Annotated in this window: 46 protein-coding genes, 1 tRNA gene and 1 pseudogene (2 of these 48 running past the window's edge); 25 read left to right on the top strand and 23 right to left on the bottom strand. The window is 72.0% G+C overall.

Translation table 11 applies throughout. The features are described 5' to 3' along the window. The 4 genes in view from ACFWI4_RS05240 to ACFWI4_RS05225 are tightly spaced (at most 57 nt apart) and all read left to right on the top strand, a layout consistent with a single transcriptional unit that may run on beyond the window. Positions 1–521, top strand: the 3' portion of a protein-coding gene (locus tag ACFWI4_RS05240) for a beta-ketoacyl-ACP synthase III (protein WP_387191161.1). Its footprint begins 502 nt before the window's first position; the window shows 521 of its 1,023 coding nt (coding positions 503–1,023); the start codon falls outside the window, past its left edge; it ends in the stop codon at positions 519–521. A gap of 57 nt (positions 522–578) precedes the next feature. Further along, positions 579–818: a phosphopantetheine-binding protein gene (locus tag ACFWI4_RS05235; RefSeq protein WP_355984380.1), complete on the top strand. Its 240-nt coding sequence runs from the start codon at positions 579–581 to the stop codon at positions 816–818. Next, positions 818–2,053, top strand: coding sequence for a beta-ketoacyl-[acyl-carrier-protein] synthase family protein (locus tag ACFWI4_RS05230; RefSeq protein ID WP_385403230.1), 1,236 nt, complete (start codon positions 818–820; stop codon positions 2,051–2,053). The genes ACFWI4_RS05235 and ACFWI4_RS05230 overlap by 1 nt, the downstream gene beginning before the upstream one ends. A gap of 22 nt (positions 2,054–2,075) precedes the next feature. Further along, positions 2,076–2,558, top strand: coding sequence for an SRPBCC family protein (locus tag ACFWI4_RS05225; RefSeq protein WP_387191158.1), 483 nt, complete (start codon positions 2,076–2,078; stop codon positions 2,556–2,558). A 74-nt stretch (positions 2,559–2,632) separates the two neighbouring features. Here the strand turns inward: ACFWI4_RS05225 and ACFWI4_RS05220 are convergent, their stop codons facing one another. From ACFWI4_RS05220 to ACFWI4_RS05210, 3 genes are all read right to left on the bottom strand, one after another. Then, on the bottom strand, positions 2,633–3,430 hold the full coding sequence (locus ACFWI4_RS05220; RefSeq protein WP_387191156.1) for a GDSL-type esterase/lipase family protein: 798 nt from the start codon (positions 3,428–3,430) through the stop codon (positions 2,633–2,635). Between the two features lie 95 nt (positions 3,431–3,525). Continuing rightward, positions 3,526–5,757: an MmgE/PrpD family protein gene (locus ACFWI4_RS05215; protein ID WP_387191154.1), complete on the bottom strand. Its 2,232-nt coding sequence runs from the start codon at positions 5,755–5,757 to the stop codon at positions 3,526–3,528. After that, entirely contained in the window at positions 5,757–7,352 is a 1,596-nt protein-coding gene (locus ACFWI4_RS05210) for a DHA2 family efflux MFS transporter permease subunit (protein WP_387191152.1), read from the bottom strand. Before ACFWI4_RS05210 ends, ACFWI4_RS05215 begins: the two co-directional genes overlap by 1 nt. Before the next feature lie 254 nt (positions 7,353–7,606). Between ACFWI4_RS05210 and ACFWI4_RS05205 the strand changes: the two genes are divergently transcribed. The 3 genes from ACFWI4_RS05205 (at position 7,607) to ACFWI4_RS05195 (ending at position 9,658) form a co-directional block, all read left to right on the top strand. Continuing rightward, entirely contained in the window at positions 7,607–8,242 is a 636-nt protein-coding gene (locus tag ACFWI4_RS05205; protein ID WP_387191150.1) for a TetR/AcrR family transcriptional regulator, read from the top strand. Positions 8,243–8,536: 294 nt separating this feature from the next. Then, a tRNA-Cys gene (locus tag ACFWI4_RS05200) sits at positions 8,537–8,623 on the top strand. A gap of 78 nt (positions 8,624–8,701) precedes the next feature. Beyond that, on the top strand, positions 8,702–9,658 hold the full coding sequence (locus ACFWI4_RS05195; RefSeq protein WP_387191148.1) for a diacylglycerol/lipid kinase family protein: 957 nt from the start codon (positions 8,702–8,704) through the stop codon (positions 9,656–9,658). Positions 9,659–9,844: 186 nt separating this feature from the next. Here the strand turns inward: ACFWI4_RS05195 and ACFWI4_RS05190 are convergent, their stop codons facing one another. Together ACFWI4_RS05190 and ACFWI4_RS05185 are read right to left on the bottom strand one after the other, a co-directional pair. After that, positions 9,845–10,165 carry a hypothetical protein gene (locus tag ACFWI4_RS05190; protein WP_387191146.1) on the bottom strand — a complete coding sequence of 107 codons (321 nt, stop codon included), beginning with the start codon at positions 10,163–10,165 and terminating at the stop codon, positions 9,845–9,847. Positions 10,166–10,492: 327 nt separating this feature from the next. Further along, positions 10,493–10,885, bottom strand: a complete 393-nt coding sequence (locus ACFWI4_RS05185; RefSeq protein ID WP_387191144.1) for a DUF6176 family protein — start codon at positions 10,883–10,885, stop codon at positions 10,493–10,495. Between the two features lie 1,226 nt (positions 10,886–12,111). Here ACFWI4_RS05185 and ACFWI4_RS05180 point away from each other — a divergent pair. After that, on the top strand, positions 12,112–12,636 hold the full coding sequence (locus ACFWI4_RS05180) for a hypothetical protein (RefSeq protein WP_387191200.1): 525 nt from the start codon (positions 12,112–12,114) through the stop codon (positions 12,634–12,636). A 276-nt stretch (positions 12,637–12,912) separates the two neighbouring features. Here ACFWI4_RS05180 and ACFWI4_RS05175 read toward each other — a convergent pair. The 4 genes and pseudogenes from ACFWI4_RS05175 to ACFWI4_RS05160 form a co-directional block, all read right to left on the bottom strand. Beyond that, positions 12,913–13,197 (bottom strand): annotated as a pseudogene (locus tag ACFWI4_RS05175) (tyrosine-type recombinase/integrase); the annotation flags it as partial. A 602-nt stretch (positions 13,198–13,799) separates the two neighbouring features. Beyond that, entirely contained in the window at positions 13,800–14,267 is a 468-nt protein-coding gene (locus ACFWI4_RS05170; RefSeq protein ID WP_387191142.1) for a hypothetical protein, read from the bottom strand. 510 nt (positions 14,268–14,777) lie between these two features. Next, positions 14,778–15,953 (bottom strand): hypothetical protein, encoded by a 1,176-nt coding sequence (locus ACFWI4_RS05165; protein WP_387191140.1) that lies wholly within the window; start codon positions 15,951–15,953, stop codon positions 14,778–14,780. Between the two features lie 445 nt (positions 15,954–16,398). Then, complete coding sequence (locus tag ACFWI4_RS05160) at positions 16,399–16,923, bottom strand: SMI1/KNR4 family protein (protein WP_387191138.1); 525 nt, start codon at positions 16,921–16,923, stop codon at positions 16,399–16,401. 828 nt (positions 16,924–17,751) lie between these two features. Here ACFWI4_RS05160 and ACFWI4_RS05155 point away from each other — a divergent pair. Beyond that, on the top strand, positions 17,752–18,189 hold the full coding sequence (locus ACFWI4_RS05155) for a DUF4259 domain-containing protein (protein WP_387191136.1): 438 nt from the start codon (positions 17,752–17,754) through the stop codon (positions 18,187–18,189). A 33-nt stretch (positions 18,190–18,222) separates the two neighbouring features. On the opposite strand, the gene ACFWI4_RS05150 is transcribed toward ACFWI4_RS05155, so the two are convergent. After that, complete coding sequence (locus ACFWI4_RS05150) at positions 18,223–18,621, bottom strand: DUF6234 family protein (protein ID WP_387191133.1); 399 nt, start codon at positions 18,619–18,621, stop codon at positions 18,223–18,225. Positions 18,622–18,654: 33 nt separating this feature from the next. Here ACFWI4_RS05150 and ACFWI4_RS05145 point away from each other — a divergent pair, with 33 nt between their 5' ends. Together ACFWI4_RS05145 and ACFWI4_RS05140 are read left to right on the top strand one after the other, a co-directional pair. Next, positions 18,655–19,113, top strand: a complete 459-nt coding sequence (locus ACFWI4_RS05145) for a hypothetical protein (RefSeq protein ID WP_387191131.1) — start codon at positions 18,655–18,657, stop codon at positions 19,111–19,113. 395 nt (positions 19,114–19,508) lie between these two features. After that, complete coding sequence (locus ACFWI4_RS05140; RefSeq protein WP_387191129.1) at positions 19,509–19,817, top strand: hypothetical protein; 309 nt, start codon at positions 19,509–19,511, stop codon at positions 19,815–19,817. Positions 19,818–20,052: 235 nt separating this feature from the next. Here ACFWI4_RS05140 and ACFWI4_RS05135 read toward each other — a convergent pair whose 3' ends face one another. Then, a complete protein-coding gene (locus ACFWI4_RS05135) occupies positions 20,053–20,481 on the bottom strand; it encodes a hypothetical protein (RefSeq protein ID WP_387191127.1) in 429 nt (142 codons plus the stop codon). Between ACFWI4_RS05135 and ACFWI4_RS05130 the strand changes: the two genes are divergently transcribed. Further along, positions 20,480–20,704 (top strand): hypothetical protein, encoded by a 225-nt coding sequence (locus tag ACFWI4_RS05130; protein ID WP_387191125.1) that lies wholly within the window; start codon positions 20,480–20,482, stop codon positions 20,702–20,704. The two genes, ACFWI4_RS05135 and ACFWI4_RS05130, sit on opposite strands and share 2 nt — an antisense overlap. Before the next feature lie 100 nt (positions 20,705–20,804). On the opposite strand, the gene ACFWI4_RS05125 is transcribed toward ACFWI4_RS05130, so the two are convergent. The 7 genes from ACFWI4_RS05125 to ACFWI4_RS05095 form a co-directional block, all read right to left on the bottom strand. After that, complete coding sequence (locus tag ACFWI4_RS05125; protein ID WP_387191123.1) at positions 20,805–21,125, bottom strand: hypothetical protein; 321 nt, start codon at positions 21,123–21,125, stop codon at positions 20,805–20,807. Between the two features lie 111 nt (positions 21,126–21,236). Further along, positions 21,237–22,274 carry a class I SAM-dependent methyltransferase gene (locus ACFWI4_RS05120; protein ID WP_387191198.1) on the bottom strand — a complete coding sequence of 346 codons (1,038 nt, stop codon included), beginning with the start codon at positions 22,272–22,274 and terminating at the stop codon, positions 21,237–21,239. Between the two features lie 158 nt (positions 22,275–22,432). Next, on the bottom strand, positions 22,433–23,716 hold the full coding sequence (locus tag ACFWI4_RS05115) for a glycosyltransferase (protein WP_387191121.1): 1,284 nt from the start codon (positions 23,714–23,716) through the stop codon (positions 22,433–22,435). Further along, a complete protein-coding gene (locus ACFWI4_RS05110; protein WP_387191119.1) occupies positions 23,713–24,534 on the bottom strand; it encodes an alpha/beta fold hydrolase in 822 nt (273 codons plus the stop codon). The genes ACFWI4_RS05115 and ACFWI4_RS05110 overlap by 4 nt, the downstream gene beginning before the upstream one ends. Before the next feature lie 3 nt (positions 24,535–24,537). Continuing rightward, positions 24,538–24,780: an acyl carrier protein gene (locus tag ACFWI4_RS05105; protein ID WP_385403406.1), complete on the bottom strand. Its 243-nt coding sequence runs from the start codon at positions 24,778–24,780 to the stop codon at positions 24,538–24,540. A gap of 179 nt (positions 24,781–24,959) precedes the next feature. Further along, the gene (locus tag ACFWI4_RS05100) at positions 24,960–29,603 is read right to left on the bottom strand and encodes a beta-ketoacyl synthase N-terminal-like domain-containing protein (protein ID WP_387191196.1); all 4,644 of its coding nucleotides are present in this window, start codon (positions 29,601–29,603) and stop codon (positions 24,960–24,962) included. Positions 29,604–29,671: 68 nt separating this feature from the next. Then, positions 29,672–37,030: an SDR family NAD(P)-dependent oxidoreductase gene (locus ACFWI4_RS05095; protein WP_387191117.1), complete on the bottom strand. Its 7,359-nt coding sequence runs from the start codon at positions 37,028–37,030 to the stop codon at positions 29,672–29,674. A 743-nt stretch (positions 37,031–37,773) separates the two neighbouring features. On the opposite strand from ACFWI4_RS05095, the gene ACFWI4_RS05090 reads away from it, so the two are divergent. Further along, a complete protein-coding gene (locus ACFWI4_RS05090; protein ID WP_387191115.1) occupies positions 37,774–38,190 on the top strand; it encodes a hypothetical protein in 417 nt (138 codons plus the stop codon). 67 nt (positions 38,191–38,257) lie between these two features. Here the strand turns inward: ACFWI4_RS05090 and ACFWI4_RS05085 are convergent, their stop codons facing one another. Next, the gene (locus tag ACFWI4_RS05085) at positions 38,258–38,662 is read right to left on the bottom strand and encodes an FKBP-type peptidyl-prolyl cis-trans isomerase (protein ID WP_387191113.1); all 405 of its coding nucleotides are present in this window, start codon (positions 38,660–38,662) and stop codon (positions 38,258–38,260) included. A gap of 220 nt (positions 38,663–38,882) precedes the next feature. Here ACFWI4_RS05085 and panD point away from each other — a divergent pair, with 220 nt between their 5' ends. The 4 genes from panD (at position 38,883) to ACFWI4_RS05065 (ending at position 41,265) form a co-directional block, all read left to right on the top strand. Next, the gene (gene panD, locus ACFWI4_RS05080; RefSeq protein ID WP_387191111.1) at positions 38,883–39,308 is read left to right on the top strand and encodes an aspartate 1-decarboxylase; all 426 of its coding nucleotides are present in this window, start codon (positions 38,883–38,885) and stop codon (positions 39,306–39,308) included. A 45-nt stretch (positions 39,309–39,353) separates the two neighbouring features. Beyond that, positions 39,354–39,698: a GNAT family N-acetyltransferase gene (locus ACFWI4_RS05075; RefSeq protein WP_387191109.1), complete on the top strand. Its 345-nt coding sequence runs from the start codon at positions 39,354–39,356 to the stop codon at positions 39,696–39,698. Then, positions 39,698–40,468, top strand: coding sequence for an arylsulfatase (locus ACFWI4_RS05070; protein WP_387191107.1), 771 nt, complete (start codon positions 39,698–39,700; stop codon positions 40,466–40,468). The genes ACFWI4_RS05075 and ACFWI4_RS05070 overlap by 1 nt, the downstream gene beginning before the upstream one ends. Positions 40,469–41,040: 572 nt before the next feature. Beyond that, positions 41,041–41,265: a hypothetical protein gene (locus ACFWI4_RS05065; protein WP_385403300.1), complete on the top strand. Its 225-nt coding sequence runs from the start codon at positions 41,041–41,043 to the stop codon at positions 41,263–41,265. Positions 41,266–41,421: 156 nt separating this feature from the next. Here the strand turns inward: ACFWI4_RS05065 and gndA are convergent, their stop codons facing one another. After that, positions 41,422–42,861, bottom strand: a complete 1,440-nt coding sequence (gene gndA, locus ACFWI4_RS05060) for an NADP-dependent phosphogluconate dehydrogenase (protein ID WP_387191104.1) — start codon at positions 42,859–42,861, stop codon at positions 41,422–41,424. A gap of 499 nt (positions 42,862–43,360) precedes the next feature. Here gndA and ACFWI4_RS05055 point away from each other — a divergent pair, with 499 nt between their 5' ends. Beyond that, the gene (locus ACFWI4_RS05055) at positions 43,361–44,560 is read left to right on the top strand and encodes a transglycosylase family protein (RefSeq protein WP_387191102.1); all 1,200 of its coding nucleotides are present in this window, start codon (positions 43,361–43,363) and stop codon (positions 44,558–44,560) included. Here ACFWI4_RS05055 and ACFWI4_RS05050 read toward each other — a convergent pair. Beyond that, entirely contained in the window at positions 44,550–46,043 is a 1,494-nt protein-coding gene (locus ACFWI4_RS05050; protein WP_387191100.1) for a DMT family transporter, read from the bottom strand. The genes ACFWI4_RS05055 and ACFWI4_RS05050 overlap by 11 nt on opposite strands. Positions 46,044–46,253: 210 nt before the next feature. On the opposite strand from ACFWI4_RS05050, the gene ACFWI4_RS05045 reads away from it, so the two are divergent. The 6 genes from ACFWI4_RS05045 to ACFWI4_RS05020 all read left to right on the top strand — a co-directional run bounded on the left by ACFWI4_RS05045 (position 46,254) and on the right by ACFWI4_RS05020 (position 55,589). Then, positions 46,254–47,003 carry a (2Fe-2S)-binding protein gene (locus tag ACFWI4_RS05045; RefSeq protein ID WP_387191098.1) on the top strand — a complete coding sequence of 250 codons (750 nt, stop codon included), beginning with the start codon at positions 46,254–46,256 and terminating at the stop codon, positions 47,001–47,003. Between the two features lie 290 nt (positions 47,004–47,293). Continuing rightward, positions 47,294–48,445 carry a glycogen synthase gene (gene glgA, locus ACFWI4_RS05040; protein ID WP_387191096.1) on the top strand — a complete coding sequence of 384 codons (1,152 nt, stop codon included), beginning with the start codon at positions 47,294–47,296 and terminating at the stop codon, positions 48,443–48,445. Positions 48,446–48,598: 153 nt separating this feature from the next. Next, entirely contained in the window at positions 48,599–49,828 is a 1,230-nt protein-coding gene (glgC, locus tag ACFWI4_RS05035; RefSeq protein ID WP_385403315.1) for a glucose-1-phosphate adenylyltransferase, read from the top strand. A 329-nt stretch (positions 49,829–50,157) separates the two neighbouring features. Further along, a complete protein-coding gene (locus ACFWI4_RS05030) occupies positions 50,158–52,488 on the top strand; it encodes a GH92 family glycosyl hydrolase (protein WP_387191093.1) in 2,331 nt (776 codons plus the stop codon). Between the two features lie 157 nt (positions 52,489–52,645). Continuing rightward, a complete protein-coding gene (locus ACFWI4_RS05025; RefSeq protein ID WP_387191091.1) occupies positions 52,646–53,974 on the top strand; it encodes a wax ester/triacylglycerol synthase family O-acyltransferase in 1,329 nt (442 codons plus the stop codon). A gap of 100 nt (positions 53,975–54,074) precedes the next feature. Further along, positions 54,075–55,589, top strand: coding sequence for an SDR family NAD(P)-dependent oxidoreductase (locus ACFWI4_RS05020; protein ID WP_387191089.1), 1,515 nt, complete (start codon positions 54,075–54,077; stop codon positions 55,587–55,589). Between the two features lie 73 nt (positions 55,590–55,662). Here ACFWI4_RS05020 and ACFWI4_RS05015 read toward each other — a convergent pair whose 3' ends face one another. Both ACFWI4_RS05015 and ACFWI4_RS05010 read right to left on the bottom strand, forming a co-directional pair. Further along, positions 55,663–56,484 (bottom strand): SDR family oxidoreductase, encoded by an 822-nt coding sequence (locus ACFWI4_RS05015; RefSeq protein ID WP_387191087.1) that lies wholly within the window; start codon positions 56,482–56,484, stop codon positions 55,663–55,665. 52 nt (positions 56,485–56,536) lie between these two features. After that, positions 56,537–57,133, bottom strand: a complete 597-nt coding sequence (locus ACFWI4_RS05010; RefSeq protein WP_387191085.1) for an HD domain-containing protein — start codon at positions 57,131–57,133, stop codon at positions 56,537–56,539. Between the two features lie 527 nt (positions 57,134–57,660). Here ACFWI4_RS05010 and ACFWI4_RS05005 point away from each other — a divergent pair. Further along, positions 57,661–57,671: the 5' portion of a hypothetical protein gene (locus tag ACFWI4_RS05005; RefSeq protein ID WP_385403331.1), read on the top strand. Its footprint extends 163 nt past the window's final position; only the first 11 of its 174 coding nucleotides appear in the window; it begins with the start codon at positions 57,661–57,663; its stop codon lies off the right edge, out of view.

Raw genomic sequence — 57,671 nt, 5'->3', positions numbered from 1 at the left:
GCGCCGGAGCCGTGGTGCTGCGCGCCGGGGAACCGGACGAACCGGGCGCGCTCGGCCCGTTCGACCTGGGCAGCGACGGAACCGGCAGCGACCTGATCACCGTACGCACCGGGGGATCCCGTCTCCCGTACGCGACGGCGGGGGACGCGGCGGACCCGTACTTCCGGATGAACGGCAAGGCGGTCTTCCGCAACGCCGTCGAGCGGATGACCGAGTCCTCCCGCCGGGTCCTCGACCGCACCGGCTGGACCGGGGGGCGGCCCGACCTGGTCGTGGCGCACCAGGCCAACCTGCGGATCCTGTACGCCGTCGCCGACCGGCTCGGCGTCGACCGCGCCGACTGCTTCACCAACATCGACCGCGTCGGCAACACCGCCGCCGCGTCCATCCCGCTCGCCCTCGGCGACGCCGACCGCTCCGGCGCCCTGAGCGAGGGCACCCGCGTCCTGCTGACCGCCTTCGGCGGCGGCCTGACCTGGGGCGCGTGCACCTTGACCTGGCCGGACATCCAGCCCGCCTGACGCGGCGATCACCAGCGATCGGCCGCGAACCCACCACCATCACAAGGGGATTCAGCCATGAGCGACGTCTACAACCGCATGGTCAAGCTGCTTCAGGCCGGCTTCGGTCTGGAAGCCGACGAGATCAGCCCCGAACAGACCTTCAACGACCTGGAGCTGGACTCCCTCGCCATGGTCGAACTGTCCCTGGCCGCCCAGGAGGAGTTCGGCGTTCCGGTGAACGACGAGGACATCAGCTCGCAGGACACCATCTCCCGCGCGGCCGAGGTCATAGAGGCGAAGGGCGTGACCGTCTGATGGCGGGTACCTCCCGCTTCGACGCCGCCGTCACCGGGGTCGGGATGGTGACCGGCGCGGGGATCGGCGTCCCGGCGTCCTGGGAGCGCATCCGTGCCGGAGAGGGCACGGCCGCCGGTCCGGTCCCCGCGCTCGACGGCACGCCCGCCGACTTCGGCTGCGCCGTGCCGGACTTCGACCCGGCCCGGGCCGTCGGCAGGCGCAAGGCCTGGCGCCTCGACCGGTGCAACCAGTTCGCGATCGCCGCCGCCGCGGAGGCCCTCGCGGATGCCGGCCTCGACCCGTCCACCTGGGACGGCACCCGCGTCGGCGTCGTCCTCGGAAACGGCATCGGGGGCGCCGCCACCTGGGAGAAGCAGCACAACCTGCTGCGCGACGAGGGCCCCCTCAAGGTCTCGCCGCTGCTCATCCCGATGCTGTCCATCAACATGTCCGCCGGCTACGTGGCGATGGAGTGCGGGGCGTACGGCCCGAACTTCGTGACCGCCACCGCCTGCGCCTCCGGGACGACCGCGATCGGCATGGCCCGCGAACTGCTCCGCAGCGGCCAGTGCGACATCGTGGTGACCGGCGGCACCGAGGCTCCGCTCGTGCCGTCGATCGTGTCCGGTTTCAGCCAGATGGGAGCCCTGTCCAAACGCCGTGACGACGTGGCCACGGCCTCCCGCCCCTTCGACGCCGACCGCGACGGCTTCGTCCCGGCCGAGGGCGCCGCCGTCCTCGTCCTCGAACGCGCCGAGCACGCGAAGGCCCGCGGCGCCCGGATACGAGCCCTGGTCAGCGGGTACGGAGCCTCCGCCGACGCCCACCACGCCACGGCCCCCGACCCACAGGGCGCCGGCGCCGAACGGGCCGTACGCAGCGCCCTGGCGGACGCCGGGGTCACCGGCGCGGATGTCGGCCACGTCAACGCGCACGGCACCTCCACGCCCCTGAACGACGTGTCCGAGGCCCGTATGATCCGCCGGGTGGTCGGACAGCATCCGGCGGTGACCTCCATCAAGGGGGTGGTCGGTCACGCACTCGGCGCCGCGGGGGCGATCGAGGCCGTGGCCACGGTGCTCACGATCGAGAACGGTTTCGTGCCGCCCACCGCGAACCTGGAGAGCCTCGATCCGGAGGTCGACCTGGACGTGGTGGCCAAGGCGGGCCGTGAACTGCCCGTCGAGATCGCGGTGAGCAACTCCTTCGGGTTCGGCGGCCAGAACGCCGTCCTCGTGTTCAGCAGGGCCTGACGTCGAACGGGAGCCGAGGAACGTGTCCGAGCAACGCAGATGGCGGGTCGAGGAGAGCGTGCTGGTGCACGCTTCCCCCGAGCGGACCTACCGCACGATCAGCGACGTACGGAGGATGGGCACGTTCTCGCCCGAGTGCTTCCGCGTCTGGGTGCACGGCCGAGGTCCGGTCACCCGGGGGACGAAATTCACCGGCTTCAACCGCAAGGGCCCCTGGCTCTGGTTCACCGACTGCCGGGTCGTCCGCGCCGAGGAGGGCCGCGACTTCGCCTTCCGCGTCACCAGTTTCGGCCTGCCGATCGCGCTCTGGGGCTACCGGTTCACGGCCGAGGGCGACGACACCCGGGTCACCGAGTACTGGGAGGACCTGCGCACCGGGCGCAAGGGGCGGCCGGCCGAACTGCTCGGATTCTTCACGGGCACCAGGCCGGAGGTCCGGCACGAGGCGAACGCGGCGGGCATGCGCGCGACGCTGGGGCGGCTGAAGGCCGCCCTGGAACGGTGAGGAGCCCGGAGCAGAGGTGAAGGGGTACGCCATTTCCCCGTCGGAGGCCACCGGCGGGGAACCGGCGTACCCCTTCACCGCGTCCCGGGCAGGCCCCCCAGCGTCCGCACCACGGCGGCCGCCGCCACCGCGTGCCCGCGGCTGCTCAGCCGCCACGGCCGCGCGCTCCACAGGTCGGCGGAGGACGCGCCCTCGTGGGCGGCGAGATCGACGTGCACACAGCCGTGCCGCAGCGCCACCGACTCGATCCGCTCGGCCAGCAGGCGCTGGCGCGCGCGTACGGCGGTGAGCCGGCCCGCCGGCACCTGGCCGGTCCTCGTCAGATCGAACGGGCTCACCACCAGGACCACTTGGCAGGTCGCGCCGCGCAACGCGGACAGGATCCTGCTCAACTCCAGCTCCATGGCGTCCGGGTCGAAGGACTGCGCCCTCAACTCCGGCCCACCACAGGTGAGGAACGCGAGATCGCCGGCGAATCCGAGGGCGTCCCCGAGCTGTGTGGAGCGGATGTGGGAGAGCGGAAGATCCCGCCTGCCCCGCGGATGGAGACAGGCGAACTGCGGATCCGTCTCGCGCAGCGCGGCGGCGACGCGGTCGGTCCAGGTCGCGCGGGCCCAGCCCGGCACGACGGTCATCCCGGTGGATTCGGTGGTGCTGTCGCCCAGCACCACCGCCCGGCGCCAGCCCGCGCCGGCGAGCAGCCCGGCGGCCTCGCCCGGAGCCAGGCACTGCGGATCCTCGTGCTCGCCCGCCACGGCCGCGGTGACCTCCCCGGCCGCCGCGGGCGCGGGGCCGCCCGGTGTGCCGGAGCCCCGCCGTTCGGTCCCTGCCCGTGTCCGTACCCGGCCTCGTCCCTGCTCCGGTCCAGCCATCGGTCGTGCCCCCCTCTCGCCCGGCGGCCGCCCGCTCTCCCGGGAGCGGGCAGGCCGCGTCGACGCGTCCGCGTACGGCGGACGCGCCTCGTTTCTCAGGACTCCCGCGGCGCCCGCGCGATCCGCCGGAGCCGCTCCGTGTGCCCGGGGATGTGGTCCTCGGCGCGCATGCGCACGATCTCGCCCCAGGGCACCGCCCCGCTGAACAGTTCCTGGCCCGCGTCGCCGACCAGCCGCACCGCGACCGGTGTGGCCTGCTGATCCTGTCGTATCCGGGCGACCAGGCCGACGAACTCGGCGGCATTGCGGCGGACGAGTTCGACCAGGACGTCGCGGTCGACCGTGGACGTCAGTTCCTCGATGGCCTTCGGGTCCATGGCGGGGCCGTTGTCCAGTCCCGCCTCGGCGCCTCCCAGCACCTGCCGTGCCGTGGAGGACAACAGCCGGTCGCTCAGGGCGATATGGGCCAGGGTCCAGTCCGTGCCGCGCTCGCCCGGCAGGGGCGACTCCCCGCCGCCGGGTGCGGAGTCCCGGCCGTCGGCCGCGGATTCCCGGCCGCCGAGCGCGGCGCCGGTCGCGGCGGTGATCAGGCCCGCGTAGGCCTCCTCCAGAACTGCGGTCTCCATCGCTGTGCCCTTTCGGGTGTCTCGGACATGGCCGGCCGCACGGGGGCCGGCGGGTGGGCGCCCGACGTGGTCGTCGGGCCCCGCGAGGGCCAGGCGCACCAGCCGCCGGACCTCCTCGGGACCCAGGGTCTCCAGCCGGTGCAGCAGGTCGACGGCCTCCGGATCGCCGCCGTTCGCGAGGAACTTGGCGCGTGCCAGCGTCGCGTGGTCGACGCCGTCGGCGCCGCTCGCGGCCCCCACGGCGCTGTGCCGTTCGGCACGCAGTTCGCGGCCGTCGCGCAGCCGGACGGTGACCCGCGCGCCGAGGTTCTTGGTGGCCCACCGGAAGTCGGTCTCCGGTTCCAGCCAGGCGGGTGGCAGGGTGTCGGCGGCGTCGGTGTCGATGGCCCGTACCCAGGCCTCGGCCCGCTCGCCCGCGCGGCGCAGCGCCTGGCCGAGCGGGGCGGTGGCGAGCAGCGCCTGCCGGCTGAGCGCCGGATCGTGCTCGACGCGTACCCGGGCGGCGACCTCCCAGCGGTCGGGGCGGTCCACCGCCGGGTGCGCGAGGTCGGCGGGAAGCAGGGAGCCGGTGAGCAGGGCCGTGGCGACGTTGTACGGGAGGGAGAAGTTGAGGGCGGCCACGCTGGAGCCGGGGCCGATCCGGTGCCGCCGGGCGATGCGGTCGAGTCCGGCGGTGAAGATCGAGCCCTCCACGACGACCTCGGCGATGTCCCCTGCGCCGGACCCCTCCAGCGCCCCGTGCAGTTCGACCGCGCAGTCGACGGCGGCACTGGTGTAGGCGCTGCCCGGATGGATCTTGTACGAGAAGGTCTCCGTGTGCCAGAGGCTGCCGAGCCCGGCGAGTGCCTCCTCGGGCAGCGGTATGTCCGCGAACCGGTGCAGGAAGCCCTGCGGGTGCTCCAGTACGTCCTCCGGCCCGGTGAGCCCGAACCGGGCGCCGTCGCAGGCGCTCAGCCCGATCTGCACCGGCACCGCGGCGACCAGCAGCTTGGCGTCCGTGCTGTAGAAGCCGCGCGCCAGGCTCCAGGTGGGCACCGAGAACGCCATGCCCAGCGCGTTGGCCCAGATGTCGGCGCAGGCGTTCTCCGCGCGCAGCCGACCGGCGACCGCACCCGCGAGATGGGTGTGGCCGGCGGTCTGCCCTCGGAACGGTCCGAGGGTCGCGGCGGCGGTGACACGGGCGGCGGTCTCGTTGGCCGCGAGGACCGAGGTCAGCAGCTGCCGGCCGTCGAGGCCCAGCGAACCGGCGTACATCAGCGGCACGTTGACGGTGGAGTGCGACAAGTGGCCCGCGTAGGCGGTGTCGTCGAAGTCCAGGCAGAGGGTCGCCATGGAGAGCGAGTGCACGGCGTGCTTCGGATCGTCCTGGAGCGGGTTGCCGTAGGCCTGGGTGATGCGCCGGCCGAGCGGGTGCGCGTACCCGGCGCGGGCGGCGCCGAGCTGGCTGAGGATCTGGCTCTTGAGGTGCGCGACGACCCGGTCGGGCGCGTCGTCGAGGTCGAGCCGGCTGCCCCAGCGGGCGAGCCGGCGGAAGACGGCGGCCGAGGCCGGTGCGCCGGTTCCGTCCGGTCCGCCGCCGGGCCCCTGGGGGAGGGCGCCGGAAGCGTCCTGCCCCGGGGGGAGGGCGTCCGAAGTGTCCTGCCCCGGAAGGAGGTTGTCCGGAGTCGCCTGCGTCGGGGGAGCCGTTTCGGGGCCCGGCATCAGGAGTGCTGTCCGGCGGTCTCGACCGGGAGGCCGTCCTGGCCGGGCTCGCCCACCGCGGCGGAGTCGGCGCGGGCGGCCGGCTGCCGGCCCTTGAGGAAGATCAGCGCGAACAGGCCGCCGACCAGGGCGCCGGCTCCGGCGATCTCCATGGCGAGGTGCATGCCCTCCACGTAGACCGGGCCGACCGCCTCCATGACCTTCCCCCGGATCGCCGGCGGAAGGCCGCCGATGCGGGACAGGTCGCCGTCACCGAGCAGTTGGACGGCCTTGGCCTGCGCCCGGGCGGGCACGTCGGTCTTGGCCAGGGCACCGGGCATGCCGTCCCGCAGATGGCGCAGGAGCAGGGCGCCGGCGAGGGCGACACCGAAGACCGTACCGACCTGGCGGAAGGTGTTCGAGACGCCGGAGGCGGTGCCGGCCTGCTCGGCCGGAACCGATCCGAGGAGCGCGACCGTGGCGGGCGCGCCGGTGAACGAGACGCCCACGCCGAGGAGGGCGAGCGACCACCAGTAGCTGCCGAAGCCCGAGCCGACCTCCAGGACCGTGAGCCCGAAGAGGCCACCGGCGGACAGCACGGAACCGATCGCGATCGGCAGCCGCGGTCCGACCTTCGCGGCCACGATGCTGGCGGCGAACGACGCGATCATGATCGGCACGGTGAGCGCGAGGAACCGCACCCCGGTCTCGATCGAGGTGAGCCGGTTGATGCTCTGGAGGTACAGCGTCAGCAGGAAGATCGCCGCGAACAGGCCGAACAGGCTGAGGAAGTTGACGATGCCGGCGACCACCACGATCGGGCTGCGGAAGAAGCTCATCGGCAGCATGGGGTCGGGGTGGCGCAGCTCCCAGAGCACGAACAGCAGCAGGGTCACGACCGAACCGGCGAACGACCCGAGGATGATCCCGGACGTCCAGCCCTTGCTGTTGCCCTCGATCAGCCCGTACGCGAGTGCCGCGATCGTCGTGATGAACAGCAGCTGTCCGACGAGGTCGAGCTGCCGCTTGCGCGGGGAGCGGTTCTCGGTGAGGAGCCTGGCCAGGACGACGGTCGCGATGACACCGACGGGCGCGTTGACCCAGAAGATGCTCTGCCAGCCGTAGTGGTCGACGAGCACGCCGCCGAGCACGGGGCCGGTCGACAGCGCGATGCCGCCGACGCCGGCCCAGATGCCGATCGCCTTGGCGCGGGCGGCGGGGGCGGTGTACGCGGCGGAGACCAGCGCGAGCGAGACCGGGATCATGATGGAGCCGCAGACGCCCTGGAGGGTGCGGCCGACGAGCAGCGCGCCGATCGAGTTCGACAGGGCGCAGGCCACGGAGCTGAGGGTGAAGCCGATCAGGCCCGCGAGGAAGATCTTCTTGCGGCCGAGGATGTCGCCCAGCGTGCCGGACGTCAGCAGCAGACACGCGAACGTCAGCGTGTACGCGTCGATGATCCACTGGAGCTGGGTGATGTCCGTGGACAGGTCTTCCTGGATGCCGGGCAGCGCCACGTTCACGATCGTGGCGTCGAGATAGACCATGAACACGCCGAAGCAGAGGAAGGCGAGCAGAAGCCCTTTCCGCTGTTCAGGGGCGGTGGTGTCGCTCATCGCGGTTCCCTCGTATCAAAGGTTGGGGGACGGTCTCGGGGACGGTGAGGGGGGCAGGTGCGTCCGTGGTGTGTCCGTGGTGCGTCCGGGTGCGAGGTTGTTCGAGGCTCAATGACCGGCGGTCAGTCGGCTCTTCGAGGTTAATGACCGACGGTCAGTCAGTCAACTGACCGGCGGCCAGTCAGTGGGGGAGGTAGATTGGAACGGCGATCCCCAGGAACCTGACGGCGGATCCCCGGACAGGAGACGAGCCCATGGCGACGGCAACAGAGACGGACCCCGGCAAGCCCGCGCGCCGCAAGCGCCGGACCATGAGCCCCGACGACCGCCGCTCGGCGCTGATCAAGGGCGCCTCCGAGGTCTTCAGGGAGAAGGGCTTCGCGGCGGCCACGGTCGCCGAACTGGCCGAGGCGGGACAGGTGGCCAAGGGCACCTTCTACCTCTACTTCGACTCCAAGGACCATCTGCTCGGGGCGATGTGGGAGGAGTACGTCGACGGCTTCCTGCGCGACACCCGCGCCATGCTCGACGAGGGCGGCGCCTGGTGGCCGAGCCTGGACCGGCTGATCCGCGCGATGGTCGAGCACGCCGTCGAGAACGCGGCCCTGCACCGGATCGTCTACCGCTCCGCCAACGCCAAGGCGCTGGAGCTCTGTCACGCCTCCAACCAGCGGGTCGTGGACCTCATGTGCGACTTCGTCGCCCGCGGCTCCCTGGTCGGAGCGTTCCGCGCCCGTGACACCGGCCTCGCCTGCCGCCTGGTCTTCCACGCCGCGGACGGCCTCCTCGACGACCTGATCAGCCGCGACGAGCCGATCGACCTCGAAGCGGTCACCGCGTCCATCCTGGAACTGGCCCACCGCGGACTGGGCGATCCGGACCTCGACTGAACCGGGAGGTCCGCCGGCGGGAAGCGGGGCGCGTCCGGAGAGGGCGCGCCCTGACTCGTCTCTGACGTCCTCTGTCGCCGCCCATGGCACCTTCCTGTCCGCCCATGGCACCCCCTGCCCGTCCATGGCGGCCCCCGCCCGTCTATGGCGCCCCACCCGTTCTCCACCAGCTGTTTCATCCAAGGGCGCCGTGCTGCGAGTGCCCTGAGGTGTTCGTCTCAGGGAAATGTCAGGCGGCTGCGGAAGAGTCTGCGGTGCACCGGGGAACGGACGAGAGCCCGCCGACCGGAGCGTGGAGAGGTACCCGAAGCGGCCCAACGGGGTACCGAGGCAACTTGGTTCGGGTTTCGGCCCGCGCAGGTTCGAATCCTGCCCTCTCCGCAGCGCGTGCCCGAGCGGCGCCGCCGGACCCCGGCGGCGCCGCTGTGTTGTCCACCCCGGCTTGGAGTGCCCGTCGTCATGAGCGCCCCGTTCACATCGGTCCTGGTGATAGCCAACCCCGCCTCGGGTACGTACCTGCCCGCGACGGCGGAGGCGGTGCGGCGCCGGTTCGCCGACGCGGACCTGACCGTCACCCTCGCGGTCACCGAACACGCGGGCCAGGCGCGCAAGTTGGCCACAGAGGCGCTGGCGCCGGGCGGTCCCGACCTGGTGGTCGCGCTGGGCGGCGACGGGACGGCGCACGACGTGGCGGCGGGGTTGGCGGACGGTGCGGGCTCCGCGACCCGCCCGGGCTCGGGTCCGGCGTCCGCCCCGTCGCCCGCCCTGCTGATCCTCCCCGCCGGTACCGGCAACTCCTTCTACCGCGAGATCTGGGCCGACCGCCCCTGGCAGGAGGCCCTCGAACTCGCCCTGACGGCTGCGCACTTCCGTGCGATCGACCTGGCGCGCGTGGCGGAGAACGGGGCCCTGGCCCTGCTCGGCGCGTCCACCGGCGTCGTCGCCCAGTCCCTCATCACGGCCCGCGGCATCACCGACGCCGGCCGCGAACGGTACGAGAAGGCGGTCGCCGCGTCCCTCCGTACGTTCACCCCGTACCCGGGCCGGGTCCTCGTGGACGGCGAGGTGGTGCAGGAGGGCCCGACCGTCTTCGCGAACATCGGCGGCGGCCGGCACCGCGGCGGCCGGTTCAAGCTGCTGCCGGAGTCCGTCATGGACGACGGCCTCCTCGACGTGTGCGTCGTCGGCGCGGCCCTCCCGCTGCGCGAACTCCCGGCCCTCTCCCGCGACGGCGGCCACGTCGGCCGCGAGGGAGTGGTCTACGCCCGCGGCCGCAGCATCACCGTCGAACGCACCGACGGCCGGCCGCTGGTCTTCGAGTACGACGGTGACGTACTGGAGACTCCGGGGGAGCGGTTCACGCTGGACGTGCTGCCGGGGGCCCTACGTGTGGTGGCACCGTCGCCCGAGGCATAGCCGGCGAACCCCCGCCCCGCACCCGGCACCATTCCTACGCCCGCTCTCGGTCGGCGCCACCGGTACGCGGTCCAGGCGCACGAGAGCCCCGCAGGGAACGGATCCCGACGGGGCTCACGGACGCGCAAGTGGCCAGGTACAGAGTTAAGTCTGTCGGGAACGCTACGCCATCCTGATGGAGGTCCCTCAGGCCTGCTGAGCGGGTTTGGCCTCCCGTGCCAGCTCGACGGCCGCGACCAGGCTCAGTCCCGGCAGTTCCTGGCGCAGGGCCCGTACCGCCGCCACTTCATGGGTGACCGGGTCCACGCCGTCACGCTCCAGGATCCCCCGGGCCCACCGGACCCGCGGTTCCCCGCCCCGCTCCGCCAACTCGTCCAGAATCCGCGCGGCCCGGAGCAACCCGGGAGCTTCCTCCGCGGAAGCGTCCGCCTGGGCCTGGCGCACCGCGTCCCGTGCGTCGTCGAGATCGCTGAGCGCGATCAGATGTACTTCCTTCTTGCCGAACACTTCGTTTCCCCGTTTCTCGCAGGTCGTAAGCCGCCGCCCGAAGAACATCCGGACAGACGAACTCCCGTCCACGCTACAGGCGTCGACGAAAACGCCCTCCGCCGCGCGGTCACCGAGGTCAGTGACTCCACTGGCGCCGTCCCGGTGAAGGCGTGCTCGGCTGGCAATGTGTCAGGCACAGCGATCGGGAGACCGCCCGGCCGATTCCGCAGTCCCGTCAAGGTGTCGCGATACTCCGCGCCAACCTCTCAACGTCGTCAGCGGCAGGCTGCCGGCACCGGGCGGGAAATGGCGAGGGCGGACTGTCGGCCACGACTGAGCGGGGAACTACCCGTCTCGCAGTGCCCAGCTAAACACCGCCTTTCGCACTGGTTCCGGGAGCATGAGCACCTGTGGTTCAGCTTCCACCCAGCCTGGTTCCTTCGTCCGCTTGGCATGCTCGATGTGATCGCGATCGATGGGAAGACTGTGGTCCAGCCCTGCCCCGTCCTCACCTCTCACGGTGACCCAGAACAGGTGATCCTCGCCGTTTTCTCGTAGCCGGAACACGATCTCGATCGCCATCCGTTCGCGATCCAGCGTGGCTATGCATTCGTCGAGTCGGTCATTGAGCATGCGCATCCATCGGTCGGCCTCAGCCTCGGCGCCGGGTTTGACCTTGGCACGTGACAGCTCAACGACCAGACCGGACGGGATGCCCGCAGGGCGATCTTCACTCATGAGCGGGCAGTTTGTCAGAACGCTCTTCCGAGGGACCTGCGCTCTATGGGCGGTCCGTCAAGAGAGGCCCGGGCGCCTGACATCAGCACCTGACACCAACAGAGATGGACCGAGCCGGAGGAGCGCGGCCTCCATCGGTCACGCCATCCTGGCGAGGCTTGCATCCCTCCGGCCTCCAGGGGGACCACGATCGACCTGATAAGGATGAGGCCAGACCTCAAAGGCGGCATCCCTGCGGGGCGTCACCCTCGGTCGAGGGGTGGCGCCCGTCGGCTGACTCGGCCCTCGCGACTCGGCATCCGGTTACGCGATCTTCCAAACTGGCGACCCGGCGCGAAATCCGAGACGGTCTGTCGCCCACGCACAGCCAGGTAGTAGAAGCGAGGGGGGCTTTCGTCGGCGGTAGGTCGGGTGCATGATGATCCAATGACTTCACGGCTGAGCACCCGGAGTACGTGGTTGCTCGTGCTGCTCTTGTGGTCGAGCACACTGACAGCCGCCCTGGCCGGTATTGCATTCGACCGGAACTTCCTTGAACATCCCCCTCTGAGGCCCTTCGCCTCTCAGCTCCCTATGACCGTGGGCGGCACTTTCTTCGTCGCCGTCGCTAGCGCCAAGGGGTTGCGTCGTAGACGACGGCAACAGGAGCGATGAGGTGGAGCCGGTTGCCCTACAGCAGCGAAATACAGCAACCACAGCAACCGGTCTGGCCCCGTAGCGTCCATGTAGAACCGAAGCGCGGCCTGTACGACCGTCACTGACCGATCTATCTAGAGCTACGGATCAACAGGTCGCGCCGCCACGAGGCGGCTCGGCGACTGGCCGGCCCGTCTCGGTTTCCGTCTCATTCGGCGTCGTTCAAGGCCGTTCAGGTGAGACCGGCGCGATGGCCGCCCCCGCAGCCGGCCGCCCATGAAGGCAGGGGAGCGACCCCGTTCGGAAGCCCTGGCCCCACCAACACAGTTGGAAACCGTGCGCCTGCGGTCATGGCCTCGTCGTGGACGGCCCCCGGCCTGGGCCGGCGTTCGTCTCGAGGCTCGGAAGTCACTCGCGCGCCCAGGAAGTCCGATGTCGAAGTCACGGTTCCGCCAATGCGGTGCGAACGGGCGGTCAACGACGCATGCCGGTATAGGACCGAGAGGGACGTGCGGTTTACCGAGGGGCGCACGTTGTCCATAGTGAGTCCTGCATCCGTCCCGGGCAGGCGCGTGCGGAGGGGGAATGCCGTGGTGCGCTATGTTCACCATCAATTGGCGGCGATCGTCGAGGTGGGGGTCGCCGTGGCCGTCACCGCGCCTGTGGTCCTCGGCGTGCGCGGACTGCCGCAGGCCGACAGCCGCAAGGCGCTTCCTCTTTTGTGCATTTTAGGGGCCAGCGCGCTCTTCGGCCTGATGGCGGTTTCGACCCGATCGCGCTGGCTGATCGGCGAGAAGCGCGATTTTGAGAGCGCAGTCCCCCTGACCGACCCCGAGGCGATACTCCCCACCCCGCGTGAGTCCATGCGCCGCAGTTTCGCCGGACCCTTCGTTGTCTTCGTTGCGCTGGTGTCCCTGGTTTTCGGCCTGCTCTGGGGTCCCTGGGCCTTCGGTTGGGCGCTCTTCTTTGTACCGGATCGGATCGTCAAGGGCGTGTACGTGTTCTTCTGGGAGCGGCGTCACGGCGTCCTCCTGTGGTACGGCAAGGTCGAGCAACAACCCCTGGGCAAGCGCCAGTTCCTCTATTCCTCGCCGCGGATCGCGACGCCTGGGTGAATTTGCTCTGCCCTGCCGGATCGCCGCTGTACCTGCGGGGCCGACTGACCTGTCGGCACGCCTGGCGGAACAGCGCGGATCGGGCGACGATCCCTTGGAGATCTGTCCAGCGCCGGAGTTGTTCCGCTGACATCCCACGCTGTCGTTTCGGACCGTTCGGTGCCGCCGTGCCACTCCCGTGCCAGATGGACCGCGCGGAGGCCGCTTCACCTTCCTGATCTGACCGTCCACGTAGTCGGCGATCTCGTGGTCGCGCCCGTTGACGAGGTGCTGGTAGACCAGTGCGGCCCGCACCGACGAGCGGCCCATGCGCTGCATCAGCTCCCGGGTGGTGGCGCCGCCGGTGGCGGCGAGGGTGTTGCCGGTGTGCCGGAGATCGTGGAAGTGGACGTCACCGAGCCCGGTCGAGGCGATTGTGCGCAGCCAGATCCGCCGGAAGTTGTTCCGCCGCAGGACACCACCGCGGGCCCCGATGAAGACGAGCCCGGTGCGGCCTGCCTGCGCGTGCTCGGCCAGGTGGCGCGCCGGCTCGGGGGCGCCCCTTTGCGCCCGAGCGGCCACGGCCTGAGTGTGCAGCCAGCGGTTCCCGAGCGGAGGGAGTAGGGACTCGGCGAGGTCCGCCGCCCCTTGGGGTGTGTCCAGCGCATAAGGCTCGGATGGAACGGTAGCCGAGATGAGCACGGAGCCGACAGGCCACGACCTTGGTTCATGATCGCGGCGCGGTAGAACTTTCCCTACTTCATCGAGCCCCGGCTGCGCTCCGCTCCGCCGGGCGCGCTCCCGGCTCCGCTGCGGGCGCCGCTCCGGCCTTCGGCCCGCCCCGCCCGCGCTGCGCCGACGGGGCTGGAGTGTTCGCTAAGGCTCGTCATGCTGGCGATGCAAATTGAGCGGCGCCTGTACTCCCCGGCCAGGACAACCGTCAAGTGGGCCACCGATGTCTGACGCCAGCGGCTGACACCAACAGACGCGAACACAGCCGGATTCCGACGCACTTCAGCGGCCGGCGTCGAGTCGCTCCACCGGCGAAACGCAGGCTTCGGAAGGCGTCGTGATCGACCTGATAGAGATGAGGCCAGACCTCAAAGCCGTTGTGCCTCGCGGGGCGCTGTCCTGACGATGGACAGCGCCCCGCGACGCCCTGCGGACCGAAGGGGCACTTGGGGTCAGACGCCCCAGGTGCCCTGGTTCACGGCGCAGGTCCAGCCGGTGCCGTGGAGGGCGAACTTCACCTTGTAGCTGTGGGTGTTGAGCAGGTGTGTGTGCACCTTCACGCCGAGGCTGCTGCTCGGCTTGAGGGTCCCCGTGTACACGGAGACCGTCATCGACGTCTTGTTGGTGACCCGGCCGTTCTTGGGCGTGGCCGTGCCGAAGCGGATGTTCGCGACGTCCGTGACGGTGAGCGTGACCTTCGTGAAGTTCTTGGTCGTGCTCTTGTTCTTGATCCCGAAGTACAGACCGCCGTTGGTCACCCAACCGTGCGAGTCGACGTAGAACCTCGCCGGGTAGACGAGGCTGACCGGGCAGCCGGTGCTCGTCGCAGCCGGGGTCGCGGCTGATGCCGTGCCGGCGAGACCGAGCTGGGTGGCGGTGACGAGCCCTGCGGCGGCGAGAACGGCCGCGGCGGCGCGCATGCGATGCATCGTGGAGAGACTCCCCCTCTGACTGGCCCGACCTGACGGGCCGTAGGTGGAAAGAGTGGCATCCCCGGCACCCGGGCGCGCGTGCCTGCCGGAGTTCGGCAGTGGTTGTTACGGCAGTAGTACAAACCGCCTCAGCACTCCGCGTGGCCGCTAGGCGACGCATGACCACACGGAACCTATCCCCTTGCATGGTGGTGGGTCCACGCATTTCCTCCCGTGGGGCCGCAGCCTGCCGGGTAGAGCCGCCCGTCTCAGTTCCCGTCTCATTCAGCCCCATTCAGGACCTCGCATCGAGGGGCGCACTGGCGGCCCTGGGGTTATCCATGGGGCTGCCTGTGGGCCGTCCGAGCGTGGCCGACGCCGACAGACGACGACAGCCGACAACAGCGCCGGCCCTGCTCAGAGGCGGTGCAGAGAGCACTCGCGCAGGTGCCGGTCAGCGAAGGTGAGTTGAGGAACCCCAGAGCGTCCAAAAGCGGGGGCGGACCCTGCCGGGTGGAGTCAGTCCGTCCGTCGGCGGGCGCGGCGGGTGCGGATCAGGGTGGCGGCGAGGAGCCCGGTCAGTGCCACGGCTGCAGCACTCGCGGCTACGGTCCAGGTTGTCGCACCGGAGTCGTCGGCCGTGCCGGTGGTGATGGGAGCGGTGTTGTTCTTAGGGTCGGCGTCGCCCCGCAGCGGCCTCTTCTCGGCGTCGACGACACGGATGCTGCCGCCGGTGAGCTTGGACGGGTCGTCGATCCGCAGCTTGAAGGGATAGGCGATGTGGAATCCGTCCCGGAGCAGGGGTTCGTCGAAGCCGTCGGTGTACAAGCCGTAGTTGCACGTATAGATGTTCACCGCCTTGAGGTAGGTGAGACTGCACTTCTTCGGGGTGCTCAGCACGGTCACCCCCTTGGGGAGCCGCACCTCGACGTTGGCGAACGGGTCGTCGTTCTCGGTGCTGTGTTGGGCCGTGACGTTGGCGCCGTGGAAGTCCAGGGCCAGGTCGGCCGTGACCGTCTCGCCCTTCCTGCCCTTGGGCACGGCGCCCCTCACCTCGAGATCCCACGGGTTGTCCATGGACACGAACAGAATGCTGTATGTGCCGGCGGTCTGGCGGGCGGCGGGCGGCACGCTGCCGGTGCGCCGCGCGAGGGTCAGCTCCTCGCCCCGACCCCGATGCCGGTCCCGCCACTTGAGGCCGGACCAGCCCCTCTTCTCGGCCTCTCCCACGGTCATGTCTACGGCTCCTCCCGCGGCCAGACCGCCCGCCTTCAGGGCGACGGGTGTCAGGTCGACGGACTCGCCGGACTCGACCCGCGCGTCGATCAGGCACACCGCCTGGCGAGACCCCCGGAGCTCCGGGGAAAACGGCTCCTGGGTCCCGTACTCGCAGTTGCTGTACTCCGTCGCGAACGAGATCCCCTCGGACACCGTCATGGAGACGGCGATCTGCCGCAGCGCCCGCTCACCGCGATAGGTGAACCCGCCCCGCACATGAAATGTCGACCCTGCGCGGATGAGCTTGCCACCGTCCTGTTCCAGACGGTCGAGCGTCAGTCCGTCCTCGTCTTCCGCACTCTCCGTCCGGAGGGCGTGACTGCTTCCCGCGGGCAGTAACCCCGCGTCCCCCTGCCCGGGCCCGTGCGTCACCGGCACGCCCAGGAGCAGTCCCCCGCCCAACACGGCAGCTGTCACCGCACATACCCGACCGAGCCCGGTCCGTCTGATCACGTGTTCCCTTTCGAACGTGGCCGGACAGAGCGGGGCAGGCGCCGCGAACGTGCCGGCGAGCCCGGGTGCATCGCCTTTGCCTGTGAGGACAGGTCCGGCAGGCCCAGGGTTGTACCGGGTTTCAGGGCGGATTCCGAGGTGCGGCCACAACCTGGCTCACAGGCGCAGTGAGTCGGGCACCGTCGCGCGCGTCCGTCCGTGGAAGGCCGGTCGAGGCCGATCTTCTTGGGGGCGCGGGTCGGGAGGCTTCTGACATCCATGGCTGACATCAACGACGCCGGACGGGTACGTACACCAGCGCCTCTGTCCAGCCGTCGCACCATCAGCTGACGGCGGCCGGAGCGAACTCGGATCGGACTCCTAAAGCGGATGTCAGCCGCATCGCGGGGTGGGCGACGCGAGCGCCGTTTCAGACGTCGGAGTGGTAGCGGGCATGAGAGGCGGGCCAAGCACGGGCCATGAAAGGCGGCCGGTCGATGCGGTCGAAGCAGCGTACGAGGAAGTCGCAAAAGGTGCCCGCGGTCTCGAACCAGCTGTTGCACTCACTGCTGACGACGATGCGCCACTCAGCAGGATTCGGCTCGATCGCGAGGAAGTAGTACTCGCTGCCGTGCTCGTCCGAACCCCAGGAGATGAGGCCGCCAGGATCGGGGTGGAAGGGGTACGGATACAGGTCCGGGGCACTGAGCCGTGCCCGGCGCCCGTCCTCCAGCGACCACAACCGATCCAACTCTGTGGCATCGGCTTCCAGAGGCCGGCTCAGCGACAGGTAACCGTCGATGCTCCCAGGCCCGTACAGATCCAGGAACGCCTTGTAGTCCGAGGGCAGCTCGACACCGAGATACCGCTCAGACACAGTCCACAGTCCCGGCCTGGCCCAACCCCAGGTCACCGGTTCGCCCAGCAGCGCGCTGAGGCGGTCGAGCGACGACATGACTCCCCATCCACCCAGCGGAACCCACCGACGCCACATCGTGCACCATGACTCCTCCGAGCGACTGTCTCCTGCCCCCAAGGCCACCGGTGCCGCTGTACAGCAGCGAAGTACAGCAACCACCACGACCGCAGCTGACCGCTAACGTTCCTCGAGGCCCGACCGACCAGCCCAGCTGACCTCAATGACCTTCCAGCCGATAGTTCGGGACGAAGAGGTCCAACGGTTCTTGCCCGCACCGACGTGCCAGACTTCCGTGAGGAGAACGAGCAACCAGCTCACGGGGGGGCGACCATGTCGACATCATTCGCTGGCTCCCTGCTGCCGCTGCTGATTCTGGTCGGGACACTCTGGCTCGTGTGTGTCGTGCTCGGCCTGCATGGCCTTCTCCTCGGGCACATGCCGGGCCGGCTACAGCGCCACGTTCGCCAGCCGAGACTCTGGGGAGCGGGTGCTCTCCTCGTTGCATGCGGCGGGTTCCAGCATCCGTCGTTGACAGTGGTCGGAATTGGCCTTGTCGCCTTGGGTCATGTGGTGAAGCCAACTTCGTGATCATCTAAAGGGAGAAGGCGCGTGCCAGGCGCGTGCCAGGCGCGTGCCAGATTCGGCAGGGAGTCACGGGGAACAGTGGGGAACCAACGGACCGCTCACTGGGTCGTCGACGCCCTTCGCCGCAGGTCAGACTCGGAGCAAGCCTCAAAACACCTCAGCTTCCCAAGCTGATGTTTCCGGGGCTGCCACGGTCGTTCGGCGGGGACGGAGTGAGCACTTTGTCTCAATGTCAGTCGTCGGTGCAAAGATCCCGAACAGTCAATTGAGAGGGACGCCATGGGTACCTGGGACATCGGTCCGTTCGAAAACGACACTGCCGCAGACTTCGCCAACGACCTGGACGACGCTGCTGAAGGCGCGCGCGAAGCCCTGATCCGCAAGGTTTTGATGTGTGCCGCAGACAACCGGGACTACCTAGAGGTGCCCGACGCCGAGGAAGCCGTAGCCGCGGCTGCCTTGATCGCCGCGCGATGTCCAGGTGGCGAACCGGTCGGTCCCCATTACGGCCCCCATGCGCCCGTGCCGAGCCTGCCGCCAGACCTCAGCCGGTTGGCAGTCGAGGCCCTGGACCGAGTTCTCGCAGACGAATCCGAGCTATCCGAACTCTGGGGAGAGGCAGAAGACGGCAGCCGGTGGCGCCACAGCATTTGCCGGCTGCGCCAGGTCCTCGATCCGACGCCTCAGGCGCACGGGGACGCGCTGTTCGAAGTCTGACTTGCTCCAGCTCGAGCCGAACCGCTGGCCTTCTCAGCAGTTCGGGCCGTAGCGGACGCACCCAGCCGGCGGAGCATGGTCGTGATCCCACTCTTGCTGCACATGCCCCAGCACCACGGCGGCCAGGAGAGCCACCATCAGATGCGCGGTCACCGTCCAAGGCGCACGGAAGAGTCCCGCGAGAACTGCCAAAACAAGTACGGTGACCAGCAGCACCCGCAGCCTGCCCATGAACGCGAGGCCGGCAGCATCGATGTCCGCCTGGTTGCCCTGCGCGGCCCATACCTCCAGGCCGAAATCGAGCACCCAGTCCTTCGCCAGCCACGCGGTCCCCGCGAGGAGCAGCGGGATCGCGATGGCAAGGTCCTGGCGCAGGGGTGTTCGGTGCGACCAGGGGCGTCGCCGTTTCGGCGCTAAGGCGGTCTTCGTCATGGCTGCATGGTGCCGAACCCGGCGGTGACGCACATGAGTACCCGTACTCAACTCCCTTGCGGTGCGGAATGCGCCGGCCAGGTGCCTCAACTGCTGGCCAAGGGAGTCGACCCCGATGAGGTGTGCCACGACATGACGCTCCTCACGCACGCCATCGACGCGGAAGGCGATGGCGCCTTGCAGAGCGGTAGACCGCTGACTGTGCACACCACGGCGGTGGTGCTGGCCTTCGGCGCTGATCCGCAGCTATCCGGGCCCGACGGGACAGCGCCCATGGATCTGGCCGTCCACTACGGCCATGACCTGGCGGTCGAGCTGTTGCAGCGACACACTCAGCGGGAGGCGGCGCGGGCGTCGGCATCCGGCCAGTCAGGCCATGGTGCGTTCGATGGTCCAACGGTGCCGGTCGAGCCCCTGGCCGAAGTTCCTTCCCTTGCGGGCGATCCGATCCTGGGTGTGATGCCACGTCCCCGTATCCATCGCCGAAGGTAGTTGTAGTCAGGGCCTTGTCGCCGTGAAGACTGTTGGGCCTGCGTCGCCACCTGTCCCGGCGGGAGCAGACCGGCGGAACGCCCTGCACCGGCCGGATCAGGGCAGGAAGCAGGCCCGTCGCCCACCATCCCCGTTGCGGGGTGCGGAAGTTCCGACGGTGCAGGACTGCCGGTGCGGGTGGTCAACGAGGCGGCCTGGGATGCCCGCATAGTCGGGTGCCCACCGTGTGCAGAGCGCCGCACACCGCTCGGCGGGGATCCATACCGAGCACCGGGCGGCGGCGGTGAATACCTGGGCACGCGTGGCGTCAGGCCGGTCGACCGGCATCGACAGCCTTCTGCGATTGATCTGACAAGGATGAGGCTCCGATGCCAAGCTCAACGGATGATGTCCTCGTGGATCACCTTCCCGTAGACGTTCGCGCATCACTGCGCTTCTTCGCCTTCTACCTCGCGAATGGCACCCTCGACGTGGATCTCCTCGAGGGCATTGACTATCGGCCTCGGCTCATGGCGTTCGGCTCTCCGTTGGAGCAGGTCTTTGCGATCTTCACCAACGTCCTGCAGGTGGACGAAAGCGGAGACGTTCTGAATGGAGGGGACGCCCAATACCGTGCCGCGCAGTGGGTCCGCTCGTACTGCGATCCAAGCTACCGCGTGGAGCCACCGTTCGAGCCTTGGGAGACCGAACTGCACGGGCCGTGACGGCAGTACCCGTAGCGGCGTACCGCAACTACAACATCCGTACACGGCCGGGCTCGACTTTCCGGGGAGCCGGGGAGCCGGGGAGCCGGGGAGCCGGGGAGCCGGGGAGCCGGGGAGCCGGGGAGCCGGGGAGCCGGGGAGCGGAAGCAAGCGCTACGGCCTTTAGGCGGCCGGTAACAACGAGGCAGAGCCGGGCACAACCGCCAACCGCCGCATCCCCAGGCGTTGAAGATCTCTAGAGGGCCCCAGGGGGCAGCAAGTGCGGGGCACGCTTGCCGAGGATGCCGAACATCAACTCCTTCGCCGTGCCGCGCAGTTCCGCCAGGAAGGCGGCATCGACTCGGCCCTCCCTGGCCCAGATGCCGGCGAGGGACTCGGCGGAGGCCTGGGCCACGTCGCTGTTGAAGCCGCCGTCCCGGATGGCCCGGATCAAGGCCGCCTCGACGAACGGACCGGAGAGGAACTCCAGATCCGACGCCGCGTCCTCCTGATCGTCCTCGCGTGCCGTGGGGTCTTCGAGGAGGCGTACGAGCAGAACCGCGCGCTCCTCGTCCGGTATCTCCGGATTGCTCCACACCGGGCCCGGCGACGAGACCGCCGCCGGGTCCTCTTCCGCACTTCGGTGCCGCTCCTTCCCGAGCAGCCTTGCCAGCCAGTTCCTCATGTGGAACAGATCCTCGATTCCGTCCGCGATCGCCCTCGCCGATCCCGCTGCCGACCACGGCCCGACCTGCCCGCCGAAGGAGCCGGCCCAGACCGCAGTGCAGGTGGGCGCGTTCGAGCAGCGGCTTGCGTACCGCATGGGCCAGGTGCCGCGCGCGGCGTGCTTCCGGCACGTCGGCGGCATCCCCGAGGTCCATCAGCCTCGCAACTTCCGTGGCACATGAGAGGAAGGAAGGCACGGCGGGCCTGTTGTGCTCTTCGGCGGCCATGGTGGCTGGCATTCTGATTGATCAGGACCAGGCGGCCTCACCCGCGAGGCTGGGGTCAGCCGTTCTCCCGGCCCGGCAGGGGCGCGCCGTCCAGGAACGCGTCGTAGGTCTCGACCGCGTCCGGCTCGATTCTCGGGCTGGCGGGGCCGTAGCGGGTGTCGGTGCGGTCCCGTTTCGGTCCGGAGACCCAGAACTCCTCATGGGTCTGCGTGTCGTAGAAGTTCGCGTCGGACATCCCGCCTGCCCGCCGCAGTGTCCTTCCGTGAAAATACGCGGTGCTCCACGTCTTCGAGAAGTCCACCCACCCGATCCACGACGTTCCACGGTCGGTGTCATGACCGGACTTCAACTGCACGAACATGAGGCGTCGAGGCATGTGCACAGGGTCCCGTACGGCCCGCACCCGCGACCAGCGCTTTTCCTGGCGGACGGACGGGTACGCCCCCTGGTCCTCCCCACGCCAGGCTCGGCCGGGGCCCTGTGCGGGTCAGTTTCGGCGGGCCACCAGGCGGTAGGCGTTGGAGACGCCCAGTCGGTGGGAGAGGGGGCGGAGTGCGAAGCGGTCCAGCAGGGTGCCCAGGATCAGGGCCGGGATCCCCGCGACGAGCAGGGCCGTGCGCGCGGCCCGGCGCAGCGCGCCCGGCGGCCTCGGAAGCCAGGGCGCGTCCTCGCGCGGAGCGGTGTGGTCCAGCGCCAGCCAGACGGCGGCGAGCAGGTCCACCGGATCGTGCGGCTCGGCATGCTGCTCCGCCACCACCGTGAAGCCCAGTTCCGCCAGCCGGTGGCGCAGGTTGGCGACCGGTACGAAGTGCAGGTGCTGCGGCTGGAGCCAGGGCAGCCACCAGCGGCCGAGCACCCTGCCGTACCGGCTCTCGGGGTCGGGGACCTCGATGAGCAGATGGCCGCCGGGCCGCACCGCCTGCCACGCGGCCCTCAGTTCGCGGTCGGGATCGGTGCTGTGCTCCAGGTAGTGGAACATGCTCACCACGTCGTAACGGCCGGCGAGCTCCGGTGCCAGTTCGGGGAACGCGCCACGGTAGCCGTGCTCCACCCGGCCCTCGCGGGCGGCCAGTTCGACGCCGTCCGTGAAGTCGAGACCGTCGAACACCGTCCCCGGCAGCACCTCACGGGCGGTCGCGCAGAAGTGGCCGTGCCCGGTGCCCACGTCGAGCCAAGTCTTCGGGGCGGAGTCGTACGGCAGCATCGACTCGGCGCGGTCGCGGTACATCGCGGTGCGGCCGCCGAAGGTGTCGCCGAGTCGTTTCTCACCGAGCCCGTCGTAGAAGTCCCGGTAGTAGAACTCCAGCCCGGACTCGTTCAATCGCGGGTTCTGGAAGACGTGCCCGCAGGCGTCGCACCGGTCGAGGACGAACCGGCCCGGCTTGTGCTGGAGCAGGTCGGTGGTGCGCAGTCGGGTGCTCAGCCGGCCGGAGCCGCACCAGGGGCAGGTGGTGCGCGGCGGCTCGAAGAAGCGGTCCGTTCCCTCGGCCAGGTCGGCCAGATAGCGGGGGCGGAGCCCAGCCACCCGCTCGGCACGGCTGGGCTCCCCGACCGGTTCCTCCACCGGTTTCCCGACCGGTCCCTGTCTCTCTACCGGTTCCTCTGCCGGTTCCCCGACCGGTTCCTCCGCCTGCCCCGCCGGGCGCCCGGCGGATGGTGCGGTCGCGCGGTCCTGCTGCTCACTCATCGGTACTCCCAGGCGAGTTGTTCGAGGCTGTCCGCCGCCGCGGGCGCTCCGCCGGCGGCCCGGAACGCCGTACCGATCCGCTCGGCGGCCGCACGGTGCCCGGGCTCGTGCAGTACGGCGTCGAGCGCGCCGCCCAGCCGGGAGGCGGTCACCCGGCCGAACCTGACCCGGACGCCGGCTCCCGCGTCCACCACCTGCCCGGCCACCACCGGCTGGTCGTCCCGGATGGGCGCCACCACGAGCGGAACCCCGTGCCACAGCGCCTCGCACACGGTGTTGTGACCGGCGTGGCAGACCACGGCGTCGACCTTCGCGAGGAGGCCGAGCTGAGGCACGGAGGGCAGGACCAGCAGGTCCTTGTCGAGGCCGGGCGAGAGCCGAGGGCCGTGCGGAGCCCCCGTGCCGTCCCGGGACGGTTCGGTGCACGTGCCGTCAGGGGACGGGTCGGCACCCGCGGACCAGGAGGCGTCCGCGCCCAGCGTGTTCCCCGGGTCGACGATGACACCCTGCACCCCGTCGGCCCGTTCCCGCAGGGCCTCCCGGCAGACCGCGAGGAAGCGCCCGCCGGCGTCCGCGTTCGCGGTGCCGAGGGTCACCAGGACCACGGCCCGGCCGGGGTCCAGCCAGCTCCAGGGGAAGCCCGCCGCGGCCGGTCTGGCCGTGATCGAGGGCCCGACCCAGCGGACCGGGCCGCCCCGCGCGGCGGCGGGCGGACCGGCCAGCTCCTTGGTGCTGAACGCCAGCACCAGATGCGGCGAGAACCGCGGATCACTGTCACTCGCCGGATCCCCGACGGACCCGCGCAGGTCCGCCAGGCGTTCCGCCAGCCATTCCCTGACCCGCGGCAGTCCGACCAGCGGGTCGGAGAACTCGGCCGAGGTGGTCGCCGAGGTGGCCCACGGCAGCCCCGCCCGCTCGGCGACCAGCCCACCGGCGAACGCCTGCTGATCGGCGACGACCACGTCCGGACGGAACGCCTCCACCGCCGCCCGCACCCCCGGCGCCATGGCCTCGGCCAGCGGCAGCAGATACCACTCCCACAGGAACTTCAGCGCCTCCGGCCCCCGCAGGCCGGGCGGCCGCCGTGCCTCGCCCACCCCCGGTACCGGCCCGGCGCACGGGAACACCGGAGCCCGGTCGCCCGCGAGACGTCCGACGAGACCGGGGTCGGCGCAGGCCCACGCCACCCGGTGCCCGCGCGCCAGCAGCACCTCGGCGACCCCGACGGCCGGGTTGATGTGCCCGACCAACGGCGGTACCACGAAAAGGAATCCGCTCACCGGGCCTCGGCCCCCACGGTTCGGGACGCCGAACTCCCCTGGATCAGCGCCAGGATGTGGCCGCCCACGGTCCCGGCCGCCTCCACCAGCACCGAGTGCTCGTGCCCCGGGATCACCACCGTCCGGCAGTCCGGCAGCAACGACCGCAACCAGGGAGCCAGTTCGGCGAGTTCGGAGTCACCCCCGTACACACCGAGCACGGGACGGGTCATCGCGGCCATCTGGTCGTCCGTGAGGACACGGCTCGCCGGGATGTCCCTCCCGAGGGTGGTGTCCCGCGCGAGCCGGGCCGCGCCCCGGGCCAGCCGGGCCGTGTTGTGACCACGGTTCGCCGTGATCCAGGCGAGGGCGTCGGGCTCGTTGTGCGCCAGTTGGCCCATCACCCGGTCGAGGATGCCGCCGAGCTTCGACGCCCAGGCGGCGGTGGCCGGTTCGGACTCGATCAGGGTCACGCCGGCCACCCGCTCCGGGTGACGGACCGCGAAGCCGAACGCGATCGTGCCGCCGTAGGAGTTGCCGACCAGGTGCACGGGGCCGGTCACCGCCAGCCGGTCGAGCAGCGCCCGCAGGTCGTCGATGTTGTGGTCCAGGGTGTAGCCGTCGGGCGGGCGCTCGCTGCGGCCGTGGCCCCTCAGGTCGTACATGACCACGTCGAGGCCGGCCGCCGCGAAGGCCGGCGCCACGGTGAAGTAGTAGCTGGCCAGGCTGTCGGTCAGCAGCCCGTGGATCAGTACCGTGGTCGCGGTGGCCGCCCTGCCGTCCCGGGGGCCGATCCGCTGTACGTGCAACCGGAGTCCACCGGCATCGACCATCGCCATGCGTCAGCTCGCCTCCGCCGCCTTCAGACTGGTCACGACGTAGGCGACGAGCCGTCCCACGGTGAGCTCGATGATCTCGTCGAACTCCATCCCGGCCAGGAACTCGGCGAAGTTGACCCGCCCGCCGTACCGCTCCTCCAGGAGTCCCGACAACGTCACCAGGTCGATGCTCTCCAGCTCCAGATCGCGGTTGAACGTGGTCGCCATGCCGATCTCGACGTCGTCGAGGCCGTACTCGTCCTCCATGATCCGGGCGAGCAGCCCGGCGATCTCGGCGAGGACCAGGTCCGCTTCGGCGATGTGCGGGGTGGCGGCCGTGGCCGTGGGGCGGACGGGCACGTCGGCAGGGCCGGCGGTGACCTCGGCGGGGCCGGTGGCGATGTCGGCGGGGTGGGGGGTGGTGTCAGCCGGGTGGGGGGTGGCTTTCATGGGGCGTACTCCTCCTCGTCGGGGTGTCCCGTCGGTCCGATCGGGCCCGTGGTCCAGGCCACGACATAGGCCCGTTCGGTCAGTCCGGGCGGGTTCGCGGCGGGCGCGCACCGCACCTCGTACGCGCGTTCCAGGCGTCCCGAGACGATCAGTTCGTCCCCGGCCGGTACCGCCTCCAGTACGGCGAAGTCGCGCGGCCGTCCGCCGAAGCCGGTGCCCTCGGCCTTGGCGACCGCCTCCTTGGCGGCCCAGAACCGGGTGAACCACAGTGCCTCGGTGCCGCCGCCTGCTGCGCACAGCGTGCGCAGCAGGCGCAGTTCGTCCGCGCCGAGCACCGTCGCCATCGCCTGCGGGTCGCGGGCCGTCACCTCCTCGATGTCGATGCCGGGACCGGGAGCGGGCGTGTGCGGCCGTACGATCGCCACGCCCGCCTCGCCGCGATGGGCGAGGGAGATGTCCAGCGGGGGCAGTTCCCGGCCGTGCACCCCGGTGACGTACGGGCGGCCGGTGCCGTCGTTGCGTATCCGCAGCTCCGCGGGAAACACCGGGCCCTCGCCGTGTTCCCACAGCCATCGCCGTACGGCGTCCTTTGCCGCGATCCGGCCCAGCAGCCACTGCCGTCGGCCGCGCGGCGCGTGGCCGGCGTACTCCGAACGCTCCTGTCCGCCCAGCGAGTTGCGCATGATCAGGTCGCGCGAGGCCAGATCCGGCCACCGCTCGTGCACCAGGGACCAGCCGCCCGGACGGGCCTCGGAGAGGGTGTTGCGCTCGGGGAAGCGTTCCACGGGCCGGGTGTGCGGGTCGTTGTCGAACCGGCGGTCCTGCCAGCCGCGCAGTTCCGCCCAGACCGCGCCCGCCACCGAGAGCTGGACGTCGGCCTCCAGCACGGTGTCGGTGAGGGAGGTGATCCGCACCAGACACGCCACCTTCGTCCCGGGGGCGGGGTGCGGGCCGTGGAAGCGCATCTCCCGCATCCCGACCGGGAACACGACCGTCCGCTCGGAGCGGGTCGCCATGATCCAGTAGCCGAGGATCTGGCCGACGTTGTCCAGCAGGGCACCGGGCGCCGCCGGGGTGGTGATGATTCCGCGGATGTGCCGCTCGCCGAGCGCGGTGAGTTCGGTGACTCCCTGGAACGCCGGGCCGTGGAACATCCAGCGCTCGCCGTACAGTTGCGCGGCGGTGTGGAGGGGCGCGCGTTCGCTCGCGGGGTCGGTGCGCCAACGGGCGGGCGGTGGGGAGGGGTAGCCGGCGGCGAGTTCGACGGTGGCGCGGGCCCGGGGGCCGAAGGAGAGGGTCAGGCGGTCAGGTGCCACGGGTTCCGCCGTCACCTGGACGTCGACGGCGGGGGTGGCCGTGAGCCACTCCTCGAACCGGGCGCCGTGCACCGCGACCGGCACCCTGCCCGGCGCCGCTCGCCGGGCCGCGTCCATCAGGTGGTGCACGATCGTGGTCGCCGGGACGACCGGCCAGCGGTCGGCCACGTCAGGCCAGCCGGCCCGCTGGGGGAAGAAGCAGTGGTCGAGCAGGTACGGCATGGTCTCCGGCGATACGTGGACGACCGAGGTGCGTACGGGGGTGTCCGTCGCCGCGCGGCCGACCGCCGTTCGCGCCTCGGCGACGGGTGCTGCGGCGGGGGCGGGAGGAGCGGGCGTGACGGCGGCGCGGCGGGCCGTCCGTGCGGCGATCAGGGCCGCCGCCGTGTCCGCGGTGTCCCGCAGCAGCGCGTCCAGTTCGGCGGCGCCGGGGAACCGGTCGGTGAGCCCGGCCAGCGGACCTGGCGCATCCGGCGCGTATCGGGTGCTCGTACTCGTACTCGTGCTGGTACCGGTTCCGGAAGCGGGGAAGGTCTCCCTCAACTCTGCTCGCAGGGAGTCGAGTTCCGGGCCGTCGAGTGAGATCAGCGCACCGCCGAGGTCGAGGCGCACTGGCGGCCGCCCCACCGGCGCGCCACCGTTGCCGGATCCGGCGCGGCCGCCGGCGGACCTGGCCCCGGCTCCTGAAGTGGTGTCCGTACGGGCCCCGATGGGCAGGGCGGGGGCGACGGCCGCCCCCGTCGTCCACAGCGCGGCCGCCACCCGGCGCAACTGCGCGAGGCCGGTCCTGTGGGGCGAGTTGGCGGCCACGGTCAGATGGTCGCGGTCGCCGAGGGTGTCGCCGACGAGCGACCCCAACTGCCCCGGGCCCACTTGGACGAAGACCCGGTGCCCCGCCGCGTACATCGCCTCGGTCAACTGCCGGAAGCGCACGGGTTCCAGCAGGTGCCGGACGAACAAGTCCCGTACCTCCGCTTCCCGTTCGGGGAACGGTGCCGCGGTCGTCCCCGACCACACCGGTACGGTCGCCGGATGCAGCCGGAACCGTCGCGCCGCCTGTCTGATCGGCCCGAGGTAGGGCGCCAGCATCGGCGTGTGGAAGCCGGACCGGAACGGCAGCACCTGGCCGAGCACGCCCCGGGCCCGGAACCAGCGGACGAACTCCTCGACCGCGCCGTCCGGCCCGCACACCATCGACTGGCCCGGCGCGTTGTCGTGCGAGAGCACCAGGCCGCTGTCCCTGAACTCCGCTTCCAGCGCTGCCAGTACGCGCTCCGCGGGTGCGCCGACGGCGCCGAACGCGAGACCCGGCACCGTGACCGTGTCCGGATCGAAGTCCGCCATGAAGGCGTCGACCTCGTCCCCGGAGTACAGCCCGGCCACGGTCATCGCGGTCCACTCGCCGACGCTGTGCCCGGCGACCGCGTCCGGCACGACGTCCAGGCGGCGCAGCGCGGCGTCGAGGAGGCGTCCCACGGCCACCACGCCGAGGCCGTGCCGGCCCACGTCTCCGACGGGGTCGCCGCCGGGCGTCACCCGGGGCAGTCCGAAGTGGGCCGCCACGTCGTCGACGCGGGCGGAGAACTCGCTTTCCAGGCCGGGGAAGACGAAGACGAGCTTGCCGTGCCCGGGTCCGAGCAGGGGGCCGGGCCGGAACCAGACGTCGCTCCTGCCGTGCCAGGCGCGGCCCCGGCCGACCGCCCGGCGGGCCAGGGTCAGCCGTCTGGCGGTCGGGTCGACGACGGCGAGCCGGGCCGGGCCCGCTGCCGGATGGGGAAGCGCGGGGTCGAGTCCGGCGGCGCGTACCGCCGCGTCGTCGGCGTCCAGCAGGGCGGCGAGCGATGTGGGACCGTCCGCGGCGAGCAGCAGGACCCGCTCGGGTTCGGCGACCCGCACGGCCGGGCGTCCGGCTGCCGGGGCGGGCGCCGACGCGACGGGCGCCGGTGCCTCCTCCAGCACCACGTGCGCGTTGATCCCGCCGAACCCGAAGGCGTTCACGGCGGCCCGGCGCACCGGGTGCCCGGGCGAGACCTCCCAGGGAACGGCCTTGTCCAGCGTGCGGAAGCGGGTCGCGGCCAGTGCCGGATGCGGGTCGTCGCAGTGCAGGGTCGGCAGCAGCGTCGCGTGGTGCACCGCGAGGGCGGCCTTGACCAGCCCGGCCACCCCGGCGGCGGGCATGGTGTGCCCGATCATCGACTTCACCGAGCCGATCACCGCACGGTCTCGGTCGGATCCTCCCGCCGGTCCGAACACCGCGCCGAGCGTGGCCAGTTCGGCCGCGTCGCCCGCCGGGGTCGCGGTGCCGTGCGCCTCCAGCAGCCCGACCGAGCCGGGCGCGGCCGGGTCGAGTCCTGCGGCGAGCCACGCCTGCCGCACGGCGCTCGCCTGACCGCCGGGGTCGGGGCTGACCAGTCCGGCGGCCCGGCCGTCGCTCGCCACCCCGGTCCCCCGGATCACCGCGTAGACCCTGTCTCCGTCACGCCGGGCGTCGGCCAGCCGTTTCAGGACGACGACTCCGGTGCCCTCGCCGACGAGGAGGCCGTCGGCTTCCCGGTGGAAGGGGCGGATGCGCTCGCTGGGGGAGAGGGCGCGCAGTTGGGAGAAGACGCTCCACAGGGTGATGTCGTGGCAGTGGTGGACGCCTCCGGCGAGCATCAGGTCGCAGCGCTCCGAGGAGAGTTCGCCCACCGCCTGGTCGACCGCGACGAGGGAGGAGGCGCAGGCGGCGTCCACGGTGTAGGCGGGGCCGCGCAGGTCCAGCCGGTTGGCCACCCGGGATGCGGCCAGATTGGGCACCAGGCCGATCGCCGACTCGGGACTGTCGGGGCCGAGCCGGTCGGTGAACGCCGTTCGCACACGGTCGAGTTGACCAGTCGTCAGTTCGGGTAACAACTCGCCCAGGGTGCGGACCAGTTGTCCGGCCGTGCGCACCCGCTGGTCGAGCCGGACCAGGCCCGGGGTGAGATAGCCGCCCCGGCCGAGCACGACGCCGACGCGCCGCCGGTCGGGAAGCCGGTCGGGGCCGCCCGCGTCCGCGAGGGCGGCGGCGGCCACGTGCAGCGCGATGAGCTGGTCGGGCTCGGTGCCGGCCACCGAGTTCGGCATGATCCCGAACCGGGTCACCTCCACCTCGGCGAGCGCGTCCACGAAACCGCCCCTGCGGCAGTACACCTGATCGGCGACCGCCGGTTGGGAGGCGGTGCCGGGGCGGTAGTACCCGGCGTCCCAACGCCCCCGCGGCACGTCTCCGACCGCGTCCACGCCGTCCCGAAGGTTCAGCCAGTACGCCTCCAGATCCCGGGCCCCCGGCATCAGCACCGCCATGCCGACGATGGCGACCGGAACCTGCCGACGCGAGGCAGGAACCGCCACGGCGTCCGTCACCGGACCCGTCACCAGCCCGAGGCGGTGTAGACGACGGCGGTGGCCGACGGGTCGCCCCAGGCGAGTTCACGCAGCAGCGCCGCGGTGCCCTCCTCGGGGTCGATCAGGCCGACGCCCCGGCGCCCGTAGGCGCGGGCCAGTTCCGGTCCGACCATGCCGCCGTGCCGGGCGGCGGGCGCCCAGGGTCCCCAGTGCACGGTCAGTGCCCGGTGCCCGGTACGGGCCGACCAGGCCGAACCCAGCGTCTGGAGCGCGTCGTTGGCCGCCGCGTAGTCCGCCTGGCCCCGGTTGCCGAGGACACCGGCGATGCTGCCGAACAGCACGCTGAACGCCGGTCCTTCGGGCAGTTCCTCCAGCGCGGTGAGCAGGGCACCTGCGCCGGTCGCCTTCGTGCCGTAGACCCGCTGGAAGGACTCGGGCGCCTTTTCGGCGATGATCCGGTCCTCGATCACCCCGGCCGCGTAGACGACACCGTCGAGGCGGCCGTGCTCGGCGTGGACGGCCTTCACCGCCTGTAGTACGGCCTCCGGGTCACGGAAGTCGACACAGCGGTAGCGGACTTCACTCCCGAGCGCCCGCAGTTCCGTCAGCGTCATGGCGATCTCCCGCTGGGCGAGCAGGAGTTCGGCCGCCTGGTTGATCGCCGCCGGCTTCATCCCGCCACGGGCGGCGAGCGTCGCGCGCAGTGCGGCCGGGGTACGGGCGGCGGCCGTGTCCGCGTCCTCCGGGCCGTCCGGCGCGGGTGTCCTGCCGAGCAGTTCGAGCCGGCACCGGCCGGCGGCGGCGATGGCCGCGGCGCACTGCGCGGTGATGCCGCGTGCCCCGCCGGCCAGCAGGACCACCGCGTCCCGGTCAAGGCCGAGCGCGGCCGCCTCGGCCGCACCGACACCGGCCGGGCCCGCGCCCGTGCCGCCGAGGAGGCCCAGCGGCGACTCGACGAGTTCCAGGCCGAACCGGCCCTCCGGCCCGCGCAGGACGACCGGGGCGAGGCCGGGCGCGCACAGCTCGTCGACCAGCGCGTCCGCGAGCAGCAGCGCGTCCGCGACAGTGACCGTGTCCGCTACGGTGAGCGTGTCCGCGGCGGCCGAGGCGGTCGTCACCTCCACGGTGCGCGCGACCGTCGACGGGTACTCGCGCGCCACGGTGCGGAAGAAGCCGCGCAGCCCCGCTGCCGCCGTGTCCGGAAGGTCCCCGCCCACGGCCCGCAGGGCCAGCAGCCGGCGCGGCTCCAGGTCGAGGGCGGCCTTCAGGACGGGGAACGCGTCCGGCAGCACCGGCGCACCGCCCGTGACGAGATACACGACCCCGTCCACCGGTCCTTCGTCCCGGGTGAGCAGGTGCTCCCGGTCGCGTACGACCACGTCGGCGCCGTACGAGGCGAGGCGGGCGCCGATCTCGGGGGCGTCGCCGAGGACGGCCCATCGCGTCCCGGACAGGACGGCCGCCGGATCGGGGGTGCCGCCCTCCTGCCCGAGGGGTACCGGCCGCAGCACGTACCGCTTCGGTGCCTCGCCGCTCACCGCCCCGTCGTGCGCCGCTCGTACGGTCTCGGGCGTCCCGGCCGCCTCCGCTGCCTCGAACGCCTCAGTGGACTCGGTGGACTCAGTGGACTCAGTGGACTCAGTGGACTCGGTGGGCGTGGTGGCCTCGACGGGGTCGGGCGAAGGGATCGTCTCGGCGTCCTCGGCGTCCTCGGCGTCCTCGGCGGTGAGCGCGGTCGGCTCGGTGGGGCCGGAGAGCCGCGCGGTCAGCCAGTCGGTCACCGCGGCGGCCGTCCGCGCCTTCGCCAGATCCTCCAACTCGGCGTCGTCGAGACCGCCGAGGTCCGCGCCGGCCCCGGCACCGAGGCGCCGGGCCAGTTCGCCGGCTATCTCGGCCCGCTTGATGGAGTCGATGCTGAGGTCGGCCTCCAGATCGAGATCGGGCTCGATCATGTCGAGGGGATAGCCGGTCCGCTCGCTGATGATCTCGAGGACCATCTGCTGGACGTCCACCTCCACGTCCACCTCCACGTCCGCACCCACGTCCTGAACCGACGCCGTTTCCGTGGCGGGTGCCTGGGGGGATGCGGCCCACGTGTCCCGCTGTGCCGACGGGGCGACGGGCGCGGGTGGCGCGGCGGTCCGGTCCCCGGCGACCGCTCCGAGGTACGTCATCAGCACGTCACGCTGGGCGGCGACCATCTCGCGGCTGGTGCGCAGGAATTCGGAGATCAGCGCGTCCTGAGCGTCCTGGCGGTCCCGGTGGTGGACGCCGTTACCGCCGTTGCTGTTCTGCGTGTCGCGGATGCCCTGCGTGGTGTCGTGCACGGTGTGGCGGCCGTCCCGGTCGGACGGGACCGCGTGCGGGGGATTCGTCGGCACACTCGTCTCCACGACTCGTCGGGCCGGTGCGAGCGCACCGGGAAGGAGGTCTCCCGCGGCGGTGCGTACCAGCTGTCCGTCGACCGTCCAGCCGGGCCGCTTCGGCACCGGCGTGCGCACCGCGTCGACCGCGTCGCGGCCCCGCAGCAGCCACCCGGTGCGCACCGGCAGCCCGGCGACGGCCAGCCGGGCCAGGGCGTCCAGCCAGCCGCGCAGGCCGCTGTCCGGACGCGGCTCACAGGCGACGGTCCGGTGCGGCCGGTCGCCGAGGATCTGTCGTACGAGCCCGGTCAGCACGGATCCGGGCCCGGCCTCGACGAAGATCCGCGCGCCCGCCTCGTACATCGCCTCGATCTGTTCGACGAACCCGACCGGGGCGCCGATCTGGGCGGCGAGTTCGGCCCGTACGGCGTCCGGGTCGGTCGCGTACGGCGTCGCGGTGCGGTTGGCCCACACCGGGAACTCCGGCGCGCGCACCGGGCGGGCCGCGAGCGCCTCGGCGAACCGGGCGCCCGCACCGGCGACCAGAGGGCTGTGGAAGGCGCAGGCCACGGGGATGCGGCGGGCGTCGTACCCGGCCTCGCGCAGCAGACGTACCGTCTCCGTGACGCCGTCGGCCGGGCCGGAGATCACCGTCTGCCGGGGCGCGTTGCGGTTGGCGACGACCACGGCGGCCGGCGCCTTGACGGCCCGGAGCGCCCCCGCGACCTCCGCGGCGCCGGCCGCGACCGCGGCCATGGTCCCCGGGTCCGCTCCGCGGTCCGCCCCGGCGGCCGCGAGGATGGCCGCCGCCCGTTCGGAACTGAGCGCGAGAAGCGTCTCGGGGCTCAGGGCGCCCGCGGCGCTCAGGGCGACCAGCTCGCCGTAACTGTGCCCGGCGGCCATGTCGGGCCGCACCCCGGCCGTGGTGAGCAGGGCGTGCGCCGCGAGTCCGGTGATGCCGAGCGCGGGCTGCGCGGCCCGCGTGTCGGTGAGCGCAGCCCGCTGCCGGTCGCGTGCGCCGTCGTCGAAGGCGGCGGGCGGGTACAGCGGTCCGACGTGGTCGGCGCCGAGTTCGAGGTAGTGGCGCAGTTCGGGGAGGGCGACGAACAGGTCGGCGAGCATTCCGGGGCGCTGGCTGCCCTGACCGGGAAAGAGGAAGGCGACCTTGCCCTCGTCGGTGCCGTCACCCTTGCTCTCGTCCTCGCCCCCGTCCTGGCCCTCGGCGAGATGGACGCCGTGCGCGGGATCGTGCTCCCCGGCCAGCGCCCGCCGCAGCTTCGCGGTCAGCTCGGCCACGTCAGCGGCCACGACCGCCATCCGTGCCGGATCCGGACAGCCGTCGGCCCTGCGGGCCGCGCTCAGCGCCAGGTCGCGCAGCCGCCACGGCCGGCCGTCGGCCTCGGCGGCCCCGAGCAGTTCCTCGACGGCCCGGTGTGCCGCCGCCGTGTCCCGGCCCCGGAACACGAACAGTTCGGCGGGCCATTCGTCCAGTGTCCGCGCAGGTGCCACGCCGTCCTCGTACGCGCCCAGCACCACATGGAAGTTGGTGCCGCCGAAGCCGAACGCGCTGACACCGGCCAGCCGTTGACCGGCCGGAGCCGCCCAGGGACGGGCCCGGGTGTGGAAGACGAACGGGCTGCTCCCCTCGTCCCAGGCGGCGTTGGGGTGCTCCAGATGCAGGGTGGGCGGCTGGACGCCGGTGTACAGCGCGAGGGTCGCCTTGATCAGCCCGGCCAGCCCGGCGGCGCACTTGGTGTGTCCTATCTGCGACTTGACCGACCCGAGCGCGCAACTCCCCGGCTCGGCCCCCGCCTCGCCGAACACCGAGCCCAGGACGGTCAGTTCGGTGCGGTCACCGACCACGGTCCCCGTGCCGTGCGCCTCGACGAGCCCGACGTCCGCCGGTGACACCCGCGCGTTGCGGTAGGCCCGCTCCAGCGCCGAGCGCTGCCCCTCGGGGCGGGGCGCGGTCAGGCCCAGTGAGCGGCCGTCGCTGGAACTGCCGAGTCCCTTGATCACGCCGTAGATCCGGTCACCGTCCCGCTCGGCGTCCGCGAGCCGCTTCAGGACCACGCAGGCGACGCCCTCGCCGAGCGCGATGCCGTCCGCCGAGCCGTCGAAGGAACGGGAGCGCCCGGTGGGGGAGAGGGCGTGCACCGAGGAGAACAGGACGTAGTCGTTGATGCCGTTGTGCAGGTCGGCGCCGCCGCACAGCACCACGTCGCTGGTGCCGCCGGTGAGTTCCTTGCACGCGACGTCCACCGCGGCCAGCGAGGAGGCACAGGCGGCGTCGACGGTGAAGTTGGCTCCGCCGAGGTCCAGCCGGTTGGCGATCCGGCCGGAGATCACGTTGGCGAGCATGCCGGGGAACGAGTCCTCCGTCAGCCGGGGCAACTGGCCGTCGAGGCCCTCGGGGACGCGCCCGTGGTACGACGGGAGCACGGCGCGCAGCGTGGCCGCGTTGGACAGGTCGCTGCCCGCCTCCGCGCCGAACACCACCGAGGTACGGGAACGGTCGAACTCCCTTCCCTCGTCGCCGTATCCGGCGTCCTCCAAGGCGCGCCGGGCAGCCTCCAGGGACAGCAACTGGACCGGCTCGATGCTGCCGAGCGACGCCGGCGGGATGCCGTAGCGCAGCGGGTCGAAGGGGATACGGGGCAGGAATCCGCCCCACTTGGAGGGGACGGCCCCGCGGGACGGGGTGGGGCCGGTGGTGGGGGTGGTCCCGCTGGACGGCGGGGCGCCGGTGAAGGGGACGGCCCTGCCGGAAGGGGCACCCGCGTCGCCGTGTCCGTAGTGCACGGCCGGGTCCCAGCGCTCGGCCGGGACCTCGCCGACCGCGTCCCGGCCGCCGACGACGTTCGCCCAGAAGGCGGGGAGGTCGGGTGCCTGCGGGAACATGCAGGCCATCCCGACGATCGCGACGTCCAGCGGAGGGGGCGCCACCGGCTCCCGCGTCGTCCCGGGCCGCTCGCCCAGCCGGTCGCGCAGCTCCGCCGCCCGCCGTTCGAGGAGCCCGGCGGCCCCGGAGGTCACCGACTCGTGCAGCGCCGCGACGGTGGTGGTGGCCGAACGCAGTACCGCCACCTCCCCGGCCATGAACATGCCGTCGGTGAGCTGGCGTGCCTCGTCGACCGCCCCGAGCGTCCCGCCGCCGTCCCGTTCCACGCCCTTGCTCGCGAGGCGCAGCCGCCCGATGTTGAGCCGCTCCAGTTCCTCCCAGACCCGCCGGTCGGCCGTGCCCGCGGACCGCAGCCGGTCCTCGTGCGCGCGGTACCCCTCGGTGAACGGGCTCGGCACGCAGCGGGTGGCGTGGCCGGGCGCGGTCTCCAGGAGCGTGGTCCGCTCGGCGGCCCGCACCTGGCGCTGGAAGAGCGGCTGGATCGCGCCGCACGCGACCGCCTCCTCGGTGAACAGGTACGCGGTGCCCATGAGGACCCCGACGGCGGCCCCGCGCGAGGTCAGCGGGGCCGCGAGCGCGGCGACCATGGCCGCCGAGCGCTCGTCGTGGATGCCGCCGGCGAAGAACACCTCCAGCGCCTCCGCCGAGCCCCCGCCACTCCCGTCGCCGGCGCCCCCGCGGGCCTTGTGGTTCCGGCCACCCCCGTCGGCCGTGTCGTCCAGGAAGTCCTCAAGGACGGCGAGTTGGGCCTCCCAGAGGGGGAAGCTCCCGCGCGGGCCGACGTGCCCGCCGCACTCGGAGCCCTCGAACACGAACCGGCGGACCCCGGCTTCCAGGAACTGCCGCAGCAGCCCCGGTGAGGGCACGTGCAGGAAGGTGCGGATCCCGTCCCGCTCCAGCGCCCGTGCCTGGGAGGGCCGCCCGCCCGCGATGACGGCGTGCGTCGGCCGCAGTTCCCGTACCGCCTCCAACTGGGCCGCCCGCACCTCCTCCGGAGCGAAGCCGAGCACGCCGACGCCCCAGGGCCGCCCGGCCATGGCGGTCCTGGTCTCGGTCAGCATCGCCCGGGCGCGCGTGCCGTCCGCGAGTGCCAGCGCGATGAACGGCAGCGCGCCGTCCTCGGCGACCGCCGCCGCGAACTCGGCGCGGTCGCTGACCCGGGTCATCGGCCCCTGCGCGACGGGCAGCCGGGTGCCGAGCGCCCCGCTCATGGGGGAGCCGGCGCCGAGTGCCCCGGCGGCCGTGCCGTCGCGTACGACGTCGTGCACCGCCTCCGTCAGGGCGCGTACCGTCCGGCGCGCGTTCCCCCAGCGCCGCGCGAACCGGGCGGCGAGGAAGCCGTCCTGACCCACCGGCAGTACCTGGGTACGCGGATCCTGCGCGCCCAGTGCCGCCGCGACCGTCTCCGGGTCGGTCCCGGCGAGGCGTGGCGCGTCACGGCCCCGCCGGAGGAGCACCCGGTGACCGGCCAGCACGGTCGTCTCCGAACCGTCCAGGGTCCGCAGCTGCGCCGCGGCCGCCTCCGGCAGGGAGGACTCGGCCAGCAGCGCGAGCTGGCTGTCCAGCACCACCCCGGCCGCCCCGCCGGCCATCGCGGCGGCCGCCGTCCGGGGGCCGATTCCGCCACAGGCCCAGACGGGGAGCGGCACGTCGGGCGCGGAGAGCAGTCGCTGGAGCAGGACGAAGGTGCTCAACTCCCCGACCCTGCCGCCGCATTCGCTGCCGCGGGCGATCAGCCCGTACGCCCCGGCGAGCACCGCGGCGCGCGCCTCGTCGAGGTCCGTGACCTCCACCAGCACTCGGTGGCCGGCGGTCAGCTCGCCGGCCGACCACGGCGAGCCGACCGCGAGGACCACGGTGTCGGGCCGGCCTGCGTCACCGGTTCCCGGTGCGAGGTCGGTGGGGTCCAGTCGGCAGCGGGGACCGATCCGCACCCCGAACGGGCCCGGCGCCAGCCGGCGCAGACGTTCCAGTGCTTCCCGGGATCTTCGGTCCCCGTCTCCCAGGTCGAGGACACCGAGCCCGCCGGCCCGGCACACGGCCGCGGCGAGCCGGGCGTCCGGTTCTCCGAACGGGGTGATGCCGATGATCATGTCCTCGGAACGCACAGCAGACGTCATGATTCTCCGAATCAAGCTGAGACTGCATGGTGGGGGATGCGGTACGACAACGATGGCGGCGCGTCGGATTCCAGCGGGACCTGCGGCAACTCGGGGAACACCGGTCGATAAAGCCTGCGAAGCCTGCGCGAAACGCGTTGAAAGGTAGCCCTGTTGTTACTGGCTGGTCAATGTTGAACCAGTGGGGCGGTGCGCGGGCGCATTGATTCGGTCATTCGCGGACGCCGGAAGGAACTTCGGAAAGCGGAGCAATTCCTTGACGGTGCCGTCTCGTTCACTCCCCTCACACATCGACGAAACGCCAATAGGTGAATGAGGAACTTTCTCCGGCGCGGCATGCCCGAATCGCGACGCATCATTCCCTTCGGTCGGTGGGCGCGGGGAAATTCCATGTGGCGATCTTGAATTGACCGGGAAGGCGCCGCAGGTCGCCGTCCGAGGGGATCGTGAGGGCGGCGTGAGGGCGGCCTACGGGGTCCGGCGAGCCCCCGGAGCATCCTCGTCGGGGGTCACCGCGAACTCCGTGGGCGCCTGGGGCGGGGGCGGGTGCCCGATTCGTGTCGATCTTGCCCATCCGCCCGGGGGAAGCCGGGAGTTGGGGCCACGCGCGATGGCCGGAAACTGCCCTAGGGTCATCACGAGTCGGTGTGGTCGCAGGTCACGGCACCTTCGATCGTCGGCCGGACGGTATGTCGGATGGTCCGTACGGGCACGTACGGGCACGCAAAGGGAGTCAACGCAGCGTGAGTTTCATCAAGAAGGCATTTGAGGTCATCGAGAAGGGTGTGGACGCGAGCGGTGACGCCATCCACGACTACACCGTCAACCGCCGTACGGCCGAGCTTTTCCTGAAGCTGGGCATCGCGGTCTACGCCGAGCAGCGCCTCGGCGGCTCACGCGAAGCGGTGGAGCGCATGTTCGAGGCCCTTGAGGGGCATGTGGCCGAGAACGGCGAGGTGGAACTCGACCACCTGAGAGAGGCTCACGAAGTGCTCGGTGAGGCGTTCGTGATCCAGCACACGGCCGAAATAGAGGCGAGCGAAGCTGCGGAGACCCAGGCGGCCGAGGCGGCGGTGGCCGCCGCGGTCGAGGCCGCGCCTGTGGTGCCCGCACCGGCTCCCGTCCCGGCGGCCCCGGAAGTCCCTGCCGCGGCGGTCTGATCCGCCTCCGACTGTGCTCCGGCCCCGCCTCGGAAGGAATCCCGAGGCGGGTGTGGAGGACACGGCGTCAGGCGTTGCTCCACCCTGTCGTGGTGGAGTACAAGTCCAGCAGGTCCACCACGAAGACCAGGGTCGAGCCCGGCGGGATCAATGGCGAGGGCGACTGCTTGCCGTATCCGAGGCGCGGAGGAACGATGATCTCGCGTCGTCCGCCGACCTTCATCCCTCGCACCCCCCGGTCCCAGCCCTTGATGACCTTGCCGCTGCCCAGAGTGAACTTGAACGGTTCGTCCCGGTCCCAGGAGGCATCGAACTCCCTCCCGGACTCGAAGGTCACCCCGACGTAGTGGACCCTGACCACCATGCCCGGCTTGACCTCGGCTCCGTCCCCGACGACCAGGTCCCGGACGGTCAGCTCGGCAGGAGCGTCACCCTCGGGAACGTCGACCTCGGGCTTCGTCCGTTCATTCATCGCAGCCTCATCACTTTCCGTCGAAAGCCGTCGAAGGCCGTCGGAAGCCGTCGGTGGTCCCGCGGCAGCCTGATCGGCGCAGAAATGCGCAGGCAGGGTACCTGGCCACGGCAGCACAGATGTTCTTGAAGGCCTTCGGGCCGAAGGCGTGTCGATGTACAGTGTGGGACGCCCTTGACCTGCAAAAAGCGGGCAGGGAGCCGTCTTTCAGGAGTCCAAAGTGCTGCGTACTTTGTTCAAGTCCAAGATCCACCGTGCCACGGTCACCCAGGCCGACCTGCACTACGTCGGATCCGTCACCATCGACGCCGATCTGCTCGACGCCGCCGACCTGCTGCCCGGCGAGCTCGTCCACATCGTCGACATCACCAACGGCGCCCGTCTGGAGACGTACGTCATCGAGGGTGAGCGCGGATCGGGTGTCGTCGGGATCAACGGGGCGGCGGCGCATCTCGTGCACCCCGGTGACCTGGTGATCATCATCAGTTACGCTCAGGTGACCGACGCCGAGGCGCGGGCGCTGCGGCCGCGCGTCGTGCACGTGGACCGTGACAACCGGATCGTCTCGCTCGGCGCAGACCCCTCCGAGCCGGTGCCCGGCTCGGACCAGGAGCGCAGCCCGCAGGCCGTGCCCGTCGACGTCTGAGCGACGGCGCGGCGGTACCGCAGGACCCCGGACCGAGGAGTGCCCGTGAGCGACATCGAGATCCGCGACGACCGGCCGGCGGGCCGCCTGGAGGCGGTCTCCGGCGGCCAAGTCGTCGGGCACATCGAGTACTTCGTCCTGGAGGAGCCGGCGCGAGCCCTCGTCCCGGTGCACACGATCGTGGAGCCGGAGCACGAGGGCAAGGGCATCGCCGGTTCGCTGGCCCGCCGGCTGTACGGCATCGCCGCGGCCGAGGGCGTCGTGGTGGCGCCGCTCTGCCCGTACGTCGTGCGCTGGGCCGAGCGGCACCCCGAGGAGGCTCCGGTCGCCGACCCGGCACTGCTGGATGCCGCGATCGAGTGGCTGAAGGCGCATCCGGGACGGTTCTGATGACCCCGGACCCGCCGTCCACCGGGACGGGACCCTCCACCGGGACGGGACCCCCGCCCCGGTTCGCCCCGCTCGCCCTGCTGCACACCTCACCCGTGCACGTCCCCGTCTTCGACGCGCTGCGCGACACCGACCACCCGGGCCTCGAACTGCGTCACCTGGTCGACGAGGAGCTCCTCGCGCGCGCCCGGCGCGAAGGGCCCGAAGCGGTCGCCGGCGAGGTCGGGGCGCTGACCGCCGGCGCCGTGGCCGACGGCGCCCGGGGCGTCCTGTGCACCTGCTCGACCATCGGCGCGGTCGCCGAAGCCGCCGACGCCGGGGTGCCCGTGCTCCGCGTGGACCGGCCGATGGCCGCCGCCGCGGTGGCCGCGGGCGCCCGGGTCACCGTCCTCGCGACCGTCGCGAGCACGCTGGACCCCACCGTCGCCCTGGTCGAGGAGGAGGCCCGTCGGGCCGGGCGCCCCGTCGAGGTCCGTACGTCCCTGGTCGACGGGGCGTGGGCGCTGTTCGAGGCTGGTGACACGGAAGGCTGCGCCCGCGTGGTCGCCGCCGCTGCCGACGCGGTCGCCGACGTCGACGTGATCGTCCTCGCCCAGGCCTCCATGACCCCGGCCGTGCGTCTCACCACGACTCCCGTACCGGTGCTGTCGAGCCCCCGCCCCGGCCTCGCCGCCGCGGCGGACGCGGTCCGAGCGGCGGAGACGGCCCGCACGGTGGACGGGGCGGAGACGGCCCGCACGGTGACGGGGCGGAGACGGCCCGCACGGTGACGGGGCCCGCACAGCGGATGCCGTGCCGGCGGCGGAGGTCCGGGCAAGGGACTGAGGGGGCTCTGTGCGCCGGTCCGCCGGCCCGGTGGACGTGGTGCGGACTGGGCCGTTCGGGCGTCGTCCTCGCGCGAGGGGGTGAGTGGGGGCTCGGGCGCTGGGTACGCGGGAGACAAGTCCAGAGGGCCGACGTACCGACTGGCTGGAGGACGCCATGACACAGCCGTATCCCGACCCCGTGCCGCCCGGACCCACCCCCGGACCGAGCCCCGAACCCCCGGGGCCTTCGCCCTTCCCCGACCCGGTGCCGCATCCGGGCGGACCCGATCCCGCACCGGGACCGACGCCCGGTCCCGCCCCGGTGCCCGACCCCGGCGGGCCCGGTCCCGTACCCGGACCGGAGCCCGTACCGTCCCCGTCACCGATCCCGAAGCCGCCGGGCCCCGACCCGGTGCCGGAACCCCAGCCGCAGCCGGGGCCGCTGACCTGACGGGCGCGGAGGACCTGACGGGTCCGGCCGACGGACCGGCCGGACCCGGTGATCCAGGACCGGGGCCGTTCACTACACTCCGCGGGTGAACAACATACGGTGCACTCAGTGCGGTGTTGTGGGGCTGGAACCGGGGTTCGTCGAGGACTCCGGGCAGGGCGCGCGGGGGTTCTCGCGATGGGTCGAGGGCGCGCTCCAGCTGGGCCCGCTCGGCGGCGCCCGCCTGATGGGCCGCCCGCGCTGGGAGATCGAGGCCTTCCGCTGCCCCAACTGCGCGCACCTGGAACTGTTCGCCGCCAAACGCAGCTGACCTGGCCCGGCCACGGACGAACACCCCGGCACCCGTACAGGCGGGCCCCCGTGAGGACCGACCCCCGCCGAAGCCCCCACACCCCCGTTCCGGAAACGTGGCGGCTTCGGCCCGGCGGAAGACATCCGGGCCCGGTGACAGCCCGCGGGGCGACCGCTACGCCTCGACCTCCGACCGGTCGCCGCCCCACAGCGTGTGGAACGACCCCTCGCGGTCCGTCCTGCGGTAGGTGTGCGCCCCGAAGAAGTCCCGCTGCCCCTGAGTGAGCGCGGCCGGCAGACGCTCCGCGCGCAGGGCGTCGTAGTAGGCGAGGGCCGCCGAGAAACCGGGCGTGGGCACGCCCTGGCGGGTTGCCGCGACGAGCACCTCGCGCCAGTCGTCCTGGGCCGCCGCGATCTCCTGGGCGAACGTCGCGTCGGACAGCAGGCTCGGCAGGTCGGGCCGGGCGTCGTACGCCGCGCGGATCCGGTCGAGGAAGGCCGCCCGGATGATGCAGCCGCCGCGCCAGATCGAGGCGACGGAACCGAGGTCGATGTTCCAGTCGTACTCGTCGCTGCCCGCGGTGATCTCGTGGAAGCCCTGCGTGTACGAGACGATCTTCGATGCGTACAGCGCCTGCTCGACCCGGTCCGCGAAGGCGGCGGCCTCGGACGCGTCGAGCTTGCGCGCCGTCGGACCGGCGAGGTCGCGGGAGGCGGCGCGCAGGTCCGCGTGCCCCGAGAGCGAGCGGGCGAAGACCGCCTCGGCGATGCCCGACACCGGAACGCCCAGGTCCAGGGCGATCTGCACGGTCCAGCGGCCGGTGCCCTTCTGCTCGGCCCGGTCCTGGACGACGTCGACGAACGGCTTGCCCGTCGCCGCGTCCACGTGCGACAGCACCTCGGCGGTGATCTCGATCAGATACGAGTCGAGCCGGCCGGTGTTCCAGGTGCGGAAGATGTCCGCGATCTGCGCGGGGGAGTACCCGGCGACGTCCCGGAGCAGCTGGTAGGCCTCGCCGATGAGCTGCATGTCGGCGTACTCGATGCCGTTGTGGACCATCTTCACGAAGTGCCCGGCGCCGTCGGGACCCACGTGCGTGACGCACGGAGCCCCGTCGGCCGCCTTCGCGGAGATCTTCTCCAGCATCGGGCCGAGAGAGGCGTACGACTCGACCGAGCCGCCCGGCATGATGCTCGGCCCGTTCAGCGCGCCCTCCTCACCGCCGGACACGCCCGTGCCGACGAAGTGGATGCCCTGCTCGCGCAGCGCGCGCTCGCGGCGCCGGGTGTCCGCGAAATGCGCGTTGCCACCGTCGATGATCATGTCGCCGGGCTCCAGGAGCGGGGCGAACTCCTGGATCACCGCGTCGGTCGGATCGCCGGCCTTCACCATGATCACCAGACGCCGCGGCCGTTCCAGCGCCGCCACGAACTCCTTCGCCGTCTCGGCCGCCACGAACGCGCCCTCGTGGCCGAACTCCTCCACCAGCGCGTTCGTCTTCGCCACGGTGCGGTTGTGCACGGCGACGGTATAGCCGTTGCGCGCGAAGTTGCGGGCGAGGTTGCGCCCCATGACCGCGAGACCCGTGACGCCGATCTGGGCTGAAGTGCTCATCCGGTTGGCTCCTAAGAAGTGCGGTAAGTCCGTTGGCGGATACGGGAGACAGCCCGGTACCGGTGCCGCCGGTCGTGTCCGTCCGAGCCGTCCGCCAGTATTGCCCCAGGCCATCCTGACGTGTCCCGGGTGTCCGCGCAGGGGGACCGTCCGGCGCCACGAGGGCGGATTTCGGACAGAGTGCGCGCGGCCGGGCGCCCCTGTGCGCCGTGTCCGGCGGCCCGGACGCGGTCGTGTCCTGTCCGCGGCCGGGCCGGCCGGACGGATCCGGGGCCCGTCGCCGGACCCGGGAACCCGACGTCGGCGGGCCGCGGGGCGGCCTGCGGCGCATCCCGTCGCCGCGGCGACGCGGTCACCCGCCGTGAGGGGGAAGGACCCCGCGGCGAGGGTCCGAAAGTCGGCCGGCCGCCTTTTCGGAGCGACCGGTTGCCGCCTTGTCCCGGCCTGTTCCCAACGCTTACTTTTGCCGCTCCTGACGCATGTCTAGGGGGGCTCCCTCATGGCCGTACGCGGCCGGCACCGCCGGTATCAGCCGAACAGGATCAACCGCGCCTCACTCACCGTCACGGCGGGCGGGGCCGGGATCGCGCTCCCGCTCGTGGGGGCCGGGATGGCCCACGCGGCCGACGTCGGGACGTGGAACAAGGTCGCCGCCTGCGAGTCCAGCGGCAATTGGAGCATCAACACCGGCAACGGCTATTACGGCGGGCTCCAGTTCACCCGGTCCACCTGGGCGGCGTACGGCGGCACGGCCTACGCCCCGCGCGCGGACCAGGCCACGAAGGACCAGCAGATAGCCGTGGCCGAGAAGGTGCTGAAGGGCCAGGGGCCCGGTGCCTGGCCGGTGTGCTCGGTCCGCGGCGGCCTGACCCGCGGGGGCGCGGCCCCCGACATCACCCCGGCGCGGACCGGGCACCCGGCCGCGAGCGGTCGGTCGGTGCGGGACGTGAAGCCGCAGACCACACCCCAGTCGCGGGCCGGCACCGCCGAGATGTACACCGTCGTGCGCGGCGACACGCTCTCCGGTATCGCCGATTCCCGGCACGTCCAGGGCGGCTGGCACGGGTTGTACGAGGCGAACCGCACGACCGTGGGCGCCGACCCGGACCTGATCCTGCCGGGCCAGCGGCTCGCCCTGGGCGGTGGCGCCGAGGCCCCCGCGCAGACCCGGCACACCCCCGCGAAGAACCCGGCGAAGACGCACCCCCGGACGCCCGCGAAGAAGACCCCGGCGCAGAAGGCCCCGGCCGGGAGGCCGACCACGCACACGACGACCCGTTCCGGGGCGGTCACGCACGAACTCGTCGCCCCGGTGCACGCGGCGACCGGGACCCCGTACCACGCGACGGGTTCCCACTGGTCGAAGGGCTATCACACGGGCGTCGACTTCCCCGTGCCCACCGGCACCTCCGTCGCCGCGGTCGCCGCGGGTCACGTGGTCAGCGCGGGCTGGGGCGGATCGTTCGGGTACCAGGTGGTGATACGGCACGCCGACGGCCGTTACACGCAGTACGGCCACCTCTCCGCGATCGCCGTGAAGGCGGGGCAGAGCGTGGTGGCCGGGCAGCGCATAGGGCGTTCGGGATCGACGGGCAACAGCACGGGCCCGCATCTGCACTTCGAGGTGCGGACCGGGCCCGCCTTCGGGTCCGACATCGACCCGGTGGCGTACCTCCGGGCCGGCGGCGTCAGGATTTGACTCGGGTGCGGTGGTGGTTGACGAACGGCATCGGCACGTAGGGCATGCCGAACATGACGGCCAGGTGGGGCAGCTCGTCCCCGTCGGCCGGGTCCCGGGCGACGAGGGTCTCCGCCGCCGCCACGGCTGCCGCGGGCGCGGCCGCGACGAACACGCCCGCGACCGCGGGCTGCGGGGCCGGGACGAACACGCTGTCGCCGCCGGTACGAGGAGGCTGCGGAAGCGCGTTCGGCTGCGCGGCCGGTACGAGGCCGTCCGCGTCCCCGGTGGCGGGCCTGGGCAGCCCGGACAGCAGCTCCGCCACGGTGGTCTCGGTGCCGGCAAGCGGCCCGAGCCCGCTGACGGCCGTGGCCGCGGGAACGCGTACGGCTGTGGGGCCCGCGTCGGCCGCGGGCACCCGTACCGCCGTGAGGCTCTCATCGGTCGTGGAGACCCCTACGGCGGTGAGGCTCTCGTCGGTCGCGGGGATCGGTGCGGCGGCGAGACCCTCGTCGGTCGCGGGCACCCGTACGGCCGTGCGGTCCTCCTCGGTCGCGGGTACCCGTACGGCTGTCGTGGCCCGGTCCGCCGCGGGCTCCCGTGCGGCTGTCGTGGTCAGGTCGGCCGCGGGCTCCTGGCCGGCGGCCATGGTTCGGTCGCCGCTGCCGGACCGCTCGGCGGCGATCCGCTCGGTGGTGAGCAGGATCAGACCGCCCGCTGCGACCACGCCGCAGGCCAGGGCCAGCGCGGTCCCGGCCGTGCCGTACCGGAACGTCTCGCCGAACATCGTGATGCCGACGGCGGCCGCCACGACCGGGTTCACGACCGTCAGGGTGGCCAGCGGCGCCTCCAGGCCGGCGCCCCGGTAGGAGGCCTGCGAGATCAGCATGCCGGCCGTCGCGAACGCGCCGATCGCCACGAGGCTCGACAGATCCGCGAGCGAGACGTGGTGCGACCAGTCGACGGCGACGGTCTTGGTGAACACGGAGGACATGCTGAAGGCGACGCCCGCCGCGATCGCCAGCAGCACGCTGCGCACCGCGGGGTGCCGGTGTGCCGCGCGTCCGGCCACCATCAGGGCCGCGACCGCGCCGCCCGACACCACGCCCAGAGCCAGCCGCTGGGGGTTGCCGAGGGACTGCGCGTCGGACGCGCCGACCAGGGAGAGGAGACCGGCGAGACCCACCGTGGCCATGATCGCGCCGCGCCAGGCGGTCGCTCCGGCCCTGCGGCCGACGAACAGGGCCGCCATCGGAAGCGCGAAGACGATCGTCAGAGCGCCGAGCGGCTGTACGAGGCTCAGCGGGCCGAAGGCCAGCGCGACCACGTGCAGCAGACCGCCGAGGCCGGTCAGCGCCACGGCCGCCCACCAGCCCGTCCTGCGCAGGGGAGCGTAGGTCTGGCCAGGAGAGGTCACCGCGACCCGCTCCTGGATGATCGCGCCGCCCGCGTACGCGACGGCTGAGACGAACGAGAGCACCACGGACAAAGCGAGGGCACTCATGAGTCCCTCCTCTGCGAACGGCGCGGAGCTGCGGCCCGGCGCGACGAACGGTCGGCTTCCATGCAAACAACGATGCCGTGCGATTTAGTTCGCGTCGTCGTCCCTGAGCAGTCATTGGGTCCTACTGCCGATGGAGTACGAATCGCCCCTTGTCCTCCCCAGGGTGGGCGACACCACGGCCCGATCCACTGGTGGTCACCCCTAGGGGGCTTGGTACTACTGCTCTTCGTGGACCTCGACCCCGAACTCAAGGCGCTCGACGCGCTCGGCGGATTCTTCGTACTACGCACCGGCGTACCGCCGCACGGCCCCCTGCCGACCCTCGCGAGCGCCTGCGCGGACCCGCGATCCGGGACCCTTCCGGAGGTTTACGCAGATCCGATAACTTTCCGCGTCCGCAAGGTGGAGCAGAGTATCCGGGCGCCGGAACCGCGGGTCGCGGCCTCGGTGGCACAGCAGGGGCTCGCGGCCCGTCTCTGGTCGATCGCCCTCGGCTCCGCCGCGCTCTGCGGGCGTGTGCCCGACCTCGATCCGGAGCTGCTGTTCTGGGACCCGGACGCCGGTGCCCCCGACGACCTGTGGCTCGGCGAGGTCCGCTTCCGGCCGGTGGCCGATCTCGACGCGGTCGTGCGCGCCGGGCTGCTCGTACCGCTGAGCGCGGCCCTGCGCTCGCGCCACCGCGTCTCGGCCGCCCTGCTGTGGGGCAACGCGGGCTCCGCGCTGGCCGGGACCGTCCGTCTGCTGGACCGCTGGGCGCGGGCCCACGGCCGCCCGGATGTGGGGGAGCGGGCCAGGGAACTGGCCGGCAGGCTCCTCGCGCACCCCGACCTCGCCGGCACCCTCGACCCGACGACCCTGCGCCGCCGCAGCTGCTGCCTCTACTACCGGGTCCCGGGCGGCGGAGTCTGCGGCGACTGCTGCTTCGAGCGCCCACCGCGCCCGGCCCCCGGCCGGCCCTGACGCGAGGGCTCGGTCGGCCGGGACACGGCCGCCCCGTCCGACCGGCACGGCCGCCCCGCCGATACGCGCACGGCCACCCCGCCGGCCCTGACGCGAGGGCTCCGCCGGCCGGGACACGGCCGCCCCGCCCGACCGGCACGGCCGCCCCGCCGATTCGCGCACGGCCGCCCGCTGGACTCGCGCACAGTCGCCCCGCCCGGCCCGGCACAGGCGTGCCCCGCGCGGTCTTCCGTATCGGCTTCAACTGAGTGACCATGAGGGGCACCAGCCGGCTAGGACGGGGGTTCTGTGTGCGCGTGGGACTGCTGACCCGGGAGTATCCGCCGGACGTCTACGGCGGCGCGGGCGTCCATGTCGAGTTCCTCGCCAGGGAGTTGAGGGCCCTCACCGATCTCGACGTGCACTGCTGGGGCGAAGGTGCCTCCGGCGGGGTCGTCCGTCACCGGCCCTGGCCCGCGCTCGACGGAGCCAACGACGCCCTGCGCACCTTCTCCGTGGACCTGTCGATCGCCGCCGCGCTCGAAGGCCGCGAACTCGTCCACTCCCACACCTGGTACGCCAACCTCGCGGGACACTTCGGGAAGCTCCTGCACGGCATCCCGCACGTGATGACCGCCCATTCCCTCGAACCGCTGCGCCCCTGGAAGGCGGAGCAGCTCGGCGGCGGCTACGCGCTGTCCAGCTGGGCCGAACGCACCGCCATCGAGGCCGCCGACGCCGTGATCGCCGTCTCCGGCGCCATGCGCGACGACATCCTCGGCTGCTACCCGGACCTGGACCCGGCCAGGGTGCGCGTCGTGCACAACGGCATCGACACCTCCCTCTACCGGCCCGATCACGGCACCGACGTCCTGGAGCGGATCGGCCTGGACACCGGGCGCCCGTACGTCCTGTTCGTCGGCCGCATCACCCGGCAGAAGGGAGTGCCCCATCTGCTGCGCGCCGTGCGGGACATCGACCCGGCCGCGCAGGTGGTGCTGTGCGCGGGCGCACCCGACACCCCGGAGATCGACCGTGAATTCCGCGAGCTGTACCAGGAGTTGAGCGCGGTACGGGACGGCGTGCACTGGATCCCGCAGATGCTGCCCCGGCCCGAGGTGATCCAACTCCTCACGCACGCGGCCGTGTTCGTCTGCCCCTCGGTGTACGAGCCGCTCGGCATCGTCAATCTGGAGGCGATGGCCTGCGGGACGGCGGTGGTGGCCTCGCGGGTCGGCGGGATCCCCGAGGTGGTCGAGCACGGCGAGACGGGGCTTCTCGTGCCGCTCGGCGACGACTTCGAGGCGGGGCTCGCGGCGGCGCTTGACTCCGTGCTCGCCGACCCCGGGGCGGCCCGGCGCATGGGTGAGGCCGGACAGCGGCGCGCGGAAGGGGAGTTCGGCTGGGACGCGGTGGCCAGGCGCACGGTCCGGCTGTACGAGGAAGTCCTGAAAGCGGGGTGAGTGTTCGACCGCTCGGACGTCGGAGGGACTTCGGCGAGGACGATTCCGGTCGGCCGACTTGGGACGGGCCCGCTTCGGGCAGATGTACTTCGGAACGCGGGGCGGGTCCGGGTGGCCGGGCGCGGCCCGACCGGGCGTGGAAGGGGCGGCAGCATGCGGCGTGGTGGGCGCGGTGGACCTTCGGTGCTGGGAATCGTACTGGCGGGAGGCGAGGGCAAGCGGCTGATGCCGCTCACCGCGGACCGGGCGAAACCGGCGGTGACCTTCGGCGGCACGTACCGCCTCGTGGACTTCGTCCTCTCCAATCTCGTCAACGCGGACATCCTGCGCATCTGTGTGCTCACGCAGTACAAGTCGCACTCGCTGGACCGGCACATCACCACCACCTGGCGGATGTCCAGCCTGCTCGGCAACTACGTGACCCCGGTTCCGGCCCAGCAGCGGCTCGGGCCCCGCTGGTACCTCGGCAGCGCGGACGCGATCCTCCAGTCGCTCAACCTCGTCCACGACGAACAGCCCGAGTACGTCGCGGTGTTCGGCGCCGACCACGTCTACCGGATGGACCCCCGGCAGATGCTCGCCCAGCACATCGAGAGCGGGGCGGGCGTGACGGTGGCCGGAATACGGGTGCCGCGGACCGAGTCGTCGTCCTTCGGCGTCATCAGCCCCGGCTCCGACGGCCAGAGCGTGCGGGGCTTCCTGGAGAAGCCCGCCGATCCGCCCGGGCTCGCGGACGACCCCGAGAGCGTCTTCGCCTCGATGGGCAACTACATCTTCACCACCAAGGCACTGATCGACGCCCTGCACCGGGACGCCGAGGACGACGGCTCCGTCCACGACATGGGCGGTTCGATCCTGCCCGCGCTCACCGAGCGCGGCGAGGCGCAGCTGTACGACTTCAGCGACAACCACGTGCCGGGCGAGACCACGCGGGACCAGGGCTACTGGCGGGACGTGGGCACCCTCGACGCGTACTACGACGCCCACATGGACCTGATCGCCGAGCGCCCCGCGTTCAACCTGTTCAACCGCAGCTGGCCCGTCTACACCAGCTCGGGGCAGCTCTCGCCGGCGCGGTTCAACGCCGGGGGCATCGCGAGCGAGTCCATCATCAGCGCGGGGTGCCTGATCCGCGGACAGGTGACACGGTCGGTGCTGTCGCCGGGGGTGGTCGTCGACCCCGGAGCGGTGGTCCAGGGTTCGATCCTGCACGACAACGTCAAGATCGGGCGGGGCGCGGTGGTGCGCGGTGCGGTGCTCGACAAGAACGTCGAGGTCCCGCCGGGCGCGACGATCGGCGTCAACCCGGAGCGCGACTCCGACCTCTACACGGTCTCCAAGGACGGCGTGATCGCCCTGGGCAAGGGCCAGCGCGTCCCCTGACGGCCCCGCGGGCGGACAGCGGTCCCGGACATCCGGCCCGTCGGGGACGGTGACTCCAGGCCGTTGTCGGCCCGCGCTTGTCATGTCCCTGGACAGGCCTCGGTGACGCGTGTTGTCCTGCCGGTGGTCCGGGACGACATCGCCGTTGACGTCTGACAACGATGTCATCCCGTGGGGCGGTCCCGTACGTGCCGTGCCCGGACGCGACGCGGCCCGCGTGATCCGCGCGACGCGTCCGCGTGATCCCTTCCGGTTGCCCGGAAAGCCGGTCCCCCGCCCCGACCATGCATGAGGACAACGATGTCGATCACCCACCGGAGGTCTCCCGCATGAGATGGACCCGGCGCCTGCGTCTGTGCACGGCGGGGCTGGTGACAGCGTCCGCGCTGTTCGCCCTGCCCACCGCACAGGCCGCCGAGCCGCGCGACGGCCAACTCACCGATCTGGTCAACCCGTTCATCGGCACCCAGAACGAGGGCAACACCTATCCCGGCGCCGCCGTGCCCTTCGGCATGGTCCAGTTCTCGCCGGACACCGGCCACAACACCGGCTACGACCACTCCCAGAACCACGTCCGCGGCTTCTCCCTCGTCCATCTCTCCGGCGTCGGCTGCGGCCTGGGCGGGGACCTGCCCGTCCTGCCCACGACGGGGGACATCACCCGGACGGACGACGCGCAGTACGCGGAGGAGTTCGGCCACGACACCGAGGAGGCCCACCCCGGCTACTACCGGGCGGACCTGAAGAGCGGGATCGAGGCCGAGCTGACCGCCACGGCCCGAACCGGCGTGCAGCGCTACACCTTTCCGGCCACCGACAAGGCCAACGTGCTGCTGAACGCCGGCCAGTCGCTGCACAAGACGGTCTCCACGAAGGTCGAGGTCCTGGACGACCGGACCGTCCGCACGGAGATCACCGGCAGTGGCTTCTGCCGGGCCACCAAGCCCTACACGGTGTACACGATCACCCGCTTCTCCCGGCCGTTCACCACCGCGGGCACCTGGAACGGCGACACCGTCACCGGCGCCCGGGAGGCGTCCGGCACCACCGGGCGCACCGGGGCGTTCGTCCGCTTCGACACCACCGAGGACCGCACGGTCGAGGCGACCACCGCGCTCTCGTACGTCGACGCCCGCGGCGCGGCCGTCAACCTCCGTGCCGAGGGCGGCCGTTCCTTCGACGCGGTCCGCGAGGCCGCCCGCCGCGCCTGGGAGGACCGGCTCGGCGACGTACGCGCACAGGGCGGCTCCGACGCGCTGCGCCGCACCTTCTACTCCTCGCTCTACCGATCCTTCCTCGCGCCCAACGTCGGCAGTGACGCCGACGGCCGCTACACCGGCTGGGACCAGCGGATCCACCGGGCCAAGGGGTTCACGTACTACCAGAACTGGTCGCTGTGGGACACCTACCGCACCCAGTCGCAGCTGCTCGCCCTGCTCGCGCCACGCGAGGCGCGGGACATGGCGATCTCCGTCATCAAGATCGACGAGGAGAGCGGCTGGCTGCCCAAGTGGGGCTACGGCACGGTCGAGACGAACATCATGACCGGCGATCCGGTCACCCCGTACCTCACCAACGCCTTCCAGCAGGGCCTGCTCAAGGGGTACGAGGAACAGGCGTACCGGGCGCTGAAGAAGAACGCGGACGGGGTGCCGCCCGCCGGCTCGCCCGCGGTGGGCCGCGAGGCCGCCACGGAGTACGACGCGAACGGGTTCGCGCCCTACCTGCCCGGCCGCCCGCACACCAAGTCCGGTGACTCGGACTACGACCACGGTGCCTCCGTGACACTGGAGTACGCCCTGTCGGACGCCGTGCTCGGCGAGATGGCACGCGAGCTGGGCCACGACAAGGACGCGGCGCGCTATCTGGCCCGGTCCCAGAACTACCGGGCGATCCACGACCCCTCGACCGGCTTCTTCCGCGCCCGGGACGGCTCCGGGGCCTTCACCGGCCCGGTGGACCCGGCCCAGAGCGTCGGCTTCCACGAGGGCACGGCCTGGCAGTACCAGTGGCTGGTGCCGCAGGACCTGCCGGGCATGATCGGCATGATCGGCGGCAAGCAGGCAGCGAACGACCGGCTCGACTCCTTCTTCGCCTACGGGCAGTTGCTGAAGGACCCGGCCAAGACCGCCCGAGAGGTCTGGGTCAACGGCCCGTACGCGTACTACAACGCGGACAAGTACAACCCGCAGAACGAGCCCGACCTCATCGCCCCGTACACCTACCTGTCCACCGGACAGCCGTGGAAGACGACCGACGTCGTGCACGCGGCGCTGACCCTGTTCACCGACGCCCCGACCGGGATGACCGGCAACGACGACCTCGGCACGATGTCCGCCTGGAACGTCCTGTCCTCGATCGGGATCTTCCCGGTGCAGCCCGGCTACGACACCTGGGGCCTGTCGACGCCCGTCTTCGAGCGGGTCGACCTCACCCTCGACCGGCGCTACTACCCGCGCGGCGCCCTCACGGTCACGGCGCCGGGCACCTCGGACACCGACCGCTACATCCGGTCGGCCCGCCTCGACGGTTCGCCGTACGGCCGTACGTACCTGACGACCGGCACACTGAAGAGCGTCCGGTCGCTCCGCTTCACCGTCGGTCCCGAGCCGTCGGCATGGGGAACGGAGGCCTCCGCGGCGCCCCCGGCCCTGAAGTGACATCCGGCCCGCGACCGGGCGGGCCGCGTCCCGTCCCTCCTCCGAGGGGCGGGACTTAATCCGCTGTTAACTGTGCGTAACTTGAGCGTACTTGACCGTAATCACCTGTCCGGGTTTGACTTCAGGTCCAACCCGTCGTCGACGCGAGAGCAAGCCCTTGATCTCCGACCTCCTCGCACCACTCGACCTGGCGTTCTGGAACATCGAGTCCGAGCGGCACCCGATGCACCTCGGGGCCCTCGGTGTCTTCGCCGCGCACTCGCCCGCCGCGGGCGCCCACGCCGCGGACCTGCTCGCGGCCCGCGCCGCCGCCGTCCCCGGGCTGCGCATGCGCATCCGCGACGTGTGGCAGCCCACCGCGCCGCTCGCCTTCGGCAGCGCGGCCCGCGAGCCCGCACCCGACTTCGAGCCGCTTGACCACGTCCTGCTGCACAAGCCGACCGCCGACTTCCACGCCGAGGCCGGACGGCTCATGGAGCGCCCGCTGGAGCGCGGCCGGCCGCCGTGGGAGGCGCACGTGCTGCCCGGCGAGGACGGCACGTCCTTCGCGGTGCTCTTCAAGTTCCACCACGCCCTCGCCGACGGCCTCAGGGCGCTGATGCTCGCCGCCGCCATCATGGACCCGATGGACCTGCCGGAACCCCGGCCGCGCCCCGCGGAACCGCCCCGGGGGCTCTTCCCGGACGTCCGCAAGCTGCCGGGCCTGGTCCGCGGCACCCTCTCCGACGTGGGCCGCGCCCTGGACATCGGCACCTCGGTGGCCCGCGCCACACTCGGCGCCCAGTCCTCGCCCGCCCTCACCTCCGCGCCCACCGGCACTCGGCGCACCGCGGGCGTGGTCATCGACCTGGACGAGGTCCACACCGTCCGCAAGACCGTCGGCGGCACCGTCAACGACGTTCTGATCGCCGTCGTCGCGGGCGCCCTGCGCCGCTGGCTCGACGAACGCGGCGACGGCAGCGAGGGCGTCTCCCCGCGCGCCCTGATCCCCGTCTCCCGGCGCCGGCCGCGTACCGCGCAGCCACAGGGCAACCGGCTCTCCGGCTATCTGATACGGCTTCCCGTCGACGATCCGGACCCGCTCGGCCGGCTGCGTGCCGTACGGACGGCGATGGACCGCAACAAGGACGCCGGACCCAACCGGGGCGCCGGTGCCGTCGCGCTGCTCGCCGACCACGTCCCGCCGCTCGGGCACCGGCTCGGCGGGCCCGTCGTGGGCCAGGCCGCCCGGCTGCTGTTCGACATCCTCGTCACCAGCGTCCCGCTGCCCAGCCTCGGTCTGAAACTCGGCGGCTGCCCGCTCACCGAGGTCTACCCGTTCGCCCCGCTGGCCCGCGGACAGGCCCTCGCGGTGGCCGTCTCCACCTACCGGGGAAAGGTCCACTACGGCCTGGTGGCCGACGCCGAGGCCGTGCCCGACCTCGATCTGCTGGCCCGTTCCCTGGCCGAGGAGGTGCGCGTACTGATCTCCGCCTGCACGCCATGATCACAACGGGTTTGGTGCCGCGCGCGATTGGTCCGTAAAATTCCGCCTTCGAAAGCGAGCGCGGTTTCGAACGCGGCGCACAACCCGAGGAACGGCAGCGATGACGGTGACAGAGGACGGCCGGGCGAACCCCGCCGTGGACACGACAGATGTGGCGGACGTCGCGTTCGGTCCCGGCATCGATCCGGAGCGGCTGGCGGTCTGCCTCAGCGTGCTCGACGAACTCGAGAAGATCGACGTCGACCACCCCGACGCCATCGCCGTGCGCCGCGCCACCGCCGGTGTCTACCGGACCGTGAAGCAGCGCCGCCGCCAGGAGCGCCGCGCCGCCAAGACCGCCCACGACAAGCTGGTGACCGAGTCCACCGCGACCGGTTCCGCCCAGCGCATCGACGACGAGACCGAGGGCATCCTGCCGTCGTCGGTGACGGAGGAGGGCAAGATCGCGGGCATACTCCAGCGCCCGCGCTCCTGCTACACCTGCAAGACGCGGTACGTCGAGGTCGACTACTTCTACCACCAGCTCTGCCAGGACTGCGCCGCCCTGAACCGCTCCCGCCGCGACGCCCGCACCGACCTCACGGGCAAGCGGGCGCTGCTCACCGGCGGCCGCGCCAAGATCGGCATGTACATCGCGCTGCGGCTGCTGCGGGACGGCGCGCACACCACGATCACCACGCGCTTCCCGAACGACGCGATCCGCCGCTTCAAGGCCATGGACGACTCGGCGGACTGGATCCACCGTCTGGAGGTCGTCGGCATCGACCTGCGCGACCCGGCCCAGGCCGTGGCGCTGGCCGACCGCGTCGCCGAGCAGGGCCCGCTCGACATCCTGATCAACAACGCCACGCAGACCGTGCGCCGGCTGCCCTCCGCGTACGCCGCGCTCGTCGAGAGCGAGAGCGCCCCGCTGCCGGCCGGTGAACTCCCCGCCCAGCACGTCATCGGCGCCTTCAACTCCGGCGCGGTCGACGGACTGACGGCGCTGCCCGTCGGTGTCTCCGGCCTGGAGGCGCAGAAGGTCGCCGATCTCGCCCTGGTCGCCGGCAACGCCAGCGTGGTCCGCCACCGCGAGGGCACCGCCATCGACGCGGGCGGCCTGCTCCCCGACGTCGTCGAGAGCAACACCTGGGTGCAGACCATCGAGCAGATCTCCCCGGTCGAGCTCCTCGAGACCCAGCTGTGCAACTACACGGCGCCGTTCATCCTGATCAGCAAGCTGCGGCCGCAGATGGCCGAGGCCGCCCGCACCGCGGCCAACGGACGCGCGTACGTCGTCAACGTCTCCGCGATGGAGGGCGTGTTCGGCCGCGGCTACAAGGGCGCGGGCCACCCGAACACCAACGCCGCCAAGGCCGCCATGAACATGGTGACCCGCACCAGCGCCCAGGAGATGTTCCAGACCGACGGCATCCTGATGACCTCCGTCGACACCGGCTGGATCACCGACGAGCGCCCGCACTACGACAAGCTGCGCCTGGCCGACGAGGGCTTCCACGCCCCGCTCGACCTCGTCGACGGCGCGGCCCGCGTGTACGACCCGATCGTCCGCGGCGAGCTGGGCGAGGACCTGTACGGCGTCTTCATGAAGGACTACGCGCCCGGCAAGTGGTAGCGGAGCCGCTAGGCCGTGTCCGCAAGGTCTCGCCTGCCCCTCCGGGCGGACGACGCGACTTTGCGGACACGACCTACCCTGCGGGCCTTTGTACGTCAGGGGTCCGCAGGCGCAGCCGTTCCTGCACGGCGGCGACGGGGGCGCCCGTCCAGGCCGGCCTCACCCGTGTTCCGCCGTCGACCAGCAGATCCGCGCCGGTGATCCAGCGGGCCGCGTCGGAGGCCAGCCAGACGACGGCGCGGGCGACGTCCTCCGGCCGCCCGATCCGGCCCAGCGGGAGCGAGGCGCCCAGTTCCTCCTCGGCGTCCTCCCACACGAAGCGGGCCATCTCGGTGCGGACGAGGCCGGGGGAGACCGAGTTGACCCGCACCGCAGGGGCCAGCTCCCCGGCGAGCTGCCGGGTCAGGTGGAGCAGCGCGGCCTTGCTGGTGCCGTACGCGCCGACCCGCGGGCCGACGTGCTCGGCTCCTTCCGTGCACACGTTGACCACGGCCCCACCGTGCTCGCCCATCCAGGCCCGCCAGGCGCACTGCACCAGACGCAGCGGCGCCTCGACGTTCACGGCGAACGCCTCGCGCCAGTGCTCCGGGTCGGCGTCCATGAGCGGGCCGTAGGGCTGGTTGGTGGCCGCGTTGTTGACCACGATGTCCAGCCGCCCGAACGTGCGCAGCGCCAGCCCGGTCAGCTCCGCCAGATGTTCCCCGTCGGCGACGGAGCCCGCGAGGCCGATGCCGCCGACCTGTTCGGCGGCGCTCCGCACCGCGTCCGGATCGCGCGCGCTCACGCACACCCGCACCCCCGCTCCGGCGAGCGCCTCGGCGACGGCGAGACCGATGCCGCGCGAGGCGCCGGTGACGACGGCGGCCCTGCCCTCCAGACCGTACGACGGTGTCATCCGCGTACCGTCTCATGACGGGCCGTCAGCCGACAGGCCCCGGCGACGGCCGTCAGTCCGGGGCCCCCAGGCGCGCGGAACGTTCCGCCACCAGTTCCAGCAGGGTGCGCCAGTCCTCCATGTCCCCGGCGTACAGACCGGGGACCCTGCCCGCGTCGTCCGCCTGCCGCAGGATCACCGCGTCCTCCGCCAGCGGGTCGTGCTCGAACGCCGCCGCCTCGCGCGGGGTCAGCGGACCGCCGGGAGCGGCCGGGGCCGGCGCGTCCAGCGGGGGAGGCCCGTGGACCGGCGACGTGGCCGCGAGGTAGCGCTCCGCCGTGACGTGCAGACGGACGAGGCCGGAGACCCGCTCGCCGAGGAGCGGCCGGACAGCGTCGGCGGCGTGGACGGAGTGCCCGGCGTCGTCGCCCGGCCTGAGCAGGTGCCCGATGTCGTGCACGAGTCCCGCGACCTGGAGCTCCTTGTCGCTGGGATGGCCCCGGCGCAGCAGCGCGGCGGTCTGGAGGGCGTGGTCGTGCAGATCGACCGTGCCGCCGACGGGTGGTCCCCCGTTCGGGCGAACCCGGGAGCGGCTGAGCTCCGGGGTGTCCCGGACGCCCCGGCAGGCGTGCAGCAGATCCATCAGCTCCCCGACGCTGCGCAGCTCCATGCGCCAGTCCTCCCGCGAGAAAAGCCGTTGCCGTGCGACAGCAGAGCATGGACTCCTTGCGAACCGGCCAACGGGACCTGAACTGCGTGGCGGCTTCGGAGCCGGACGCACCGACGGCCGTCGGCCGATGGTGGCGCAGTCCCGCCCGCGACCGGCCGCGACGCCCCCGCCCAGGGGCGATATTGAGCCGAATGGGTGGTCGTGAACGGGGCATCATGTTTCAAATCACCGCAGATCGCGGCCCGGTGGGTTCTGGATGACGTGTGACAGTAACCTCACGTTTTCAGCCCCATAGAGCAGGGGGCCGCTCATTTGGTTAGGCTGTAGCCCGACGGACAGACTTACTGGGGTCCACCCACACCCACGTCCGTCCCGGGACAAGCCGGTCACCACGGCCTGCTCTCACACGAGTTACCGGCGCCACCGCGTCCCTAACTGCTTCGACTCAGACCCGAGCGGGCGTCAGGCGACCCGAGAGCACCGGGCCCTAACGTCCCGAGGGTGACCCGACACATAAGGAGTGCGCGGTGACACCAGA

The organism is Streptomyces sp. NPDC127038 (assembly GCF_042725875.1).
Classification (GTDB): Bacteria; Actinomycetota; Actinomycetes; order Streptomycetales; family Streptomycetaceae; genus Streptomyces.
This window is presented reverse-complemented; position numbering and strand designations above follow the sequence as displayed.

Bases quoted from the DNA above. Each gene is read 5' to 3' on its own strand.
- ACFWI4_RS05020 (WP_387191089.1), top strand. From the start codon at position 54,075: ATGACGGTGACAGAGGACGGCCGGGCGAACCCCGCCGTGGACACGACA.
- ACFWI4_RS05070 (WP_387191107.1), top strand. From the start codon at position 39,698: ATGACCCCGGACCCGCCGTCCACCGGGACGGGACCCTCCACCGGGACG.
- ACFWI4_RS05030 (WP_387191093.1), top strand. From the start codon at position 50,158: ATGAGATGGACCCGGCGCCTGCGTCTGTGCACGGCGGGGCTGGTGACA.
- glgC (WP_385403315.1), top strand. From the start codon at position 48,599: ATGCGGCGTGGTGGGCGCGGTGGACCTTCGGTGCTGGGAATCGTACTG.
- ACFWI4_RS05085 (WP_387191113.1), bottom strand. From the start codon at position 38,662: ATGAATGAACGGACGAAGCCCGAGGTCGACGTTCCCGAGGGTGACGCT.
- ACFWI4_RS05050 (WP_387191100.1), bottom strand. From the start codon at position 46,043: ATGAGTGCCCTCGCTTTGTCCGTGGTGCTCTCGTTCGTCTCAGCCGTC.
- ACFWI4_RS05100 (WP_387191196.1), bottom strand. From the start codon at position 29,603: ATGGCGGTGCTGATGCCGGGGGCCCGGGATCTGGAGGCGTACTGGCTG.
- ACFWI4_RS05130 (WP_387191125.1), top strand. From the start codon at position 20,480: ATGTGGAACAGATCCTCGATTCCGTCCGCGATCGCCCTCGCCGATCCC.
- ACFWI4_RS05215 (WP_387191154.1), bottom strand. From the start codon at position 5,757: ATGCCGGGCCCCGAAACGGCTCCCCCGACGCAGGCGACTCCGGACAAC.
- ACFWI4_RS05155 (WP_387191136.1), top strand. From the start codon at position 17,752: ATGGGTACCTGGGACATCGGTCCGTTCGAAAACGACACTGCCGCAGAC.
- ACFWI4_RS05160 (WP_387191138.1), bottom strand. From the start codon at position 16,923: ATGTCGTCGCTCGACCGCCTCAGCGCGCTGCTGGGCGAACCGGTGACC.
- gndA (WP_387191104.1), bottom strand. From the start codon at position 42,861: ATGAGCACTTCAGCCCAGATCGGCGTCACGGGTCTCGCGGTCATGGGG.
- ACFWI4_RS05110 (WP_387191119.1), bottom strand. From the start codon at position 24,534: ATGGCGATGGTCGATGCCGGTGGACTCCGGTTGCACGTACAGCGGATC.
- ACFWI4_RS05230 (WP_385403230.1), top strand. From the start codon at position 818: ATGGCGGGTACCTCCCGCTTCGACGCCGCCGTCACCGGGGTCGGGATG.
- ACFWI4_RS05185 (WP_387191144.1), bottom strand. From the start codon at position 10,885: ATGAGTGAAGATCGCCCTGCGGGCATCCCGTCCGGTCTGGTCGTTGAG.
- ACFWI4_RS05205 (WP_387191150.1), top strand. From the start codon at position 7,607: ATGGCGACGGCAACAGAGACGGACCCCGGCAAGCCCGCGCGCCGCAAG.
- ACFWI4_RS05235 (WP_355984380.1), top strand. From the start codon at position 579: ATGAGCGACGTCTACAACCGCATGGTCAAGCTGCTTCAGGCCGGCTTC.
- ACFWI4_RS05220 (WP_387191156.1), bottom strand. From the start codon at position 3,430: ATGGCTGGACCGGAGCAGGGACGAGGCCGGGTACGGACACGGGCAGGG.
- ACFWI4_RS05170 (WP_387191142.1), bottom strand. From the start codon at position 14,267: ATGCGCGCCGCCGCGGCCGTTCTCGCCGCCGCAGGGCTCGTCACCGCC.
- ACFWI4_RS05055 (WP_387191102.1), top strand. From the start codon at position 43,361: ATGGCCGTACGCGGCCGGCACCGCCGGTATCAGCCGAACAGGATCAAC.
- ACFWI4_RS05150 (WP_387191133.1), bottom strand. From the start codon at position 18,621: ATGACGAAGACCGCCTTAGCGCCGAAACGGCGACGCCCCTGGTCGCAC.
- ACFWI4_RS05125 (WP_387191123.1), bottom strand. From the start codon at position 21,125: ATGCCTCGACGCCTCATGTTCGTGCAGTTGAAGTCCGGTCATGACACC.
- ACFWI4_RS05010 (WP_387191085.1), bottom strand. From the start codon at position 57,133: ATGGAGCTGCGCAGCGTCGGGGAGCTGATGGATCTGCTGCACGCCTGC.
- ACFWI4_RS05195 (WP_387191148.1), top strand. From the start codon at position 8,702: ATGAGCGCCCCGTTCACATCGGTCCTGGTGATAGCCAACCCCGCCTCG.
- ACFWI4_RS05015 (WP_387191087.1), bottom strand. From the start codon at position 56,484: ATGACACCGTCGTACGGTCTGGAGGGCAGGGCCGCCGTCGTCACCGGC.
- ACFWI4_RS05145 (WP_387191131.1), top strand. From the start codon at position 18,655: ATGAGTACCCGTACTCAACTCCCTTGCGGTGCGGAATGCGCCGGCCAG.
- ACFWI4_RS05105 (WP_385403406.1), bottom strand. From the start codon at position 24,780: ATGGAGGACGAGTACGGCCTCGACGACGTCGAGATCGGCATGGCGACC.
- ACFWI4_RS05210 (WP_387191152.1), bottom strand. From the start codon at position 7,352: ATGAGCGACACCACCGCCCCTGAACAGCGGAAAGGGCTTCTGCTCGCC.
- ACFWI4_RS05095 (WP_387191117.1), bottom strand. From the start codon at position 37,030: ATGACGTCTGCTGTGCGTTCCGAGGACATGATCATCGGCATCACCCCG.
- ACFWI4_RS05135 (WP_387191127.1), bottom strand. From the start codon at position 20,481: ATGAGGAACTGGCTGGCAAGGCTGCTCGGGAAGGAGCGGCACCGAAGT.